This window comes from Butyrivibrio sp. AE3004 (assembly GCF_000703165.1).
GTDB lineage: Bacteria > Bacillota > Clostridia > Lachnospirales > Lachnospiraceae > Butyrivibrio.
Genome location: NZ_JNLQ01000002.1, coordinates 507261 through 562833, shown reverse-complemented (window position 1 = coordinate 562833; position 55573 = coordinate 507261). Strand labels below are relative to the sequence as shown.

At 40.2% G+C, this 55573-nt stretch carries 72 protein-coding genes and 4 pseudogenes (2 of these 76 only partly in view); 6 read left to right on the top strand and 70 right to left on the bottom strand.

The annotated features are described in order from the left end of the window. The 24 genes and pseudogenes from BV60_RS0105660 to BV60_RS0105545 all read right to left on the bottom strand — a co-directional run. Window positions 1-1606: the 5' portion of an EAL domain-containing protein gene (locus BV60_RS0105660; protein WP_029320137.1), read on the bottom strand. 296 nt of this gene lie to the left of the window's left edge; the window shows 1606 of its 1902 coding nt (coding positions 1-1606); it begins with the start codon at window positions 1604-1606; the stop codon falls past the left edge of the window. 169 nt (window positions 1607-1775) lie between these two features. After that, window positions 1776-2411, bottom strand: a complete 636-nt coding sequence (locus BV60_RS0105655) for a hypothetical protein (RefSeq protein WP_029320135.1) — start codon at window positions 2409-2411, stop codon at window positions 1776-1778. A gap of 195 nt (window positions 2412-2606) precedes the next feature. Next, entirely contained in the window at window positions 2607-3968 is a 1362-nt protein-coding gene (locus BV60_RS0105650; RefSeq protein ID WP_029320133.1) for an MATE family efflux transporter, read from the bottom strand. 101 nt (window positions 3969-4069) lie between these two features. After that, a complete protein-coding gene (locus BV60_RS0105645; protein ID WP_029320132.1) occupies window positions 4070-4804 on the bottom strand; it encodes a LytR/AlgR family response regulator transcription factor in 735 nt (244 codons plus the stop codon). Between the two features lie 100 nt (window positions 4805-4904). Beyond that, on the bottom strand, window positions 4905-5870 hold the full coding sequence (floA, locus tag BV60_RS0105640; protein ID WP_029320130.1) for a flotillin-like protein FloA: 966 nt from the start codon (window positions 5868-5870) through the stop codon (window positions 4905-4907). After that, entirely contained in the window at window positions 5871-6353 is a 483-nt protein-coding gene (locus tag BV60_RS0105635; RefSeq protein ID WP_029320128.1) for an NfeD family protein, read from the bottom strand. A 2-nt stretch (window positions 6354-6355) separates the two neighbouring features. Continuing rightward, window positions 6356-7093 (bottom strand): sensor histidine kinase, encoded by a 738-nt coding sequence (locus tag BV60_RS0105630; protein WP_051656533.1) that lies wholly within the window; start codon window positions 7091-7093, stop codon window positions 6356-6358. Window positions 7094-7639: 546 nt separating this feature from the next. Continuing rightward, window positions 7640-7825: a TetR family transcriptional regulator gene (locus tag BV60_RS0105620; protein ID WP_029320122.1), complete on the bottom strand. Its 186-nt coding sequence runs from the start codon at window positions 7823-7825 to the stop codon at window positions 7640-7642. A gap of 212 nt (window positions 7826-8037) precedes the next feature. After that, the gene (locus tag BV60_RS0105615) at window positions 8038-8784 is read right to left on the bottom strand and encodes a YoaP domain-containing protein (protein ID WP_029320120.1); all 747 of its coding nucleotides are present in this window, start codon (window positions 8782-8784) and stop codon (window positions 8038-8040) included. A gap of 2 nt (window positions 8785-8786) precedes the next feature. Beyond that, window positions 8787-9137, bottom strand: coding sequence for a GyrI-like domain-containing protein (locus BV60_RS22670; protein WP_255358142.1), 351 nt, complete (start codon window positions 9135-9137; stop codon window positions 8787-8789). Window positions 9138-9253: 116 nt separating this feature from the next. Next, the gene (locus BV60_RS0105605; RefSeq protein WP_035777096.1) at window positions 9254-10171 is read right to left on the bottom strand and encodes a helix-turn-helix transcriptional regulator; all 918 of its coding nucleotides are present in this window, start codon (window positions 10169-10171) and stop codon (window positions 9254-9256) included. Between the two features lie 423 nt (window positions 10172-10594). Next, window positions 10595-10891, bottom strand: a complete 297-nt coding sequence (locus tag BV60_RS24195; RefSeq protein WP_330376203.1) for a hypothetical protein — start codon at window positions 10889-10891, stop codon at window positions 10595-10597. Between the two features lie 61 nt (window positions 10892-10952). Continuing rightward, window positions 10953-11066 (bottom strand): annotated as a pseudogene (locus BV60_RS24365) (EamA/RhaT family transporter); the annotation flags it as partial. Between the two features lie 105 nt (window positions 11067-11171). After that, window positions 11172-11396, bottom strand: a complete 225-nt coding sequence (locus BV60_RS0105595) for an integrase DNA-binding domain-containing protein (RefSeq protein WP_029320114.1) — start codon at window positions 11394-11396, stop codon at window positions 11172-11174. Between the two features lie 69 nt (window positions 11397-11465). Next, window positions 11466-11561 carry a DUF6462 family protein gene (locus BV60_RS24495; RefSeq protein ID WP_442856303.1) on the bottom strand — a complete coding sequence of 32 codons (96 nt, stop codon included), beginning with the start codon at window positions 11559-11561 and terminating at the stop codon, window positions 11466-11468. A gap of 121 nt (window positions 11562-11682) precedes the next feature. Continuing rightward, complete coding sequence (locus BV60_RS0105585) at window positions 11683-12159, bottom strand: pyridoxamine 5'-phosphate oxidase family protein (RefSeq protein WP_029320112.1); 477 nt, start codon at window positions 12157-12159, stop codon at window positions 11683-11685. 8 nt (window positions 12160-12167) lie between these two features. Then, complete coding sequence (locus tag BV60_RS0105580) at window positions 12168-12488, bottom strand: DMT family transporter (protein WP_029320110.1); 321 nt, start codon at window positions 12486-12488, stop codon at window positions 12168-12170. Between the two features lie 177 nt (window positions 12489-12665). Further along, a complete protein-coding gene (locus BV60_RS0105575; protein ID WP_029320108.1) occupies window positions 12666-12848 on the bottom strand; it encodes a hypothetical protein in 183 nt (60 codons plus the stop codon). A gap of 6 nt (window positions 12849-12854) precedes the next feature. Beyond that, the gene (locus BV60_RS0105570; RefSeq protein ID WP_026513650.1) at window positions 12855-13184 is read right to left on the bottom strand and encodes a putative quinol monooxygenase; all 330 of its coding nucleotides are present in this window, start codon (window positions 13182-13184) and stop codon (window positions 12855-12857) included. Window positions 13185-13197: 13 nt separating this feature from the next. Then, window positions 13198-13725, bottom strand: a complete 528-nt coding sequence (locus BV60_RS0105565) for a flavodoxin family protein (protein ID WP_197029531.1) — start codon at window positions 13723-13725, stop codon at window positions 13198-13200. 551 nt (window positions 13726-14276) lie between these two features. Then, window positions 14277-14429 carry a hypothetical protein gene (locus BV60_RS23125; RefSeq protein WP_156035985.1) on the bottom strand — a complete coding sequence of 51 codons (153 nt, stop codon included), beginning with the start codon at window positions 14427-14429 and terminating at the stop codon, window positions 14277-14279. Window positions 14430-14495: 66 nt separating this feature from the next. Next, on the bottom strand, window positions 14496-15338 hold the full coding sequence (locus tag BV60_RS0105555; protein ID WP_029320104.1) for an aldo/keto reductase: 843 nt from the start codon (window positions 15336-15338) through the stop codon (window positions 14496-14498). A gap of 71 nt (window positions 15339-15409) precedes the next feature. Further along, window positions 15410-15853, bottom strand: a complete 444-nt coding sequence (locus BV60_RS24360; protein WP_029320102.1) for an acyltransferase — start codon at window positions 15851-15853, stop codon at window positions 15410-15412. A gap of 18 nt (window positions 15854-15871) precedes the next feature. Then, window positions 15872-16393: a flavodoxin gene (locus BV60_RS0105545; RefSeq protein WP_029320101.1), complete on the bottom strand. Its 522-nt coding sequence runs from the start codon at window positions 16391-16393 to the stop codon at window positions 15872-15874. A gap of 42 nt (window positions 16394-16435) precedes the next feature. On the opposite strand from BV60_RS0105545, the gene BV60_RS0105540 reads away from it, so the two are divergent. After that, entirely contained in the window at window positions 16436-17257 is an 822-nt protein-coding gene (locus tag BV60_RS0105540; RefSeq protein ID WP_081846591.1) for a LysR family transcriptional regulator, read from the top strand. 55 nt (window positions 17258-17312) lie between these two features. Here BV60_RS0105540 and BV60_RS0105535 read toward each other — a convergent pair whose 3' ends face one another. The 10 genes and pseudogenes from BV60_RS0105535 to BV60_RS20935 form a co-directional block, all read right to left on the bottom strand. Then, the gene (locus BV60_RS0105535; protein ID WP_029320097.1) at window positions 17313-17984 is read right to left on the bottom strand and encodes a hypothetical protein; all 672 of its coding nucleotides are present in this window, start codon (window positions 17982-17984) and stop codon (window positions 17313-17315) included. Beyond that, on the bottom strand, window positions 17981-18109 hold the full coding sequence (locus BV60_RS23120; RefSeq protein ID WP_156036182.1) for a GNAT family N-acetyltransferase: 129 nt from the start codon (window positions 18107-18109) through the stop codon (window positions 17981-17983). The genes BV60_RS0105535 and BV60_RS23120 overlap by 4 nt, the downstream gene beginning before the upstream one ends. Window positions 18110-18225: 116 nt before the next feature. After that, window positions 18226-18585 (bottom strand): dihydropteridine reductase, encoded by a 360-nt coding sequence (locus BV60_RS0105530; RefSeq protein ID WP_029320095.1) that lies wholly within the window; start codon window positions 18583-18585, stop codon window positions 18226-18228. A 36-nt stretch (window positions 18586-18621) separates the two neighbouring features. Next, the gene (locus BV60_RS0105525) at window positions 18622-19641 is read right to left on the bottom strand and encodes an NAD-dependent epimerase/dehydratase family protein (protein WP_029320094.1); all 1020 of its coding nucleotides are present in this window, start codon (window positions 19639-19641) and stop codon (window positions 18622-18624) included. A 188-nt stretch (window positions 19642-19829) separates the two neighbouring features. Next, the gene (locus BV60_RS0105520) at window positions 19830-20408 is read right to left on the bottom strand and encodes a TetR/AcrR family transcriptional regulator (protein WP_029320093.1); all 579 of its coding nucleotides are present in this window, start codon (window positions 20406-20408) and stop codon (window positions 19830-19832) included. 180 nt (window positions 20409-20588) lie between these two features. Beyond that, window positions 20589-21854, bottom strand: a complete 1266-nt coding sequence (locus BV60_RS21715; RefSeq protein WP_051656531.1) for an alpha/beta hydrolase-fold protein — start codon at window positions 21852-21854, stop codon at window positions 20589-20591. Between the two features lie 253 nt (window positions 21855-22107). Beyond that, the gene (locus tag BV60_RS0105510) at window positions 22108-22656 is read right to left on the bottom strand and encodes a GNAT family N-acetyltransferase (RefSeq protein WP_029320091.1); all 549 of its coding nucleotides are present in this window, start codon (window positions 22654-22656) and stop codon (window positions 22108-22110) included. A 129-nt stretch (window positions 22657-22785) separates the two neighbouring features. Next, window positions 22786-23082: a HigA family addiction module antitoxin gene (locus tag BV60_RS0105505; RefSeq protein WP_026499360.1), complete on the bottom strand. Its 297-nt coding sequence runs from the start codon at window positions 23080-23082 to the stop codon at window positions 22786-22788. Between the two features lie 17 nt (window positions 23083-23099). Next, window positions 23100-23378, bottom strand: coding sequence for a type II toxin-antitoxin system RelE/ParE family toxin (locus tag BV60_RS0105500; RefSeq protein WP_026657287.1), 279 nt, complete (start codon window positions 23376-23378; stop codon window positions 23100-23102). Window positions 23379-23679: 301 nt separating this feature from the next. Next, window positions 23680-23934: pseudogene (locus BV60_RS20935) on the bottom strand (hypothetical protein); the annotation flags it as partial. Window positions 23935-23951: 17 nt separating this feature from the next. Between BV60_RS20935 and BV60_RS0105490 the strand changes: the two are divergent. Genes BV60_RS0105490 through BV60_RS0105480 form a run of 3 tightly spaced genes read left to right on the top strand, consistent with a single transcriptional unit; the run spans window position 23952 to window position 25201 of the window. Continuing rightward, the gene (locus BV60_RS0105490) at window positions 23952-24263 is read left to right on the top strand and encodes a hypothetical protein (RefSeq protein ID WP_197029529.1); all 312 of its coding nucleotides are present in this window, start codon (window positions 23952-23954) and stop codon (window positions 24261-24263) included. A gap of 37 nt (window positions 24264-24300) precedes the next feature. Further along, window positions 24301-24558 (top strand): hypothetical protein, encoded by a 258-nt coding sequence (locus BV60_RS0105485; RefSeq protein ID WP_029320084.1) that lies wholly within the window; start codon window positions 24301-24303, stop codon window positions 24556-24558. Between the two features lie 13 nt (window positions 24559-24571). Continuing rightward, the gene (locus BV60_RS0105480) at window positions 24572-25201 is read left to right on the top strand and encodes an SOS response-associated peptidase (RefSeq protein ID WP_029320083.1); all 630 of its coding nucleotides are present in this window, start codon (window positions 24572-24574) and stop codon (window positions 25199-25201) included. Window positions 25202-25204: 3 nt separating this feature from the next. Here the strand turns inward: BV60_RS0105480 and BV60_RS0105475 are convergent, their stop codons facing one another. Continuing rightward, window positions 25205-25558 (bottom strand): cupin domain-containing protein, encoded by a 354-nt coding sequence (locus BV60_RS0105475; protein ID WP_013282514.1) that lies wholly within the window; start codon window positions 25556-25558, stop codon window positions 25205-25207. Between the two features lie 145 nt (window positions 25559-25703). On the opposite strand from BV60_RS0105475, the gene BV60_RS0105470 reads away from it, so the two are divergent. Beyond that, entirely contained in the window at window positions 25704-26036 is a 333-nt protein-coding gene (locus BV60_RS0105470; protein ID WP_013282515.1) for a winged helix-turn-helix transcriptional regulator, read from the top strand. A 36-nt stretch (window positions 26037-26072) separates the two neighbouring features. Here the strand turns inward: BV60_RS0105470 and BV60_RS22660 are convergent, their stop codons facing one another. From BV60_RS22660 to BV60_RS0105375, 20 genes and pseudogenes are all read right to left on the bottom strand, one after another. Then, window positions 26073-26234: a hypothetical protein gene (locus BV60_RS22660; protein ID WP_330376200.1), complete on the bottom strand. Its 162-nt coding sequence runs from the start codon at window positions 26232-26234 to the stop codon at window positions 26073-26075. A gap of 194 nt (window positions 26235-26428) precedes the next feature. Continuing rightward, window positions 26429-26752: a hypothetical protein gene (locus tag BV60_RS0105465; RefSeq protein ID WP_029320081.1), complete on the bottom strand. Its 324-nt coding sequence runs from the start codon at window positions 26750-26752 to the stop codon at window positions 26429-26431. Further along, on the bottom strand, window positions 26749-27279 hold the full coding sequence (locus tag BV60_RS0105460) for a GNAT family N-acetyltransferase (protein WP_029320079.1): 531 nt from the start codon (window positions 27277-27279) through the stop codon (window positions 26749-26751). The genes BV60_RS0105465 and BV60_RS0105460 overlap by 4 nt, the downstream gene beginning before the upstream one ends. A 24-nt stretch (window positions 27280-27303) precedes the next feature. Then, on the bottom strand, window positions 27304-28020 hold the full coding sequence (locus BV60_RS0105455; protein WP_330376341.1) for an SDR family NAD(P)-dependent oxidoreductase: 717 nt from the start codon (window positions 28018-28020) through the stop codon (window positions 27304-27306). A gap of 300 nt (window positions 28021-28320) precedes the next feature. Next, the gene (locus BV60_RS0105450) at window positions 28321-28842 is read right to left on the bottom strand and encodes an adenylate kinase (protein ID WP_029320075.1); all 522 of its coding nucleotides are present in this window, start codon (window positions 28840-28842) and stop codon (window positions 28321-28323) included. Between the two features lie 52 nt (window positions 28843-28894). After that, window positions 28895-29818, bottom strand: coding sequence for a radical SAM mobile pair protein B (locus BV60_RS0105445; protein ID WP_022755164.1), 924 nt, complete (start codon window positions 29816-29818; stop codon window positions 28895-28897). Next, on the bottom strand, window positions 29794-30492 hold the full coding sequence (locus BV60_RS0105440; RefSeq protein WP_022762011.1) for a radical SAM mobile pair protein A: 699 nt from the start codon (window positions 30490-30492) through the stop codon (window positions 29794-29796). The genes BV60_RS0105445 and BV60_RS0105440 overlap by 25 nt, the downstream gene beginning before the upstream one ends. Further along, complete coding sequence (locus BV60_RS0105435; RefSeq protein ID WP_013282512.1) at window positions 30489-30926, bottom strand: radical SAM mobile pair system MarR family transcriptional regulator; 438 nt, start codon at window positions 30924-30926, stop codon at window positions 30489-30491. Before BV60_RS0105435 ends, BV60_RS0105440 begins: the two co-directional genes overlap by 4 nt. Window positions 30927-30991: 65 nt before the next feature. Then, the gene (locus BV60_RS0105430) at window positions 30992-32008 is read right to left on the bottom strand and encodes an SIR2 family NAD-dependent protein deacylase (RefSeq protein ID WP_035777087.1); all 1017 of its coding nucleotides are present in this window, start codon (window positions 32006-32008) and stop codon (window positions 30992-30994) included. Between the two features lie 20 nt (window positions 32009-32028). Then, window positions 32029-32811 (bottom strand): protein-ADP-ribose hydrolase, encoded by a 783-nt coding sequence (locus tag BV60_RS0105425; protein ID WP_029320071.1) that lies wholly within the window; start codon window positions 32809-32811, stop codon window positions 32029-32031. Then, window positions 32798-34222: a helix-turn-helix domain-containing protein gene (locus tag BV60_RS0105420; RefSeq protein ID WP_197029528.1), complete on the bottom strand. Its 1425-nt coding sequence runs from the start codon at window positions 34220-34222 to the stop codon at window positions 32798-32800. Before BV60_RS0105420 ends, BV60_RS0105425 begins: the two co-directional genes overlap by 14 nt. 65 nt (window positions 34223-34287) lie before the next feature. Further along, window positions 34288-34668, bottom strand: a pseudogene (locus tag BV60_RS0105415) (protein-ADP-ribose hydrolase); the annotation flags it as partial. Between the two features lie 5 nt (window positions 34669-34673). Next, window positions 34674-35294, bottom strand: a complete 621-nt coding sequence (locus BV60_RS0105410; protein WP_029320065.1) for a 4Fe-4S binding protein — start codon at window positions 35292-35294, stop codon at window positions 34674-34676. A gap of 50 nt (window positions 35295-35344) precedes the next feature. After that, the gene (locus BV60_RS0105405; protein WP_026657282.1) at window positions 35345-35785 is read right to left on the bottom strand and encodes an Rrf2 family transcriptional regulator; all 441 of its coding nucleotides are present in this window, start codon (window positions 35783-35785) and stop codon (window positions 35345-35347) included. Between the two features lie 124 nt (window positions 35786-35909). Beyond that, window positions 35910-36743: a nuclear transport factor 2 family protein gene (locus BV60_RS0105400; RefSeq protein WP_242840952.1), complete on the bottom strand. Its 834-nt coding sequence runs from the start codon at window positions 36741-36743 to the stop codon at window positions 35910-35912. A gap of 159 nt (window positions 36744-36902) precedes the next feature. Next, a complete protein-coding gene (locus BV60_RS23730) occupies window positions 36903-37508 on the bottom strand; it encodes a cyclophilin-like fold protein (protein ID WP_051656529.1) in 606 nt (201 codons plus the stop codon). Between the two features lie 12 nt (window positions 37509-37520). Continuing rightward, window positions 37521-38063 carry a flavodoxin family protein gene (locus tag BV60_RS0105390; protein ID WP_029320060.1) on the bottom strand — a complete coding sequence of 181 codons (543 nt, stop codon included), beginning with the start codon at window positions 38061-38063 and terminating at the stop codon, window positions 37521-37523. A gap of 13 nt (window positions 38064-38076) precedes the next feature. After that, on the bottom strand, window positions 38077-38664 hold the full coding sequence (locus tag BV60_RS24355; RefSeq protein ID WP_442856312.1) for a sugar O-acetyltransferase: 588 nt from the start codon (window positions 38662-38664) through the stop codon (window positions 38077-38079). Window positions 38665-38666: 2 nt separating this feature from the next. Beyond that, the gene (locus BV60_RS0105380) at window positions 38667-39668 is read right to left on the bottom strand and encodes an alpha/beta hydrolase (protein ID WP_029320057.1); all 1002 of its coding nucleotides are present in this window, start codon (window positions 39666-39668) and stop codon (window positions 38667-38669) included. A gap of 22 nt (window positions 39669-39690) precedes the next feature. Further along, window positions 39691-39915 carry a hypothetical protein gene (locus BV60_RS0105375; protein WP_029320055.1) on the bottom strand — a complete coding sequence of 75 codons (225 nt, stop codon included), beginning with the start codon at window positions 39913-39915 and terminating at the stop codon, window positions 39691-39693. A 241-nt stretch (window positions 39916-40156) separates the two neighbouring features. Here BV60_RS0105375 and BV60_RS0105370 point away from each other — a divergent pair, with 241 nt between their 5' ends. After that, window positions 40157-41038: a LysR family transcriptional regulator gene (locus BV60_RS0105370; RefSeq protein ID WP_029320054.1), complete on the top strand. Its 882-nt coding sequence runs from the start codon at window positions 40157-40159 to the stop codon at window positions 41036-41038. 374 nt (window positions 41039-41412) lie between these two features. Here BV60_RS0105370 and BV60_RS0105365 read toward each other — a convergent pair whose 3' ends face one another. The 15 genes and pseudogenes from BV60_RS0105365 to BV60_RS0105295 form a co-directional block, all read right to left on the bottom strand. Then, window positions 41413-42792 carry an MATE family efflux transporter gene (locus tag BV60_RS0105365; RefSeq protein ID WP_029320052.1) on the bottom strand — a complete coding sequence of 460 codons (1380 nt, stop codon included), beginning with the start codon at window positions 42790-42792 and terminating at the stop codon, window positions 41413-41415. 133 nt (window positions 42793-42925) lie between these two features. Further along, a complete protein-coding gene (locus BV60_RS0105360) occupies window positions 42926-43555 on the bottom strand; it encodes a class I SAM-dependent methyltransferase (protein ID WP_242840951.1) in 630 nt (209 codons plus the stop codon). 477 nt (window positions 43556-44032) lie between these two features. Further along, a pseudogene (locus tag BV60_RS22655) lies at window positions 44033-44179 on the bottom strand (transposase); the annotation flags it as partial. A 412-nt stretch (window positions 44180-44591) separates the two neighbouring features. Further along, window positions 44592-45428, bottom strand: coding sequence for a CPBP family intramembrane glutamic endopeptidase (locus BV60_RS0105350; protein ID WP_029320048.1), 837 nt, complete (start codon window positions 45426-45428; stop codon window positions 44592-44594). Beyond that, the gene (locus tag BV60_RS0105345; RefSeq protein ID WP_029320046.1) at window positions 45421-46230 is read right to left on the bottom strand and encodes a PrsW family glutamic-type intramembrane protease; all 810 of its coding nucleotides are present in this window, start codon (window positions 46228-46230) and stop codon (window positions 45421-45423) included. Before BV60_RS0105345 ends, BV60_RS0105350 begins: the two co-directional genes overlap by 8 nt. Window positions 46231-46239: 9 nt before the next feature. Further along, on the bottom strand, window positions 46240-47058 hold the full coding sequence (locus BV60_RS0105340; RefSeq protein ID WP_029320045.1) for a CPBP family intramembrane glutamic endopeptidase: 819 nt from the start codon (window positions 47056-47058) through the stop codon (window positions 46240-46242). Between the two features lie 450 nt (window positions 47059-47508). Beyond that, window positions 47509-48183 carry a DUF3800 domain-containing protein gene (locus tag BV60_RS0105335; RefSeq protein WP_029320043.1) on the bottom strand — a complete coding sequence of 225 codons (675 nt, stop codon included), beginning with the start codon at window positions 48181-48183 and terminating at the stop codon, window positions 47509-47511. 150 nt (window positions 48184-48333) lie between these two features. Beyond that, entirely contained in the window at window positions 48334-48570 is a 237-nt protein-coding gene (locus BV60_RS0105330; RefSeq protein ID WP_029320041.1) for a hypothetical protein, read from the bottom strand. Between the two features lie 4 nt (window positions 48571-48574). Next, window positions 48575-48754: a hypothetical protein gene (locus tag BV60_RS0105325; RefSeq protein ID WP_022754341.1), complete on the bottom strand. Its 180-nt coding sequence runs from the start codon at window positions 48752-48754 to the stop codon at window positions 48575-48577. 236 nt (window positions 48755-48990) lie between these two features. Beyond that, on the bottom strand, window positions 48991-50046 hold the full coding sequence (locus BV60_RS24100; protein ID WP_081846589.1) for a hypothetical protein: 1056 nt from the start codon (window positions 50044-50046) through the stop codon (window positions 48991-48993). Between the two features lie 182 nt (window positions 50047-50228). After that, window positions 50229-51599, bottom strand: coding sequence for a methyl-accepting chemotaxis protein (locus BV60_RS0105315; RefSeq protein WP_029320038.1), 1371 nt, complete (start codon window positions 51597-51599; stop codon window positions 50229-50231). Between the two features lie 291 nt (window positions 51600-51890). Next, on the bottom strand, window positions 51891-52241 hold the full coding sequence (locus tag BV60_RS0105310; protein ID WP_029320036.1) for a type II secretion system protein: 351 nt from the start codon (window positions 52239-52241) through the stop codon (window positions 51891-51893). Between the two features lie 309 nt (window positions 52242-52550). Beyond that, window positions 52551-53456 carry an Abi family protein gene (locus BV60_RS0105305; protein ID WP_029320034.1) on the bottom strand — a complete coding sequence of 302 codons (906 nt, stop codon included), beginning with the start codon at window positions 53454-53456 and terminating at the stop codon, window positions 52551-52553. 136 nt (window positions 53457-53592) lie between these two features. Further along, entirely contained in the window at window positions 53593-54396 is an 804-nt protein-coding gene (locus BV60_RS0105300; RefSeq protein WP_029320032.1) for a class I SAM-dependent methyltransferase, read from the bottom strand. Window positions 54397-54482: 86 nt separating this feature from the next. Further along, window positions 54483-55573, bottom strand: partial view of an ATP-binding protein gene (locus BV60_RS0105295; protein WP_029320030.1) — the 3' portion only. Its footprint extends 217 nt past the window's final position; only the last 1091 of its 1308 coding nucleotides appear in the window; the start codon falls outside the window, past its right edge — the gene reads right to left on this strand; it ends in the stop codon at window positions 54483-54485.

Here is a 55573-nt window from a genome sequence, read left to right as displayed (position 1 = left end):
CAAATTTAAAGCCTTCCTTTTGCATTATCTGGATCTGCTTTTCCATCTGCTGCTCGTCTATCATTGCTTCTTCGGTTATCTCCAAATGAATTATTTCGGGATCAATACCGTATTTATGTACTTCCGATAAAAATCTTCTTCCGAGATCCGCACGCATAAATTGTATGGGAGAAAGATTTACATTTATAAACTGCATCCCCATTTTTTTAATTTCGGTGTCAGCAATAAACTCACATACTTTTTCGAAAACCTGCTCTCCCAGCTGGTTTATGCGCCCATTCTGCTCAGCTATCGGGATAAAAGCTCCGGGTGGTATAATATTTCCCCCATTATCCCTTATTCTTGCTAATGCTTCCGCTCCAACAAGTTTCTTTTTCTTCGCATCGATAATAGGCTGCAGATAGACTTCCACACTCCTCTGATCTATTGCGTTTTCCATAGTGCGCTTGAGGTACAGTCTGTCCTCGTAGTCAGCAATGGGATCATCCGACACAAGGATATTGAAATCATTATCAAGTTTATTAGCCTGTTCAAGCATTACTGTTATAGTATTAAGCACAACATCAGCTGATGTGTAGCCTTTTTCACAATCTATTAGTGCAAACCCGGCTTCCAGGTACAGCTCAGCATTAGCAGACCTCCACGGAAGCATAAATCTGTGCCTCAGCTCCTCATGTATGTCTTCCCAATCCATATCGGTATCTCCGAGCAATACGAATCGTCCACTCTGATAATAAAACTCCATTACCTCGGGATAGTTCTTTCTCAGATAACCGGATATAAGCGCTATACCCTGATTCATCTGAATTGTTCCGTATAATTCCCTGATGTCATGGTAATCACGTATAATAAATGCAAGAATCTTGTATCTTCCGTGCCCTTCATTTTCTTCAATATATGTTCTAAGGGCCTTGTTATTAAAGGCCATGTTCCTTCTTTCCAGATAAAATTCAGGATTCACGTATGACAGGTAAATTATCATGATCGCCATCAGGCAGAAGGTATCATAAATGAGTATCTGCGGAAGAAGTATCCTAAATACTGAGCCTATAAAAAGGACACTGTTTAAGCAGATTACGCTCACTCTTTCCTGTCTGCGTCTTATTCTGTTAAAATTCGTGAAAATCAAAAAGAACGATAAAGCTATGTAAAAATACAGACATGCATAGATTATAAAATGAAACGGTCCTCTGTGATAACCGGTTTCATCAATGTAGAAAATATAACCTCCGAAAATGCCCAATACCGCAAACACTTCAGAAATTGTAAACGGCATTCTTATAAGCCACCTTTTTGCTTGATCTATCTGAGGAACAATTCTGAGTATAATAACCGTTATTTCAAAGTACAAAAATACACATTCCAGAAAGCCGATAAAATATAAAGAATTTAAAGCAACCAAAAGCCAGGCGGGTAATGAATAATATTCATTATCTGCCCAGCTTGAAAGGATATCCATGATAATAGTAAAGCCTTCTGCAATCATTATAGCCAGAAATACTCTATTCAACCTGATAGGTAATCTCGGTAATGAAAAGTAGTATCCCATAATTATGACCAAAATGAGAAGGCTGGGAATAATATAGCTAAAATTCCAATCAGTCATAATCGCCCCTCATAATGCAATACCACAATCATATTGTATCAAATGTACAAAAAACTGACATAAACATTTGATTATTCGTATATGAAAATATTATAAAGGCGATTATTGTATTCTAAACAAAAAGCGTATCTGTAATAGGCAGATACGCCGAATGTTTTTCCTAATATATTTACCACCTATGTCCTGTACCATCTCCCATGAAGTGATAGTAACCTCCAAAAGGTTCACATTTCACCAGTTCCTTAAGATCTGCAAACTGTTCAGACGTTAAAAGAACATCATACTCGTCATCCCCAAGAAAATATTCCAATAAAAAAACATGCTGATATCCATTGGGATCGACTACATCCGGACAACCTTTATCACTTGCAAAATCAACATTGTTGTATGTAATTTCAATGGAATGCGCATCATCTATCATAGGAATGTCGCCACATAAAACACGTCCGTTAAGGTCTGCAACCTTGTAGAATATGCAGTAGGTATTGAGCCTTGGATCATCTTCATCACTACGTATAACCTTGTTTGCACTTGATAATAGCAGAACCTCCGCATACTTAGTTCGTCCGTCTTCTATCGATGCCAATAGCTTTTTCTTAAAGCTGCCCTTGAAAAGTCCGGTCTTTACTGCCTTTAGAGCTTCTACTGTTTCTTTCGGCACCGGCTTAAAAGGAAGCGTGGTCACAGATGGGCGCTTCTGATCTTTTTCATACTCCTTCATGCCTTCGCCGAGTGCTCCAAAAGCCTCTCCCGCTACGCTCTCAAACATTCCGTCAAATACATTTTCAAATACATTGCCTGACATTTTTAATATTTTCCCTCATGGAATTTATTATATTTAATTATTTTTAATTATTTTTCAAAATTTTACCTGTTTATATCTCCTCATTATTTTTTTAACACTGTACTACAGGAGTCAAAAAAGAATCTTTATGGCTTTTGCCCCTATCAAATGATTATACATTATTTTACACGCTACTGTGTTTTATCTTATTTGTCATTAGTCAATTTGTCTATTCTGCCATATCTTTTTCTTGAAAACAGCATATCTCATCCAGGCTGTAATTCCGCTTATCGCCCAGACAATTCCAACGGACCACCATATTCCCCACAGCCCTATGGCAGGAATTGCAGTAAGCATCACAGGTACCGTAAATCTTCCGATTACTTCCACTATTCCGTTCAGCAGTGCAAAGAATGAGTCTCCGAGACCGTTCAGAACTCCTCTTACAACATATATTATGCCCAACATTATATAGAAAAGGCTGGTTATCTTTAATGCTTTTGCCCCCATTATAATTACAGCTTCATCTTCAACAAATATTCGTATAATCTCTTCACCGAATATCTGTATCAGTGGCAGCATCAGGACTGAAAATATCGCCATCAGCAAAAGCCCTTTGCGATATCCTGCTGTAATCCTCTCCTTTTTATTTGCTCCGTAATTCTGACCTGTAAAGGTAGAAAGAGCTGCACCAAGCGTCTGGTAAGGCTGATGGATTATCTGCTCAATCCTGCTTGTTGCGGTAAATGCGGCAACAGCCACTTTTCCATATGAATTAACAACCTTCTGAAGAGCCATACATGAAATGGCAATCAGTGAAAACTGCAAAGACAGGGGAATTCCAAGTTTTAATACCTTAACGGATATTGTCCTGTCAAACTTCATATCGTTTTTGTTCATATGGAAATACTCGTTTTTTGCGATTGCATATAAAAGGCAGCTGATTCCGGAAACAAACTGTGAGATAACCGTCGCAATTCCCGCACCTACAACACTCATATGAAAAACACATACAAAAAGTACATCCAGAACAGTATTTAGCAAACATGAAAAAATCAGGAAATAAAGGGGTGTCCTTGAGTCTCCCAAAGCTCTTAGCATGGAGGATGCATAGTTATAAAGCGAAACAAACACAATGCCTACACACATGATCTGCATGTATATCACGGCATCTCCCATTATTTCATCAGGAGTCTCCAAAAGAGACAACGTCGGAGCTGCAAGAAAAAATGCACATGTTCCCACCATCAGCGGAAACACCAGCATTATATAACCTGTATTTACAATACAACTCTTTATTTCTTTAACATTTCCTTTTCCAAAACACTGTGACGTTATAATTCCGCCGCCACTTCCGATTCCGTTACAAAGCGCAAAAAACAAAAATGTCACAGATCCGGTGGCTCCTATTGCAGCCAGGGCGTCTGCGCCCACGAATTGTCCAACGATAACAGAGTCCACCAGATTATATAATTGCTGAAACAAATTGCCTATAAGCATAGGTATTGAAAACTGAATTATAAGTGAAACAGGATTTCCTTCAGTCATATTAAGTATTGCTGTTTTATGTGCTTTCATTTCTGCTTTTCCTTTTTCATAGAGTTTATATGGGAACAGGCCCTCGCAATGCGAGGACCTGGCTAAATACGATTCCCAGCAGGTGTATAGCTAATTAGCTGTTAAAACACCAGCTTTTGTTTCATTTCATTATATTTTTCTGAAGTCATAAGTGCAGTATCATCTGTATCCTTAAGAGTTACAGTATATGTCCATCTGCCGTATATTTCAAGCTTTTTAATCGCTTCAACTCTGATAATATAGGATTTATGGCATCTCATAAATTTATCGGAATCAAGTTTATCCTGAATAGAAGAAAGTGATGCTGTTGTGAGAAAGGTCTCATCTTTAGTCACTATCCTGCACATTCCGTCAGTCCGCTCTATCATTATTATATCCTTAGTATCTATGAAATTTATCTCTTCCTTTCCGCGAATGACCAGCTTCTCATATCCGGGTTCCGCTTTCGAATCGGAATTATCAGTATTTTTTCCGGTCGTCATGCTCTTTATCCTATCCAGTGTCTTACCTATTCTCTCAAGATTAAAGGGTTTCACAAGATAATCAAAAGCATATATTTCGAAGGCATTAGCCATGTACTCGCTGTGAGCTGTCGCAAAAACAATTTTCACCTTGGGCTCCACTTCCGTAATAGCCTTGGCACATTCAAGGCCACTCTCCCCGGCAAGATCTATATCCATAAAAACAACGTCCGGGCGATGTTTGATAAAATCACTGATAGCCGAAGCAAAATTACCGCAGGTAGCTACTACTTCACAGTCAGAAGTCTTCTCGATCATTTTCTTTAGAATATCTCTTATCTGTTCCTCATCTTCAACTACCATTACCCTTATCATAGTTTCGTCCTCTCATTGCCTTGGTATAGTTGTTTTATTGTAACCCGGCTACGTGCTATATAAAATCTGAATCCACCGAGTTGTCTTCATCTGTCTATGGTTAGTTCTTGTCCTTTTTAGTCTCAACATATTCAGCTATACTGTTTCCGATGTCGTTTTTCATCTTTGTGTCTGCCTGGACGTTTTTGAGATTATAGTAATCAAGCACACCAAGATTACCTGATCTAAGTGCTTCTGCCATAGCCCTTGGTATATCTGCTTCTGCTTTTACAACTTCTGCTTTCATTTCCTGTTCAAGAGCTACCGCCATTGCTCTCCTCTCTTCAGCCTTGGCCTGGGCAATCTTAGTATTGGCTTCTGCCTGAAGACTCTGAAGGTTTGCTCCGATATTTCTGCCTATGTCGATATCAGCTATATCGATGGACATAATTTCGTAGGCCGTTCCTGAATCCAGTCCCTTTTCCAAAACAACCTTAGATATATCATCGGGATTTTCAAGAACACTGCTATGCGTCACAGCTGAACCTACAGTAGTAACAATACCTTCTCCGACTCTTGCCAGAACAGTTGCCTCTCCCGCTCCACCGATGAGTTGATCAATATTGGTTCTTACTGTAACACGGGCTTTAACAAGAAGTTCTATACCGTCTTTTGCCACCGCCGAAATCTGCGGGGTCTCGATAACCTTTGGAGTTACGCTCATAGTTACCGCTTCAAAGACATCACGTCCTGCAAGATCAATAGCGGATGCCTGCTCAAAAGATAGGTTCATGCTGGCTCTCTCCGCAGCTATAAGAGCATTTACTACACTATCCACATTTCCGCCTGCAAGATAATGAGCCTCTAACTGATTGGTAGTAACATTGATTCCCGCTTTTGTTGCCTTAATAAGCGGACTTACAATCTTGGCTGGCTTAACCCGGCGAAGCTTCATTCCCACCAACGAAAAGATACTTATTTTAACCCCGCTGGCCACTGCTGAAATCCACATACCGACAGGAATTATCGCAAAAAATGCAATTACTAATATGATTACAATCGCTGCTATTATAATAGGTGTCATCATTTATTTCTCCTCCTCGACTATTATTCTATTGTTTTTTACTTCTGTTATAACAAGCATCGAGTCCTTTTTTATGTAATAATTTGAAGAAAGAATATCAAATTTAACTCCATCAAATTCACCCTTTCCGGAAGGCTTTAAATCCGTTATGGCAATTCCTTTTTTTCCAATGAGATATTCCATATCCTTTTCTTCGATAAAAAGATTTTTTCCCTGCAGATCCTCATCTAGTTTTATTGGTGATTTTATCTTCTTCGAACTGAATATCACTATACTCATCACGAGCATCACTGCAATTATAACAATTGCGATTACTCCAATTATCACTCTTTCCTGAACACTTCTCCCGGTTAAAAAAATACCGGCAGCCGTAAAGATAATACCGGCAATTCCGGGAAATCCAAAGCCGGGCATATAGAACTCGACACCTATCAGAAGTATTCCTATTATCAGGACTACTACTCCCAATATCTGAACTGCTCCCATCACTATTCTCCTTTTCCAAAGCTTACTGTAAAGACCGTCTCCTCGTCATCTGACAAAAGTTCAATGTCTCCACCACTCTTGTGCAATATTTCCGAAACGATTGCAAGTCCCATTCCATGTCCTTCTTCTTTCCTTGTGGAAAATCCCTTTTTAAAAATACTCTCTCTTATGCTCTCCGGGATCTTTGGTCCATTATCCTCCACGCTAAAAATATACCTCTCAGGTGTTTCCGTAATGTTCACTCTGATCTTCTTTTCATCACCATCAAAATCTTCAAGTGCTTTCACCGCATTGTCTATCAGATTAGAGAGAACCTTACACAGCTCCCAATCCTCTATACTAAGCTTTTTAAGATCGGATTTTACCTCTATCAGAAACTCAATTCCCTTTGCTTCTGTTTCAGCGGCTTTAGCTGCCAGGAGTGCATTTATTGCAGGCTTTGACGTCTTTACAGCTTTTCCTGTTTTAAGCAGCTCCTTATAAATTTTCCTAAGGTATGAATTCATTTCATCATATTCCTCAAGCTCCATAAGACCATACACAATTTGCAGATGGTTCAGATAGTCATGTCTGTCCATTCTAAGTTTGTCATTCAGCTTACACAGATTGTCGATACTTTCCCTAAGCGCATCATTCCCGGCAAGCAGTTTCATGTAGCTCCTTATCAGAACGACAATACAACCTGTAAGGATAACAACCAATGCCACACAAAAGATAAGGTATACATTTATATCTCCCACAATCGCCTCCGTTGTTCTTTATATCCATAATAGCATCGCCAAAACTTCCATCAATTCATATCTTCTCAATTATACAAAATAGCGCCTGAAATGACATTAATCACCTATCAAGAACATAGTATCCGCTTGAAATGACATTTATCACCTTTCACACACATAGTGTCCACTTGATATTATATTTGCATAGTGGTCTGATATTTCACACATTTTGCGCGCTGATGTGCGCAAGCTTTAGTTTGCATATACATTTGCGCACCAGTCGCATCCAAAGCGAAGCGTTTTTATCGTATAAGAATTACGGAGTAATTTCTTATACGATAAAAAATAGCCAAGCTACAAGCTCGGCTATTTCCCAAGTGTTATTCTCACTCGTCAACTCTGTTATTTTTTCATAAAGACAGGTCCATACAAGTATTATTGTAAGATCATCTTCGGATAGAACTATCCATCGTTTTCTTCTAATTATAATTTTGCTAAAAGAGGCAGTAGCCACAAGTTGATTAACATTTTTTACAGCCTGTTTGGTGTCCACATGTTGGGGTTCTTTTAAGTTGTGTTAACATAATCCCAAGCAATCAGATCATATTTATCCATAAAATGGCGATAAAACGTTGCAGGTGAATAGTCGCAATTATCTACTATTTCCTGAATCGTTATCTTATCTACCGGATGGAGCTCTGCCAATTCCCTGAAAGACTCCGCCAGAATCTCTTTTGTCGTTTTTCGTTTCACAGCTATTTACTCCTTCAGTCAAAAATCCTCTTCTTAGGCAAATTATTCCCTAAGAAAAGGCTAATATGATTAAAAATAGTTTTCAAGTGAAATCATAAAAATATGCGTCATCAGCTTCACCCCATCCAGAAATATTCCGCCAATATAATTATTTCATTTTGCACTTTTGCAGGAAAAATCGACATAGGTATTCAAGTCACCAAAATCATTCATTAAGCATTAACCAACTTCAAAAATTTCTTATCATTCATTTGTTCATTTGTCACATAGTCACCATCAATGAACAGCGCATACGTGGTAATTGGCGTTGGCGCATTCTGAGCCTGGTCTCTGTTTTCTATTTTAATCGCTCTGAAAGGTATTCCATTATTCTTAGCAGTCTCTTCCAACACCGGTACATACTTGGCATTAAATGGGCATTGATTTGTGTAATAAAGAACGTATCCTTTTTCATCGATATGAGGATGCTTTGCGCATTCCTTGAAGCATGGCGTTTTAGCACTTTTTTCAAAGGGCAGATACCACAGCTGGATTCCATTATCGGCTTCATCACAAACTTGAAAGCCCTTGAATGACAGGAATTTTGGATCAGAAAGGAACGGTTTTTTCTTAGCAGCAGATAATATGCAAAGCCCCTTTTTTCCTTTACCCTTACTGTCCTTTATGCACTCATTAAGAAGATCACTTGAATAACCATGCCCCTTCAAGGAACCCGAAATCCACAGGCAGTCGATATACATATATCCGGGAGCATTTATCGGATTCCACGCATACTCAGCAGGAATATATTCAATAAAGCATTTACCGCGCTCGACGCTCTTTAAGAAAACCAGCCCCTCATCGAATCTGTCAGCAAGCCAGGCTTTTTTGGATGAAACCTGTATATCTTTATTGTTTGAAATAGCACAACAGATGTGTTCTTCCTCAAGGTTATCCTTTGTAACTCTGATATACTCCATCTTCAACTCTCCTTTCTAATAGGATGTCTGATAACCGTCTTAAGCTTCTCTGGCACCACTTTCCTTGCATCGCTAAGGTAAATCTCATGGTGCAATCTATTTTCTGTGATATCTAAAACATATCCCTGCTCTTCCGCAAACTTATGCATCAATTCCACTGTTGCAGGCTCGTCATCATAGGATCCTATATGCATGCACTGAACGCAGATTCCTTCATCATATGAAAAAAACTCCACCTTTGAATAATCCGTTTTCTTTTTAGCCGTAGCTTCTGAAATGTACTCATACCTGCGTCTTGTCATTTTCTCAAAGTCGTTCCTGCCGTATAACAGAAAAAGCGTTCCATCCTTCACCAGATAAACATTTGATGTATCCTCTGCTTCTTTTATCTCAAACCCGAGCACATCCCTGTAAAAACGTACCATTTTACCCATGTCCTCCACAAACAATCCAAAACCATCCAGTCTCATTACAATTTGTCCTCCTTATATATCGTTGCCATTTTTTGTACCATTTCTGAAATCTGCTGCCTGACTTCTACGGGTTCAAGCAATTCTGCCTTATCTCCGAAAGTCATTATCCATGTGATCAAATTTACTATGTCCGTGTAATCAGTAGTAAACATAAGCCTTCCGTCGTCTGTTTCTGTATAGCAATTTGGTCCGAATTCTTCCACCAGGCGCCACTTCACATCCTTGGAAAAAAGGGCTTTAACCTTGATTCCTCCGGGAAATATCTTTTCCGTGGACAGATCAGGTAATGGTGCTGCTCTACATACAAAGACTTTATCTGTTTCAACCACTTTATCCATGCGGTTTAATTTGAATAGACGATAGTCTTTGCGCTTTTGACACCATCCATAGACATACCAGTTGCTCCACTTAAACACCACGTAATACGGCTCAATAGCGCGCTTTCCTTCTCCCGCCTGGGAATAATAGTGAAAAGTCAAAAGATGCCTGTTTTCTATCGCATCTTGAATGGTTGATATCTTTGGGGCCAGTGATGTCTTATACCATGATGACAGATCGATAAGGACAGAATCCCTACCGCTGATAAACTCCGAGGATCCTGCCTGAAGCTTCTCCATAAGCTGCCCGTAATATCCACTTCCACTGACACTATCAAGACTTCGAAGTCCCGCCAGGATCATCTGCATGTCCCTTGATGTCAAAAGAGTCCTATCCATCCGGTAACCTTCCATGATGCTAATACCGCCGCCAACTCCCTGGGTCGTTTTGATTGGTATTCCTGCCTGACAAAGAGTCTCAATATCTCTGTTTATGGTTCTTCTGGACACTTCGAAATGCTCAGCCAGCTCCGGAGCTGTAGTCATCTCTTTTTGCAAAAGAATTGATAGTATGCCAATCATTCTTTCTATCTTCATTTGATCACCTTCTATGATTATCATACAAGCGTAAACATGTCATCTATATGTCATGTTTATATTTTACACTTTTATAGCACAAAAAAGCCACAACCAAATGGTCGTGGTTTTTTGAAATCTGCAATGCAGATTGATTATCTCTTTGAGAACTTTTTCACTGCCTTAAGTGCCTTGTTTTAGGCATTTGTATGGGGAGTTGCTGTTTACCTGCTGCGTACGGTAGAAAGCTCAGGACTACTGTATGCGGTTGGTGGCAACTTGAATAACTACGATCAAAAATAATACTCTGATTTTACTATCTACTTATTAAATCTTTGTCTGTCTTTTGTAAGATTATCTTCCGATTTTACAATGCTCCCCTATGACCCAGAGCAATTTCCAGCTCCTCTACACTGTGTGTATGTCCGTGTTTGCCTTCATTAATCACATGGGCGTGATCATGGGAATGCTCTCTCCAAGTATCATAGCAAATATAAACGATCCTGTTCCTGATCCGAGTCCCTTTATGGTTACTATCTCATAAGTGCTTTTTCCGGATATCTTTCTTGTACAGTTATTTTCAAGTCCCCAGCAAACAGTTGCTCCAAGAACAAATACCGAGCCCAAGGAAAAAGAAAAACTTCCCTCTCCTGAAAATGAAAGGATTATGCTTGCCACTGTAATAAGGGATATTGCTCCCCACAGTCTTGCAGATACTTTCTCCCGGAAGAGTTCTTTCATCCCGGGATTCTTTTTTGGCGTGAAAAACATATATGATCCCGACGCCAAGACCTGCTCCAAGGTACAGGAATGCGGCCATGAATGTCGGTGCCACATTATTAAGCAATAGTTTCGAGAATGGTATGTTTATCGCATAAAACAGTGCCGCAAGAACGGCATATATGATAGCATTCAATTTCTTATAGTCCAAAATGATTCATTCTCCTTTAGCAGGTAAAACTGAAAATCTTTCGTGGAATCCCTAAGCTCGTATTTAGTTGAGATGTAGCGATCAAAGGTATCATTGATAGTAGGCCTTGCCCTGGGCATATAAATCCAGCCCGTCAAGCTGATCTCTTTGAAGCTTCTGCTCCTTTTCACGGAGCTCTGTCAGATCATTCGCGTATATGAACTTCCTTCTCCCTAGGGGATCAGTGTAGGAATACATATACCTCCGATCATCTTTTCTCTGGATCTCTCCCTGTTTAAGGGCTCGACCTCTTAAGTCTTTCCTTGCTTTTGCCATTCTATTTTCCTCCTGTATTTAGAGGACCCTTAATGCTTAAGAATTGCGAAAGCAAGGCATCTGCACGCTTTAATTATAATGCTGACAGCACTCATTTTCAAAAAGGTCACAGTTTACAAGTACCAGCTTGTCTACTTTGTAAGTTGCCTTTGCTTCTCTTGCCAAAGATTGGACTTATGGAGGAAAAAGTACAATGACGTTGTACCTTCAGACAAAAGAAAAAGACGCATAAACCATATGGTCTACACGCCTTACATCAGCATTGATGATTACTCCACTCTATTATTTATGATTCATTAACCAGCTTCCCTGTCATATGCTCAGGAATGAGTTCAAGGCACTGTACTCTCGGCAGAGCATTTTTCAATTCCTTTTGTAAATACTCTTCATCATCCGTGAACTTTTTTGTGAGATTGGTACAGATTTTTATTGCAGTATCCTCATCCTCAACCAGCTTGATTCTGCCAAATACAATTACGCTGTTAATATTTAAAGCCCAATCGTCGTCTTTCCGATAGCCTTCATCCCAGGTGCAAAAGCTGACTTTATCACAAGCCTTAATTGCATCAATCTTGTGACCTTCCTTAGCCCCATGAAAATAGATTTTCCCATCCTCTTCACAATACCACTGGTTAATCGGTAAGCCATACGGATAACCATCCTCGCCAATCAGGGACACTACTCCTCTCTTTGAATTTTTCAGCACCTCAATGCACTGTTCATCTGTAATCTGTTGCTTAAATCTTCTCATCTTTCTAAACATAGTACACCTCAATCCTTTGCTAATAATTTTAATCCTGCAATTCCAACTACAATTAAAATAACACATATAACCTGTGGAACTGACAATTTCTCATTAAAAAGAAAAATCCCAAGCAGCGTAGTACCCACGATTCCCATGCCTGTCCACATAGCATAAGCTGTTCCCAAAGGAAGCTGCCTAAGTGCGATCGACAAAAACACAGCACTGGCTATATATCCCACACCGGTAATAATTGATGGGATAAGCACAGAAAATCCGTTAGACATTTTCATTGTTACCGCCCATGTTATTTCAAGAGCTCCTGCAATAAACAGATAGATCCATTTCATTAGAAAACCTCCATATAATTAAATACGCCATTCCCCTGCCTGCTAAGACCTAACGGTAAAGGAATGACGTTTATCCCACTACTCGGTAGCAATGGGCGTCTTTTTAATTCAACTGTTCTGATGTTACTTAATAATTCGGGTTATTTCAATCTACCAATATCCATACTTACTGGATTTTCAGATAATCCTCTTCTGCCACCGATTCATTATATCGGTGACACCGGAAGTCTCTGCTACACTTATTTCTGTCGTAGGCGCATTTACAGTTTCTTTATCCGATGATACTTCAGCACATCCAACAAGCCTAATACAGTAAATGCTGAGATAAGTAGCATTGAAATTATTTTCTTCATCAGGCACCCTTTCTTATTTTCTTATGAAATCTTTATCCTTATCCGGCATACTGTTGTCAGAGACATACCTTTCTACAGTCATATGAAGATCATATTTTTCGCGAAGTTCCATGATAGTCTGCATCATAGGTGAAGCATGATGGACATCAATAGACTCCTGATCCTCCCAACTATCTATCAGAAGAATTGTCTCAGGGTCATCCAAAGACTGATAATACTCATACTTAAGATTTCCTGCCTCATTTCGTATTTTTTCAACCGTTCCGCTTTTTGTCATTTCCTCTGCAAATCTTTTTGCAGCACCATCTGTTCCTTTATAACGTAAATTAACTGTAATGCTCATCATAGACCTCCAATCACAGATTTTTACCGGTTTCATATGCTTCAGCCATTGCCTTGGTACTCACCACTTCGCCTTTTTGCCAGACGCCTTCTCCCCATATTGTTTTCTTTACAGTATTTCCAAGATGGACAAAAATCGTCTTAAGCTCCAATTCTACAAGTTCCAAACCTTTTTTTCCATCATGACCGGTAATAATAAGATACACATCGTGTCCTCCCAGGTCCTGCCACTTTGGAAGAAATCTGTCTATGACAGTTTTAAGCATGCCATTCATAGTTAAAAAATATGTTGGAGTTGCAATTACAAGTACATCTGCTTTACTGATTTTCTCAAGTATCTCTGACATATCATCCTGAATAACACATTTTCCTGTTTTAAAGCAAGCATAACAGGCACGACAGAAGCTAATGTTATTATCATATAGATAAATCTTCTCCGCAGAGTTTCCGCTTTCTATTGCACCTTTCTTAAATTCATCGCATAAGATATCTGAATTTCCCTGCTTTCTCGGACTTGCTGACAATATCAACACATTTTTCATTATCATAGCCCCTTTCCAAAGTGAATCTTATTTGTTATGTGCTCGCTAACATTAGATTTACTTGTATGATACAGATCTGCTAGCTGCTGCTGAGTGAGCCAAACTGTCTCATCCTCGAGTCTGACATCTATCTTGGTTACTCCATCATCTGAGCTGTATATTAAATTTCACCTTTTTCTTCGGCCATATAAAATCCGCCTCGTAAAACTTCGTAACTGAAGTCTCTATTAATCTATTTTGCGGTCATATAATTTGACCGCAATTAAACTCTGCAATAAAGCATAACATAAATTCACAGGCATTAACATCGTTAGATACAAACATGAATGTCGTCTGTCGCCCTTATTTTATGCAGGAATTATACATTTTGTTAACATATCATCAAGCAAGATATACTGCAAGATATTATCTCTTAACGGCAAAATACATAATCCCGTTGATGGTATGAATCACAAAAAATGGAACCGCCGTCCCTGCCAACAGGTAATTTCTCTGCCAAAGTCCTAAAAACAAATAGTACAACGGAACAACGGCAAACTGAGTGATTATGATCAGCCATCCATACTGTGATCTGCTTCCGCACTTTGATCATTCGTGATCGTACTGTTTTGCGGTGCAGTATTTTCTATACTGTTATCTGTGCTTCCACATCCGCCAAGACCTATTACCATAAGTGCTGTAAGAAGCAGACTTAGAATTCTCATTTTTTCTTCACTATCATTTCCTACGTCAAAAACCGCCTAACATTCTCGTTTTCACTGATCTTCACCTCAACCCTTTTCAAAATCAGGTTTCCAGCCTGCGAACTGTTTAAGCTGCTCTTCTGTCCTGTGATAATATCTCTCATTCTTATCAAGCTCCGCAATCTTAGCCATCTCTTCGTCCGTCAGCTTAAAATCGAGAATGTTGAGATTATCTTTGATATGATCTTTCGTTTTACTACCGGGGATCACCACAAATCCCATCTGTGTATGCCAGCGAAGAATGATCTGTGCCGGAGACTTTCCGTACTTCTTTCCAAGTTCGGCAAATACCGGTTCATTTATAAGGCTCTTATCCCCGTGACCCAAGGGATACCAGCTCATAAGCTTGATGTCACACTTATCGAGATTTTTTCTTAGTTCCTTCTGGGTAAAATATGGATGAGCCTCTACCTGGATAAACTGGGGTGCGATCTCCCACTTCGTTTCAAGCTCCTCGATATACTTTCCTTCAAAATTTGAGATACCGATGCTCTTTGCCTTGCCTTCCTTATAAGCCTTCTCAAGCTGTCTGTATCCTTCAAGCCAGTTGCCTGCTGGCTGATGGATATAAAGAAGGTCTACGTAGTCAACCCCAAGGCGCTCCAAAGTTTCATCCACAGCATTCGGATTCTCATATTCACTGGGCCAGAGCTTTGTGGAGAGAAAGATTTCTTCCCTCTTTACTCCGCTGTCCTTCATACCTCTTCCTACTGCCCGTTCGTTTACATATGCATTGGCAGTATCAATGAGACGATATCCCATCTTAAGCGCTTCTCTTACACTGTTTTTCGCATCGGCAGGCGAAAGCATAAATGTTCCGATTCCAACTACAGGACATTCCAGTTTGTTATTAAGTGTTACATATTCCATTGCATGATCCTCCATTCATTAATAGGTTGACGCTTTTGAACTCGTCAGTTTCCATGTTCCGTTTTGTTTATTCATTCCCTCTGCTCAGCCGGATCCTGCATCCTGATCACCTTGGCAGGTACGCCTCCGACTACCGCGTAATCCGGTACATCCTTGGTAACCACAGCACCTGCTGCTACAACAGCATACTCACCGATGGTCACGCCCGGGCAGATGGTCACATTCATCCCGATCCAGGCATTCTTCTTAATGGTAACTTTACCGTAGGTATAGATCGCATGACGTTCATTCGTATCATGATTGATGGTTGCGACCCGAAGCCCGGGGGCCGCCATGGATCCGTCTTCGAATTCAATACCGCCGGATGCAGACAGTATTGCTGAATGATTTATGAAAACGCCCTTTCCAAATTTCACCCTGTTCCCGAAATCGCAGATAAAAGGTGTCAGGATCCTCACATCAGTAGGTCCGCCCTGTTCCATCAGATCAAAAACATATCCCTTTTCGCTATCCATCTCTGTCACTGTCCTTTTTTAGATCAAACCGTTTGCCGCAAACCACTTCTTTACTACATCCCCGGAATCAGCTGCCTTAGAGCCAGTGATCGCAAGTCCGCTCTTTACCGTTGCTCCTTTGGCAGACTTTTTAATATCACTCTCACTGGATCCCATTCCGCTTCCTTCATTGGTACAAAGGGGAAGGATCGTCTTTCCGGTGAAGTCATATCTTTCCAGGAAAGTTGCGACTGCCATCGGGAAAGTTCCCCAATAATTCGGGTAACCAAGAACGATGGTGTCATACTCATCGATGCTGCCTAAATAATCAGTAAGCTCGGGTCTTGCATTATTCTGCTTGTCCTTCTTCGCTTCATCGATGCAGGTCATGTAAACCGGTGAATAAGGGTCCTTCATCTCGATCTTAAATGTATCCGCATCGATCAGCTCCTTCATGATCCCTGCTACGATCTCGGTGTTCCCGACCTTTACGTATCTCATTGCTCCGCCAAAATAGTTCTCATCTGCTCTTGAAAAGAATGCTATCAGTGTTTTTGCCATCGTGTTATCCTCCGTTATTCGACCTAAGGGGTACCGCTTGCGGTGGATGCCTTTGTAAGCCAGCCCACATTTTCCTATCAGGTAAAACTGTTGGAAGATGAGGTCGGCTTTAAGATATTTGAAAGGGACGGCAAGGGAGCCGCACTCACTCCTGCCGGTCAGCAGTTCGTAACGTATCTTTCCGGTATACGTGAGGATATGAAGAGAGCAATAGAACAGGGGCAGAATTTCAGTGCCAGGTATACTGACAACATAACAGTTTCCATGATGGTCAGACAGGCCATATATTTCCTGCCTGAGGCGATTCGCATATTTGAAAAGGAGCAACCCGGTGTTCAGGTCACTCCTCTGTTTCAATACGATAATGGTGTAGAGAGTTTTTTAAAGGATGAGTCCGATGTCCTCTTTGCGCTCATCGAACAGACTAAGCATATCCCGGGGATCAGCGTACACAAGCTCTTTGATTCCGGGATTTACCTTATTGCTGATAAAAACGATCCGCTGGCAAAAAAGAACCTCATCACAGATGAAGATATCTACGGACGCACACTCATGGTAGGAGGTGGCTCTCCGAACGCTTTACGTAGTGTCCAGCAGAAGCTCATCGCCTCCGGGAAGATCGAATATTTTAACAGTCCCGATCACGACTCTACTCTTGTAAATGTTGCATCCGGCAAAGGCATCTGCCTTGCTCCCGGATTCTTAAACGACCATAGCGGACAGTTTGCATGGATCCCTTATGACTGCAAGGAATGCTTTCACTGCGTTCTCTGCACTCACAAGACGGATAGCCGAGAGAGCCTTGCCGCATTTATCAAGACGCTTCAAAAGCTGTACAATGATGCAGTGGCCTTCCCACTTTAACTTCTGCTTTTCCGCTCTAAATCCCTAGAAGGTGGAGCGTTATGCTGAAAGTTATTTAGTTCTCGTTCAATCCGTGAACAGTAAAGATTGTATTCTTCTCAAACATCCCTACAGCAAATGCCAATTTGAAATAAAAAGGCATATTCTCATAGGCTTCAAAACTTGTGCGCTGTAAAAATTCATCTACAGATAACTCTTCAACATAACCATAAGGATTTACTACAGTTATCTTGTCATTAGGAATATCCATCCCAACAAGCAGGGAATAATGTAGCGTCCACACATCACCATACTTAGCTGCCCACTCAAATGGCACAGGGATTCCTCTTGCCAGGTTTTCATAAGCTACATCTATCAGTTCCGTATTTGCCATGTATTTATGGATGGACGTAGTATACTCCGGAAAGCGCTTGTTCATTTCTTCGCAAAACTTATCTCCTGTTGAGGTTATGACCTTGCCATATTCATTGTACAGATCCTCTTCTGTCAGATGCCCCTCATTCCATGCAGAAAACATCTCAATACAAGCATAACCACAGGAAACATCCTGAATTATTACCTCTACTCCATCAACATATACCGGAGTGCTATATTTATCATCTTTATATATAGACGAATATTCAGTTAGAATTCTTTCTGTCTGAATCCGTAGCTTTATCAAAAGTCCCACCAGCACAACAATAATCAGCGTTATAAAAATGAAAATACTGCGAATTGCTTTTTTCAAATAATACCTCCCTTGTAAAAAGAAATAGCCTTGAAATTGTAGCTCTGTGTCCCAAGCACCGCCATCCTGGCTCCACTTTTATCTGCCACCTCCAGGATCTTTTCTAGAAGAGCCGTCCCCTTCAGGTTCTATAGAACGATATTTATCTTCTACTATATCCGTTTTTAAACAATAAAAAAAGACATCTGACAATTATATCCGCCAAAACATGTTTACCATCCGAAAGTAGCACTGGTATGCTTCATTGTGCTTCTCCTGTTATCTCTTTGGCAAGTTCCAGAATTTCAAAGGCATATTTTTCCTTACCCTTTTTAAGGAGCTTCTTGTATAAAGGATAGTTGATGCCGCAGATTGCAGCACCTACTATTCCAAGAAGCACCCCAAAGACCAGGAAAATTTCTCCTGTTCCAAAGACGCTAAGTCCAAAACACATCCCTGTTCCAAAGATTAAAGTCCCAATAATTCCAAGCGTCATGGCTGTTATAAATGCCGGAAGCTTTGCTCTTTCATCAAGCTTTTTTAGCTGCCTTACCTTATTTGTTTCCTTTGGCATGTAATCCTTTGCAACACTTTCTGCATAAACCTTATCTAAATCGTTCATCGTATTCTTCTCCTTCTTTTCTCTTGAATGTCCTTTTTATGCGATCTTTCCTGTTTCTTTGAGCCATCTGATCTCGTCACGTATGGTCTCTCTATATGACCTTGTGGTATAACCCAGATCCTTACTTGCTTTACTTGAATCAAATCGGTTGTTTCTTGCAAGGTTGTAAACGGAGAATGTTGTCATAAGAGGCTTTTCTCCAGTCTTCTTAGCCTTTTTCTCAAGTACCCCGGCAATCAGGTTTGCTACTGATATTGGTAAAAAGAACTTCATCTGCTTGCAACCGCTCTCCTCTGAAACAAGCTTTGTAAAATCCTTAAAACTAACAGGCTCATTTCCAAGGATGTAGCACTCTCCGCTTTTGCCCTTATCAGCTGCCCCAATGAGTCCGTCAGCCAAATCTCTTACATCACACAGATTAAAGCTTCCATCGATTCCTGCAGGCATCTCGCCATTGATGATGTCAACTAAAGTCTTGGTGGTCTCGCCCATTGCAAAATCCTCAGGTCCAAGGATTCCTGACGGGTGTACCACACAGGCGTTAAGGCCTTCCTTTGCAGCTTTGAGCACCACGTTTGTTGCCATAGCCTTTGACAATGAGTAGCAGCCTTTGATTCTCTCAGGATCAAGGGGAATAGATTCTTCGCACTCTCTTATGGTTCCTTTTTCTTCCTCAGGTATTGCTCCTGTCGATGAACAGTAGACAAGCTTTGATACATTGTGCTTCCTGCACATCTCTATGATGTTTTCTGTTCCTCCGACATTTACATCCATAACCTTCTGACTATAATCAGGATTTACTGTTACGATGCTCGCTATATGAAGCACAATTACTTCCGTATCTTCAGGTGTCTCAAATAATCTTTCCAGGTCATCTTTGTTACAAAGATCGCCGTATGCTATTTCAACTTCCTCAGGAAGATATTTTGCTGACTTGTCGCCTTCAAGGACAAACGCCCTTACTTTTTCATTTCTTTCAACAAGCTTTCTGCAGACTGTGCTTCCAAGAAATCCTGCTGCTCCTGTTACCAGATACATCTTATTTGTTTTGCTCATTTATCTTTTCCTTTCTTATTCTCAATTTGTTTTTTTGCTCTTTGCTTTGAGCTTGAAGTCATTATAGGAAAATGAGCACGCAAAAAGAACAACACTTTTTGCAAAATGTGTTGATTTCGGGAGTACAGGTCCCGACACGTTTTGTAAAAAGTGTTGATTTGTAAATTCGATATAGTGTTTTTACTGCGTTATGGCTTGATGATACACTTCTGTATGACGCTTATGATCTCATCTTTTGACTCGGTGCATCCACCTCGTACCCACTCAGTGACAACTCCGATAATGCCCTTAAGATAAAAGACCATGATAAGTGGCTGTTCTTTTTGGGGAACTCCAAACCTTGTAAGAATGGGGCCGAATATTGTTTTAAACCAGGTTTCATAGGTCTTTTCTGCGCCCATCATTTCGTTCTTTTCATACATCAGATAAAAGAGCTTGCGGTTCTCTTCCACAAAATCCAGATATGGCATCAGATACTTGGGTGTTACAAGAAATAGCTCATCCTCTTTTTTTTCATCAATATCAAGTGCTCCAGGCCCCTCAGCACCAAAGCGCCCAAAGAAATCTTTATATACAGCTTCCACCGTTTCATGCAGAAGATCATTTACATTATCATAGTGAAGATAAAAGGTGGATCTGTTAACGCCAGCGGTTTCACATATCTCCTTAACAGAAATAAGTTCAAAATCTTTACTGTCAAGAAGTGTCAGTAACGCTGTATGCATTTTTTCCGCTGACTTAAAATACTTGCTCTCATTCTTGTTCATAGCAAAGCACTCCTAACACCTGTAGACTCATATATTCCCGAATAAAGTTCGGGAATATATGACAAATAGGCCATTCCAGTGCGACTACGTCGCAGGGCCTATTTGCACTTGTATCATATTCTCACGAAATGCGCAGCGTAGTGCGCATTTCTATAATTTCATCTAAGAAGTCATGATCTCTTACTGCTGGAACAACCATTCCATAACTGCTATACAGTTATAGGCGTAGTCGAATGAAGCCATATGGTATGAAGCTCCGCCTCCGGCGCCTCCACCATTTCCGCCCATCATTCCTTGAGGCTTCTCGCCGGTCATTTCCATTGCCGGCTTATCTTCACTTACATCTGAAGAAGCGTCTGTAGCAGCCTCGGGATTTGAAAGGCCTCCTTCTTCAGAAGAACTCATCTGCCCGCCGTTTCCTCTTTCGCCAAAGCTGCCATCTCCACCGCCCATGGGTGAATTGCCTGTTCCTGCATCAATTGTTCCTGTTTTCCAGGATATGAAGTATGCTCCTGTAGCTTCTCCACTGAGTAATTCTGATGCAGCTGATGAAAGCTCATCTGCCGACCATGTTCCGTCCCATTGTGCATATGTGTAGGTGACGCCATCTGCGTCATATCTAGCCATAAGGTCCTGCGCTCCGGTCCATGCACTTGTATCATCTTCAGCTGCAAAATAAACGAAGGTCTGCCCCTCCAGATTTGAAAGAAGTTCCGTACACCACTGACCATCAACAAACATACACGCAGCATATAAATCCGGGTATTCCGATGCAAGTATGAGTGTCGTCATGCATCCCATGGACTGACCTGTTCCATAGATTCTATCAGTATCTACTGCGTACTCATCTGACATGTAATCAATAAATCTCTTGGTAAGCTCAACATATTCTGTTGTACTATATCCATCATGGTCATCAAGAATTGTTTCAGGATATGTTGGTACAGCTACTATGGTCGGATATACTGACTGCCATTCTGATGTTGCCCATACAAGACCGCCAAGCCCCTGTGTAAGCGAATACTCAGCATCGGTTCCTGCAGTTGTCGAATCACCTATGAACACAACCATGGGGTATTCTGAATTTTCATCATATCCTTCAGGCAGGTACAGATTATAAGTTATAGAAAGATCCGTCTCCTCATCAGTATAAGTGAGCTGGTCAAAAAGATCTGTATATGTCTCCACAAGACCCTCTTCATCTTCAGCAAGTGTGTTACTGACAAGACCCAACTCTACAGCAGAACCGGTATCTTTAGTTGTTTCAGTTTCTGCAGCAGAATCTGAAGCTTCTTCTTTTACCTCTTCAGAAGAAGCACTTTCTTCCTGAGTACTTTCCGATGAATCGGTCTGGATACTGTCTACCTGCTGAGCCTGGCTTCCACAAGCTACTGCAGATACGGTTATCGCACATGTTGTCAAAATAGTTGCCAATTTCTTGAACATTATAAAAATCCTCCATATATTTGTTCCTGTTCATCATAAAAGTTTTGGAGTATTTTATATTGCGAGCTACCATTCGCAGTAAGCATATTCACTGAATCAAAACGTGCCCTGTTCTCAACTTACAGTCTCATTATAGACGAGTTAACTTAATCCAACCTAAAGAACCAATAAATATATTCTAAAATCATTAGTTACTTATTTTCTCTTCAAGCTTCTTGCGCTGTCTTCTTTCATAGATTGTATTCCCGGGATCTCACCTATCTGATCTTAGAATTGCATACCAACTGGAATCATTAAGTCCCTGGTTGTTAATATCTGAGCTACGGAGTGTCCCTTCGTACTTCATTCCACATTTTTTCATGACCATACCGGAGTGTGGATTATTAACATCATGCCTTGATTCGATACGATTTGCTTCCACCTTGTCAAAAAAGAAATCTATGACTGCTTTTAATGCTTCAGATGTAATCCCCTGATTCCACCAGCGCTTTCCGATACAGTATCCGATATGGATCATGTTTATACTCTCTTTCATGCCAACTGCAGAGATACTGCCTATCGGTTCATCTATTTCTTTTAGAACAATGGCCCACTGATAGTACTTTTCATCCTTATATGAATCCACCCACTGTTTTAAAATCTCTTTTGTAACATCCACCGTTCCATGAGGTGGCCAAGTCAGATACTTAGTAACTTCTTCATCATTTGCCCAGTTCTTAAACATGGCATCGGCGTCTTCACTCTTGAATTGTCTCAGTATAAGCCTTTCTGTTTCGATTGTCTGTGTCCCACAATGCTTCATCTTATCCTACTCTCCCTTTTTTCCTATCATCTTTTCCGACAACTTATGGATTATCATACCTTTTTTCAGACAAAAATAAAATAGCTCCGGACATCAACTAATCAAATCTTGATTCCAGAGCTATTACAATCATCCCTCTTTTACTGCGTCCAGAGGAAAGGGTATTACATTTGATGGTTCATTTTGCTGTGCTATCCATAGCGTCAGTTTCTGCTGCATATTCATCCAGCTTTCCGGAGATGTATTAGTTGCCTTGCTTATCCTTATGGCCATTTCCGGGCTAAGAGAAGCTTTCTCATTAACAAACTCTGACAATGCTTTTCTACTTACTCCTAGCATTCTCGCTGCATCGGTGACTGTGAGATTCAATGGTTTCATTACATCTTCCAAGAATACATTTCCTGGATGTGTCGGTCTTCTAGTCATGTGTTTTTCCTCCTTCCTCAGTGATAGTCCATGTAGTCTACAAGAAATGCATCCTGACCCTCAAAGTAAAAAGTCATTCTCCAATTACCATTTACTGTAACAGACCACATATCCTGCTTATCACCTTTAAGTGTATGTAATCTATACCCAGGCAAGTTCATATCTTGAGCACTGGTGCTGGCATCCAATCGGTCAAGCATTCTCGCTAATTTCGGTGCATGATCTGGCTGAATTCCCTTCTTTGAACCAGTTTCATAGAAGTCTTTTAAACCTTTATGTGCAAACGATTTTATCATGTCATTATTATAACCTGTAACGTTACAGGTGTCAAACTCCCTTTCTGTTTGCGCTTATCCTTGGATCGTCATCCGCTGGCTGGTTACTGACATAAGAAAAGCGCCAGACCCATGAGTTTTAATTCTCATGAGCTGACGCTCAATATGCCTTTATTCTTTTGCAAAAGAAATGGACTCGGAGGTGAGGTGTTTTTGTTTTCCTCATTTCTTTGTCCATTGTAAATATAACACACTCAAAAACGCCTGAAAACAGACAGCAAGCGGACATTTTACAGACATTATGCGGACATTTTGCAGACATTTAAGAAATCTGCGTTTCAAATACTTCTCCTATATCACCATCAATGCATATACTTCTATCTGCAATTTCCTCTGGGCAGAATGATTCACCATAATTTAAGCAGGCATATACCGCTTTCTCATTTGCCAGCGTCATCTGCCAGAATGGATACTTTATTATAACAGGGGTGTTGGCTCCCACTCCAAGTTCAAGATAAAGAACGTGAAGATTCTCATGTCTACGAATAAAATCAGAATATGCTGCAGATGCCCTATTCAAATGGCACAGTGCGTATGCGTGCAGCAACCAACAGTGTTCAGCTGGTTACTGACCTTTTAATGGCAGATGTAAAGAAAAAAAGTGATCACAGGATTCTATTCCGCAGACTTGGTATCTGTGCCTGTGATGTAAAAAGCGACGAAGGAATATTTCAGATGGATCTGTTTACAGATTACGATGCACTAAACAGAGAAAAAAGACTTCATGCTGCCCTTTTGGAAGTCAGGACAAGGTATGGCGCAAATGCACTTCTTAAAGGAACAAATCTCCTTGAAGGTGCAACAACTATAGAGAGAAATAGGCAGATCGGAGGTCACAGAGCTTAAAGCACAGCCTCCGGTCTATTAGAAACGGAGGAATCAGATGAATAGCGAAAGTTCTGTGATAGAAATACCTTCCAATTTCAGATACAGAGATGTCTTTTTAAAGGGAAAACCAAAGCATGATAAGACTGACAGCTTTTCCATAAAACATCCGGCAATGGATCTTGGAAGAAGAGCCAAGATATTCAGTCCCTTTGATGCTCTTAAAGGTTTTAGCGATGAGCTTGCAAAATCCGAGCAAATGAATGAAGACTACTTTGCCGATAATGGTTATGAAGATATAGATGAATATCCATAGGAGTTAAAACGATATGTGTACCAGATATGCGCTGGAGAAGGATCTCCCGGAGTTAAAAGATATAATTGAAATAGCTTTACGGTCATCTCTAACCAGTAAATTTGTAGATACCTACGCAAGGCCGCTGATCACTGATGGAGAAGTACGCCCAACAGATATAGTTCCTGTAATAGCCCCCAATGCCAAAGGTGTAAAAAGTGTATTTCCCATGCAATGGGGCTTTCTTGCAAGAGACGGTAAACGGAGCCTTTTCAATGCCCGTGTTGAATCCGCTATGGAAAAGCCCACCTTCAAGGACGCCTGGAAATCACACAGATGCATCATCCCAGCTTCTTATTACTTTGAGTGTGAACATTTCAAAAGCGCAGATGGCAGGGTCAAGACCGGTGATAAATATGCCATACAGCCAAGAGGCTGCACTGTGACCTGGCTCTGCGGTCTTTACCGCATCGAAGACGGCTATCCTGTATTTGTGGTTCTCACCAAAGAGCCAACAGCAGAGCTCTCCAAAATCCATGACAGGATGCCACTTATGCTTCCAAAAGAAAGAATAGATGAATGGATAAGCCCTGCATCAGATCCGGCTGAAATTGTTCCGTTTGCTTTATCAGATATGGTTATGGAAAAAGCTGGTGTCTTTTGAGGATCAGTACATCACTGCATCCTCTGCAGTGAATCCACCAATTGAACCTGCCTTGACCTGGATACATGCATAGCTTAACTCTGAATCTTCCGCAGCAAGAAACTGTCTCTTTCCTTCAGGTGAAATTCTAACCACATCACCTTTAGCGATTTCAACATCCTCTCCATCAATTACAGCCTTACCCTTTCCGGAAAGAATAAGATAGATTTCCTCATTATTTTTATGTGAGTGTACAAAGGGAACACCTGCTCCTGCAGGAAGATGATTGATACTTATCTCTGCTCCCGTTAAACCAAGAGCATCATGAAGTTCTGTTCTAGGAGCCTCTGTTACGTTTACTTTTTTGAAATTTGACATTTTTGTTTTCCTCCATGTATTTGATATTTGTTTTTGTTTGTTGTATCATCATTTTATCCCTTAGGCAATTTCAAACAAGTACGAACATTTATAATACATAGTCACATTTTTGATACTTTTGCGGAAATACAAGGAGAAAATTTTAATGAAAAGCATTTACGGTCAATGTCCTTATGCCACAACTCAAAGAGTCCTTCAAGGTAAGTGGGCCATAGTTATACTCTTTCAGCTTAGTACAGGAACACAACGTTTTAACGAACTTGAAAGGAATATTCCGGACATCACCAGAGCTATGCTGACCAGACAGTTAAGACAATTGGAAAATGACAAACTGATAACCAGAAAGGTATATGCCGAAGTTCCTCCCAGAGTTGAATATAGTCTTAGCGAAATGGGCGAAAAATTCAGGAAGGTCTTGGATCAGATTGAACTTTTCGGCTTTGAATATATTAAAGAAATAGAAAAAGCTGAAGGTTGAGCCCTCAGCTTTTTCATTATTGTAAATTGTTGTCCATCAAAAGAGCTTCTTTCCATCTGAAAAAGCCTCTCCGACTCTTCCGGACACCTTATAATAACCATGTGTGTAAGGATCAAAGGCTATAGCTTCAAGAGAATCTATATTAACCTTCCTCTTACTTCTTCGTGGTAAAAGTAATCTACGATTTATCGATTGCATATGCAAATAATCATACTACCAGAATAGGTACCTGTCACTGGGAACAATCGTTCACAGTGACAGGTACCTATGGTGGGCATTTATCTTTTTAACTTTCTGGTAATATCACCTTCATAATCTAAAATTCTTCAAGAACAAACAGCTTATTCAAAGCATCATATACTTTCTGCTCATCCTTACCTTCAATATAGAGATCAAGTTTTAAAGATTGTGGCAAACAAGATGATTGCAATAAACTTGATAACTTCTTCCGGCATGCCGGCGGCCATAAAGGCACTTACAAGCGATCCCATTAATGAAGGCATCTGATCAACTGCAGTCCTCAATGCAGTATTTGCAAAAAAGAGCTTAACTCCTATAAAACCTGAGATTTCCATCGTGGCCATACCTAAGGCAATCGGTACAAGGGCCTGTATCCAGCCAATAGGTTTAGGTATCTCCCTTTTTATCATCCTGTAATATAGTATTCCGCATACTAAAACCGTAATAAGTAAAGACAAAATTGTAGAAAGAGTCATGCATGTCCTCCAATATATTTTTCCATCAACACCAGATTTACATGGGGTAAACCGTTATAGATTGTAGGTAAAATAGAAAGCTCTTTATATCCAAGTTTACTGTACATTTTTCGTGCAATAATATTTAGTTCGTTTGTATCTATCCTAAGTTCGGAACAACCATTATGTAATGCATAATCCTCATAAAATCTGAGAAACTGCTTGCCGAGTCCCATCTTTCCCGATCGAGGTGATATTGCAAGTGTATGCAGCACACACACCTTATCATCTTCCACCTCATGCTCCCATTTGACATTATTATATATATCCATCTGAACCTTATTTATGATTCCTGAACCAAGGACAATGCCGTCCTTTTCAATAACAAAAAGGTCATCTCTTTTCAAAGCCTCTTCTGCCGTCTCTTTTACAGGATATATCCCCCTGATCCACCCAACAGAAATTATCCCTGCTTCCTCTGCCTGATGGATCTCATCATAGATATTTTCTACTGCATCAAGGTCCGATTTCACTGCTTTACGTATCATGATCTAAGCTCCTTTTTAACATTCTCAAACATCGTATGTCCATCCATGTTCGCCATGATAGATCATCTGTCTTGTCATGCCGCCGTCTATACAGATATTCTCACCCGTGATAAAACCGGCTTTATCAGAACATAGGAACTTCACCATTTCAGCGATATCTTCCGGCGTTCCTACTCGTCCTACAGGCTGCTGTAAGGCATCTGCTCCTATGATTTCAGTATCAGTCGTATCTATCCATCCCGGTGAAATACTGTTCACTCTGGCTTTTCCTGCAAGGCTGATTGCTAGGGCATGTGTTAATGCAGCTATCCCGCCCTTTGCCGCAGTATAGCTTTCTGTTTTAGGCTGGCTCATCCTGTCACGAGATGATGATATATTTATAATAGATGCTCCATCTGACAATACAGGCATCAATAGCTTCGTAAGGTAAAACGGAGCTGTCACGCCAACGGAAAGGGCATATTGAAAGTCCTCGTAACTGCATTCATCAATTCCTTTCATGATTGGAAGCGCATTATTGATGAGATAATCTACATGTCCGGACTGTTCTATGACATGTTTTGCAAATCTCTCTAATGTATCCTTATCTCCTACATCACCCACGAACCAGTCCCCGAGTGTTTTATCAATAATGTGCACGGTAACACCATCAGCACGAAACGATTCTGCTACAGCTTTTCCAATGCCGTGAGCACCACCTGTAATTACAGCTACTTTACCATTGGTCATAACGATCTCCATCTTCAAAAAAAGCCGCCTGCAATTATTACAGGCAGCTCTAAAGAATTTTAAAATTTTTTTGTTTCTTTGGGATTTTTTGGTTTTTGGTTTTTAGCGTCAAACACTTGTAAAACCATATTTTTTTAAACAAAATAATTTTGACCCATAAACCCCTACTATTACTGGCTCTGTAATGTTTTGTTTTTTTAAATAAAATCTACAAAACAATGATATACACCTATACAATAATATAATAGTTTTGTTTGTTTTTTACAGTAAAATATGTCATAAGTGGTAGATAAATGGTTTATTTCAAATTTGCTAATCCAATACTCCCCTTATCGAATCATCGAAGCTTTCTGTGATTAGAGTGGTCTGTTCTCCGTTAGATTGGTACCCCTCTATGATTTGGTGGTTATCTTGTTTAAGTTGCTCAGCTGAACAATTAGAATCATCAAGCCTTGTTTCGATATCAGAGCCATGTGATTTTATTTCTTCAAAATGCGAATCTATATATTCATCTGACATAGCAAGGCAGATGAATCTTATCGACTGAAGATACTGCTCCCCAAAACTATTCCTCCAATCAAAAGGTATATAGCAGCCTTCAACAATAAGGTTCTGCTCATTCTCAATAGCAGTCTTTATTATCTCTCGAACGATTGGCCAAAGATAGTCTGTAAGTTCATCATCGTCTTCTGGGGTGAAATCAGTAATGCCGCTACGAATAAGTCCCATTTTCAAATGGTCAATTGAAAAATAAGGGTATTTGTATTTCTCAAGCATCCGTTGTGCCAGAATCGTTTTCCCGACATGGGATGCTCCCGTTATAATTATTACCATCTTTACCTCCGCAACTGGAATTTGTGCGATTAACTTCCGGTTTATTCTTCCATCAAGGATTATGAATTACATTTCTCTTTCCACTATTGGCAGTTCCTCTTACTTCTTCGTGGTAAAAGTAATCTACGATTGTTGGATGTCCTTTCTCTACTCTCTCATACGGAGTTTCATTATCAACAAACCTGCAATCATACTTTTTAGCCAGCTCTTCTGCTTTCTTTTCCAGCGCTTCAAAATAGCTGCGGTTCTTTTTGTTATAAATTTCGTCATACAGCGGCACCAGATCCGGATGTTTATCGGAAATGTATTTCATGATATCTGCCTTAAAACCTCCGCGAAGATTCAGATTCTCAAGCCATACAAGGTCACACTGATCTTTTGTCCTGTCTATGATTGCTTCTATATCCGTAATCCCCGGGAAAACGGGTGAAATGAAGCAAATTGTACGAATGCCTGCCGCATATACCTCTTTCATTGCAGCAAGCCTTCTTTCTATGCTTACTGCCGCATCCATATCATCTTTAAACTCTTCATCGAGAGTATTGATTGACCATGATACTGTAAGTCTGCTATTTTCATTGATCTCTTTTAGCAGATCCAGATCTCTTAGTACAAGGTCTGACTTTGTGCAGATAAGTATGTCCGCACCACTGTCCTTTAGTTCTTCCAGAAGTCTTCTTGTATTTTTATATGTTTCCTCTAGCGGATTATAACCATCCGTAACTGTTCCAATGATTACCTTCTGGCCGGCATACTTCTTTGGATTCTTTATTTCAGGCCAGTCTTTCACATCCATGAAAGTTCCCCATTCCTCCGTATGCCCTGTAAAGCGTTTCATAAAAGATGCGTAGCAGTATTTACAGGCATGGGGACACCCCACATAGGGATTCACCGAATATCCTCCAATAGGAGTATTCGATTTTGTCATTACACTTTTTGTTTCTATATGATTTACTTTGATTTCTGGTTGTTCCATATCCTCTGTTCCTCCAGCACTTTGTTAAAAGCATCCGGCATTTCCTGTATCATTTCTTCTCCCATAATCGGAACAAGATCTTCTTTCCAGAATACAGGAATGTTCAGTTCATGAGCCTGTTCTGTCAATGAATAAGCCCACCCGGGATCTGTTTTAACAGTCCTGCTCTTTGCACCTGTCATGGTTCCCACCACAATCCAGTCAATGCCTGTAAGATCAACCTTACCCGGATCATCGAACAAAGGCTCAAAGGTAACATGATATTTTTTTGCCTTCACATTGCTCCGCAGTGCATCAATACGCCATAACTCAGACTTTCTCGTAACTGTAACGCCAAACCATGCATTATCAAGATCTGTTTCAAAAGACAGAAGATCCGGTCGTTTGGTAAGAAAAAGAAACTGGTGCTGAGGATTCTCTGCTATCTTTTTAAAGACTTCCTCTCTCCATTCCTCATGCCAGCCCGAGAGATCGCTCATGCCGGTCAGCAGAAAATTCTGCGGTTTTTTCTTTTCCATCATACGAAGCTTTCCTTGAAAAAACTGTGGCTTTTCAAAATCATCTATGATGTGATAACGCCTCGTATTGTTTCTGGCATAGCAGTACGGACATCCAACAGTGCACCCTATAACAAGATTCATGTTCTGAATCTGATCTTTAATACAGATACTCATTTGTCACTCCATTCCTCAAGGTTTACCCTGATGCGGTTAAGATACTCTTCAAACTGAAGAATCTCTTTATCCGTAAAATCACGATAATAAATATTCCCCATCTCATTGGATACGGAGTCATAAGCTTCTTTAAGTTCTTTGGCTTTATCTGTGAGGAACAGAAGAGTTTTTCTCTTATCAGCTTCATCAGTTTTGCGGCTTATCAGTCCGTTTTTTTCCATCCGCTCAAGCATGGTTGTAAGTGAAGTAATTGCAAGTCCGCTTTTCTCGGAAATAATTTTAATAGGAACACCATCTTCCTGCCATAAGACATAAAGAATCCTTCCCTGAGCTCCGTTAAATGCATCAATGTTTTTTTCTGCCAGTATCCTTTCAAATATACGATCACCCAGCTGTTTTATTTTTGTAACAAGAAATCCACCATTTGTCTTCATAATTAAATACTCCTATATCGTAGTTTTATACTACGATATAGGAGTATTTGTGTCAAGCACACATATCATAACTTCTGATAATCACGCCACCTGTGATTATCCAAAAGCTCATCTATATCACAGTTAATGCATACGCTCCTATTTTCTATCTCTCTGGGACAGTATGCCTCTTTGTAATTCAAGCATGCATATGTAGCTTTTTCATTTTCCATTGTCATTTGCCAGAATGGATACTTGATTATTACTGGTGTATTGCTGCCTACCCCAAGCTCCAGGAAAAGCACATGCAGGGTTTCATGTCTTCTAAGGAAATCAGAATAAGCCGCTGATGCTCTATGCCAGCCTTCATCTTCAAGGAATGTATCATCACTTCTAAGATTCATGGTAACATCACTACCATCAATCGGACACTTTGGAATCAAACTGCTGTCAATTTCCATTCTGACTCCACCACCAGATGGTATTGCAAAAATTCCATTCCCATCCTTAACAAATCCCTGAGATTCCATGGCATTCATCACCCAGTCTTCATTATTAAAGTTTTCCCTAATTGCAGGATTCAAACTTTGAAACAGACCATAATCTCCCTGAGTGTAAAATAATCTTTTCTTATCAAAGCCTGCTTTCTGAAAGCAATGATCCACGTTTGTAGTAATCACAAAGTAATCTTTATCCTTAACAAGGTTATAAAGTTTTGTATAAGTATCTTTAGGTGCATCAAGGTATCTGTTGATGTAGATATACCTTGACCAATATGCCCAGAACTCTTCCTTGGTTTTGTATGGGTAAAACCCGCCTGAATACATGTCTTGAAAACCATATTTTTCTTCAAAATCAGAAAACCACTTTTTAAACCGGTCTCCACTGTACGTAAACCCTGCGGAAGTAGAAAGTCCTGCCCCGGCTCCAATAACAATAGCATCAGCTGTCTTTATTTCTTCTTTTAATCTGTCAAGCTGCTCTGTATCATCATCTTTCCCAAGGGACATACCGCTGTTAAAGCTATGTATGGCACTTAAACCTTTTTTTATTGTTTCCTGATATCCATTTGGCTGAAACGATCTGATCTTAGCCGTTGTCATTATAAAACACTCCTTATACCTTAACCATTTAACAGTTTTTCATATATTTCAAAATCAAGATTCTTAAATACATTGAAAACAATCTTCATCTCACTGCCTGTCTCATCAAGCCAGTTTTTAACTGTCTCTACAGCAATCTCAGCAGCTCTCTGATTAGGAAACATGAATACTCCAGTAGAGATACAGCAAAAAGCTATCTCAGTAACTCCATTCTTATCCGCAAGATCAAGGCACGACTTATAGCAAGAAGCAAGCAAATCTTCATGCTTCTTTGTTAATGGTCCCTGAACAATTGGTCCAACTGTATGAAGAATATAATCACATGGTAGGTTGTATGCTGGAGTTATTTTGGCTTGTCCTGTAGGTTCCGGATGTCCCTGCTTTTTCATTATTCTAAAACATTCGCCGCGAAGCTGAATTCCAGATTTCGAGTGAATAATGTTATCCGCGCAGGAATGAAGCGGCTGAAAACATCCACACATACGGTCATTGGCAGGATTTGTGATTGCTGAAATCCTTAATGCAGTTATATCTCCCTGCCAAAGATATAATCTGTCATCGTTTTTGGTAGGAGTTAAATCATTCACATCTGTAATTTTTACAGAATTATTCTCTTCTTTAAGATATTCATCCTGAATATCAAGAAATTCCTGACTAATAGGCTTAGGTTCTCTAACATTCATAAGTGCTCTGAGCATATCTTTCTGCTCATTAGTATCATTAGGAATTGTATAGCCTTTATAATTTAAATCTTCATCCAGCAGTTGTTGAATCATCCATACTCTTTGCTCAGCATGATTCAAGAAAATCAACTCCTTTCTCTTCTGCCAATCTCTTAAATTCTCGGAACCTTTCCTTAGATGGAAACGCTATTTTTCCTCTAACTTTGCCCTCACGTTCCCATCTACTAATCGTCTCAACAGAAACTCCAACGAGCTCTGAAAATGCACGCTGTGACATTCCATATACATTTCTAAGAGACTTTATCTTAGCGCCAAATCCGTTTTGGCAAAAAACTTCATAATCATCAACCTTGGCCAGTTCCTCATCTATTGTGTCTAAATCAATCCCATGTTCTATAGCTACTTGTTTGATTTTTTCAAAATTTTCTCTTCCCGGTCTTCTGATTGTTCCTCTTTGAACTAATTCAGACTCCCAGATAAAAATAGTTTGCCTGCTTACTCCAATAACTTCTGCATACTTTTCTGCCGACATTCCACAGATATTTCTGATATATCTTAATTTCTTTCCACAACCTGTTACACAGAACCTATCGTAATCATCTTTGAATACATCAGGATTGTCATCTAAACTCTCAAGATTGATTTCTTTTGCTTCTGCAAGTTTCTTTAACTCATCGAAATACTGGCGCCCCATGATACATTGTCCTCGTTCCCATGTACAAACAGCATTTCCTGAACAACCTAGCATTTTACCAAAGTCATCAGTAAAAGCTCTGTACTGCAACCTAATATATCTAATCTTAGCGCCACTATTCTTCTCTACAAATCTTGAATACTCGTCCTTATAATAATCCGGATTAGCATTTAGCTTGTTAATGTCTATACCCTTTGCTTCTGCCACAAACTTTATCCTATTATAGGCCTTTCGAAGCGGTTTCTCAGTCATGGATTCCCAATTACATGATGATGTCCCACTTGTATATCCAATCATATTACAAAACTCTGTCTGTGTTACACCATAAGCAGAACGGATATATTTTATTTTTTCACCATAGTCTCCTGTTAAGAACAGTTCATAATCATCGATGAAGCTGTCTGGATCACTATTAAGACGGTTAATATCAATATTTTTTTCTTCAGCAATTTCTTTCAGTTTGTAATAGAATACTGAACTTGGATGGTACTCACCAATTTCTGCTTCCCAGCAGGATAAAGTCGATCGGGTAACACCAATCATTTTAAAAAACTCTTCCTGAGTTGCGTCACAAGCTCGTCGAATAATTCTTATCTTCTCTCCATAACCTGAAGCACAAAACCTTGCACTTTCATCAATAAAGATATCTGGTTCAACGTCAAGTGCATTTCCAAGTTTCAATGCATCATCAAAATGGATTGGATTAAATTCATTTTCAAGATTAAACAAAGCCCCTGGAGCAATTTCTAATTTATCAGCAAGTTCTTTTCTACTAATCCCTTTTTGTCTTCTTATAAATTCCAGTTTAATTCCTGGCCTAGCGTCTTCATCCGGCATAAGCATAGGTAATGCAAGGTTTACGAGCACCTTGCCATTCTTTTGTTGTATGCCTGTGTGATTGAGGTAGGTGCCGCTTTATCTATACAGGTGTGCATCGGAACAAAACAGCCCAGCATCTGCGAATTAGCCGCATTTACTATGGCATCCACCGAAAGTCTTGTGATATCCCCCTGCCATATAGATAGACCATCCCTGATCACTGGGATGTCCGGCAGATTCACAATCCCCTTTTCGACTGCTCTTTCCGACAGATATTCATCCTGTACTTTGAGTATCTCCGATAAAATCTCTTTTGGCATACGGATATTCATAAGCGATCGAAGGATCCGTCTTTTCTCTTCTATGCTTTTTGAAGTCTGTAAATCTTTATATTCATCTGAATCTGCCTTGAATTCCTCTACAAGATAATCCAGGCGTTCCTCCTGAGTTTTACTATTTGACATTCTTTTTATCTCCTGACCACTGCTCCGACCGGACAGGCATTCATACAATTACCGCAGTGCAGACAATGATCCAGCTCAATCCGAAATGGAACTTGGTCCTTCCTGATGCAATTCTGTGGACAAACCGACACGCAGTTTCCACAGCCGATACAACTGTCCGTAATATAATATCCTTCTGTTTTCTTTTCTGACCCACCAAATGTAAATGAAGCTCTCTCTATCGGCTTCTTTGAAAGATCAAACCACTCACCGTTTCCTTCAAATATCTGAAATACCGTAAGTGCCTTCATGGATTCTTCCGTCGGATAGATCTGATGCATATAAGGATTCTTCTCAAACAGTTCCGGTATCCTGTCGTAGCCAAGTTCACGAACCTTGCCTCTGATGGATACTGCGATGCTTGACATTGTATCTTCGCCCTTCATGGCTGTAAAAGCAAGGAATCCTCTTTTTTTCAGTCTGTCATAAAACCCCTTTCCTTTTGCGGTAAGGAAGTACAGGCTGACATCATCGCAGTCCATCATATCGATTGCCGCCGTAACAGGCAGACCTTCATCATCAACCGTTGCTACGATCGTCCTGTGTATTTCATGTACAATATAATTCAGATAGTCTTTGGTCTCCATTTGAGGCTCCTTTAAAAATGGACTCCGGCTGTTTACCGGAGTCCAATCTCTTAAGCTTCCTTCGCCAGAAGTTCCTGCATTCCTGTTCGGATGTCCATAAGCGTGTACTTCTTCATTTCTGTCTCCATCGCATCCTGAATGCTCTTAAGCTTATCATCCAGCAGCGTATGAATGTTCCTACCAACCGGGCATTCCGGATTTGGTGCTTCATGGAATCGGAACAGATCACCGTCCTCCACAGGTTCGATCGCTTCGTATACGTCAAAGAAGGTAATCTCCGATAAATCTCTTGTAAGTTCGATCCCGCCGGTTCCACGGGCTACGTTGATCAGTCCGGCACTCTTTAGCTGCGTGAGTATCTTTCTGATTATGACGGGATTAGTATTGATGCTCGATGCCAGAAAGTCACTGGTCACCTTATATTCATCCTTGAATGTATCAACACAGGCAAAGATATGTAATGCCACTGTAAATCTGCTTGAAATCTGCATTATTATGTCTCCATTTCCGATCCGTTTCATACTATCCCAAGTACACGGGACACGGTACGTCTCTATGTTCTCATTCTAACGCAGGCTTGTTGTAATTTCAACAGTTACAATCATCTTCACCATGTTAGAACTTGCCATTCTGATTCTGCCATGTATCCTTGTCAGCAAGTGTCTCCATTACATCCCAGTGTTCTGCGATAAAGCCATTCTCAACACGGAACACATCATAGTAGGTTGTAGGTACACCGCCAAAGGTTCCTTCTGAGCAGGCAAGGCCATAATCACCATCGGCAAGAACCATATGTGTCTTGTTGTAAACCATCGAAATACCTTGCTTAGCCATAGCTTCAAGTGCAGCTCCAAGACCGGAAAGACCATCTGCTATTGCTGTGTTATGCTGAATGTACTTGTCTCCGTCATAATATGAAGTAAGCTTATCCGGATTCTCCCCGCGGAGTACATCGCCTACAAATCCGGCAACAACCTTACGTGTTTCTTCCTTGTCTACATCTTTCTTCTCAAGAGTTCCATCAATCTGAGTATGTCCTGAAGGATTAGGAGCTGCCTTGTCTGCCAGATTATCCCAGTGCTCTGCAATCTTACCGTCTGCATCGAATCTAAAAACATCGAATCCGACCTGCTCTCCTGCTCCTGCAAAATTATATACTGTCTGAAGGAAAACCTTATCCCCATCCTCGAATGCACGAATGTTATTAACTGTTGTTTTTACAGGTGCCTGTGCAAGTCCTTCAACTGCTGCTACAAATGCATCTGCTCCTGTTCCAAATGCGAGGTTATGCTGAATATAACCTGGTGCAAGAAGTTCCTTTGCCTTTGCTGTGTCTCCTGATGCGAATGTTCCGATGAGTGCTAATGCTTTTTCCTTATTTGTCATGATTATTTTCCTTTCCGGACTCTGCCCTGCGAGGTAATTATCCTCGAATGTTAAAAAGTTCATTGATGTAACCGCCGTGATTTCATCTGATAGTGCAAATATATCATCTCCGAGATGTAATGTCAATAGTTACATCAAAATAATTTAAAAAAAATAGTGACTATTAATCTTTCGACTTGTAGCCACCGTTTTTGTACCAATATATTTCCACTTTAATAATCCCTATCCCATGCTAATAGTTATTGTAACATCGCCATTTGAAAGCAACTCAGTCATGCCAGTCTCATCCTTATCAGATATGTGACCTAACCGTGTGTATGACCAGCTATTAGACCCATAGAACACAACCATTTGATTCCCTGAATAAAGAACTATATCCCCTGATGATGTTGTCGTCTGTTTATCATTTCTTGGAAGACTCTGACCTATAGATCCCACCTGCTCAAATCCGCCATACATTGACATCTGAATTATGACATCGCCTTTTTCAACCATATTTCGCAGCGCGTCTACTGCCTGATTATTTTCCCAGTCTACATCTACTTTAATATCACCAATTTTCATTATCATAGTTTTTTCTCCAATACCCGTATCATCAGAAGAAGTGTCACTCTCAACAGCTTGATTATCAGTTTCTTCTGTGTGATATGTTTTTACGTCTTCTGATAAAACGATTTCCTCTGTACTTTCTGCTTCTATATCTTCTGATTTAGAAATGGCAGCGCTCAAATCAAAGTTTTCATATGGTGTCTTAGTATCACCTGAGCATGCGCTGGTACAAAGCATCATGAACACACAGAGTGTCATCACAATCAATTTCGTTTTCATCGCAAACTTCCTTTATTTTAATGTTTTTCCAAACTCATAGGCTTCACTTAATTCCTCTTTTTTACCTGAAGCTTCGCCCATATCACCTATTCCTCCACAGAATAAGGACCCTGAAAATTCTGCCTTTCCAAAACAGTCAACCCACCCTTGGAGTCCACTAATTGCCTTTTCAGGTACGAACTCTTCATCCTCAGCTGCAACAGATAGCATATATACATTCCTGAACTTATAGTCTGAAGGATACAACGGATTGAGCCTATCCAAAAGAGTCTTCATCTGTCCGCTCATCTCGTAGTAATAGATTGGTGTTGCAAAAACCAGGGTATCAGCATTCTTTACTTTTTCTGCAATTTCAACAGCATCATCTTTAATGATGCATCTCTGAGTGTTCTGGCAGGCCAGACATCCTATACAGAAACTGATATTTTTCCCTTTCAGGCTTATATGTTCCACATCATGACCTGAAGCTTTTGCTCCCTCTATAAGCTTTTTCGTAAGTATATCGGAATTACTCTTTGCTCGAAGACTTGTAGAAATCACTAACACTTTACCCATATCATCCCATCCTTTATTTCTTCTCTATCGGTTTAACATTCTCTATCTTCTTGATAAATTTTGCAGGAACGCCTCCTACAATAGTGTTTTCCTCAACATCCTTTGTCACAACAGCTCCGGCTGCAATTACAGCTCCATCACCAATTGTCACACCTCTTGTAATTATCGCTCCTGCTCCAATCCAAACCCTGTTTCCAATATGTATAGGAGCACACAGAAGGTGCCTGTCATAAGGATTCAAATCATGATCCAGAGTAGCAAGGACGACCCTGTGCCCAATCAGGGTGTTATCACCAATGTATATGCCGCCCTGATCCTGGAAGCTGCATCCGGAATTGATGAATACATTTTTTCCGATGTGAATGTTTCTTCCAAAATCCGTATAAAAAGGCGGAAACAGTCTGAAGCTTTTATCCACTTCATCACCTGTCAGTTCAGACATGATCCTGACTATCTCTTCCGGTGTGTGATACTTTGTATTTAATTCCATGGTCTGCTTTATAGCAGCCTGGCTCTGCCTCATGGAACATTCATGCATCTCTTCTGTCATATCTTCTACTCTGTCCGAATTAAGATATTCCAGTATTTCTTCAACCGTTATCATTACTTTAAATTCTCCTTAAAGAAGCTCTCCAGCTTGTCATAAGGAATATAATCCTTATCTCCGCCATCATATAGATCTGTATGCACCGCATCAGGGATTATCATAAGTTCTTTATTATCAGCATACTTGCTGTCTTTAATCATATCTGCATAGGCATCCTTTGAGAAATAGCACGAATGAGCCTTTTCTCCGTGGATAAGAAGCACTGCACTTCTGATCTCATTTGAATATTTCAGAATAGGCTGGTTAATGAAAGACTCACATCCGATGACATTCCATCCACCGTTAGAATTAAGGCTTCTATTATGATATCCTCTGTCGGTCTTGTAGTAGTCATAGTAGTCCTTAACAAAGAAAGGTGCATCCGAAGGCAACGGATCGACAACTCCACCGCCAAGCTTATAATCACCCGATTTCAGATCCTCCAGCCTCTGAGCACACATAGCTTTCTTCTTCTCATAACGTGCCTCTTCACTGTCCTCACTGTCAAAGTAACCGTTTGCGTTCACCCTGGTCATATCATACATGGTGGATGCCACGGTTGCCTTTATTCTCGTATCGAGTGCCGCCGTATTGATCGCCATTCCGCCCCAGCCGCAGATACCTATGATCCCTATCCTGTCAGGATCAACTCTGTCATTCAGGGAAAGAAAGTCAACCGCCGCCATGAAATCCTCAGTATTGATATCCGGGGAAGCCATATATCTTACATTCCCGCCACTTTCTCCGGTAAAAGAAGGATCAAACGCTATTGTCAGAAAGCCTCTCTCTGCCATGGCCTGCGCATACAATCCACTGCACTGCTCCTTAACTGCACCAAAGGGACCGCATACTGCGATTGCAGGAAGTCTGCCCTCTTTATCCCCCGGTACATACATATCTGCTGCAAGTGTTATCCCATATCGGTTCACAAAGGTCACCTTGCTGTGGTCTACCTTATCGCTCATAGGGAATGTTTTGTCCCATTCAGTTACCAGTTTCAGTTCTTCCTTTTTGATCATGATTGCATCCTCCGTTCTCTTATCACTGTTTATCCGCTTCTTTTTGTGTCTGTCTGATCAGATAGTCCATCCGATCAACCTTCCTCTGACTGTCGTGCATTTCCTCCACCAGATCACATCGACATTTTCGAAGATACTTTACGAGCCCATCCATATCTCCTGCTTCGTAAAGTGCTTTTGCTCTCTTTGTTCCTTCCGCAGAGCATCCACTGTCTGTAAGATTTTCTATCAGGGCTTTTACTTCCATCTGTCCTACCTCGTATCCTCATTATATTTACTTGACGAATTCTTCGCTAATGAATAAAATGAATATCGTGATATTCCAAAATGGAATGTCATGTAGCAATGAGCAGTGCATATGAATTTATAATTAGTGCGTTGGGAGTTTGCTCGCATAAGCACTAAATTATAAATCCATATATTCGGCGAATGCCGAAGAACGAAAAAATGCGAAGCATTTTTGAGTGCACTGCGAACTGGAGAATTCTATGGAGATCAAAAGCCTGCGATACTTCCTTGCCGTCGCAAGGGAAGAGAATATGACAAAGGCTGCGGACATGCTTCATGTCACACAGCCTACGCTTTCAAAAACATTAAAATCACTCGAAGATGAACTGGGAAAGAAGTTGTTCACACGTCACAGCTTTAGCATATCCCTGACTGATGAGGGGATGCTTCTTCGCGACCGTGCGGAAGATCTCATCGCCATGGCCGACCGTATAGAACAGGAATTCATCACCCTTGACGATATCACCGGCGGGGATATCTATTTTGGACTGGCAGAAAGCTTTCAGATACGGCATCTTGCAAAAGAAATCCACAAGTTAAAGAACCGATATCCCGGTTTTACCTACCATATCACCAGTGGAGATACCGAGCAGGTGACGGAAAAACTTGATAAGGGCCTGCTTGATTTTGCGGTATTATGTGAAAAGCCAAACTCTGCAAAATACGATTACTTGAAATTTCCGGAAGCCGATGTCTGGGGAGCTGTCATGCCTGCTGATCACCCTCTCGCCAAGAAGAAGTCCGTTAGAGTAAAGGATCTTATCGGTAGGCCATTATTCTGCTCTGAACAAAGCTGGAACAACGAAATTCCTCAATGGGCAAGGGATAGTTTTGACAAGCTTCATCTTGAGGGCTCTTTCCGTCTGTCCTATAACGGTTCCATGTTTGCAAAGGAAGGGCTTGGGATCCTGCTAACCTTTGAGCATCTGATCAACTGCTCCAAAGAGAGCGGGCTTGTTTTTCGTCCCCTTTCACCTAAGCAGACATCCGAGTTGTATCTGATATGGAATAAATATCCTTCTTTTACTCCCATAGCTGAAAAATTCCTTACACAGATCAAAACATCGTTCCACAAACCGTAGCAAAATTCTCTTCCCGTTTTATCTTCCGATCTTCCGCTCTAAGTCCCTAGAAGGTGGAGCGTTATGCTGAAAGTTATTTCTTCTTCAGCGTCGGTAGGTCATCATAAATGCCTCCGAATACCTTACCTTGATGCCATCTGTTAACTTCTTTATCATAAGTTACTTATCTTTCAAGCTAAACCTTATGTCCCTCATTTTTCCAACGAACGGAACTCTCCGTCGCTGTATCGATACCATGATCTGATCTTACCGAATCCACTCGTATAGGTGTCGGACTCCAAACCCACCACGGTTTCTCTCATTAAATCTTCATCTTTCAGGCAGTCTTGTGAAGTCCAATACCTCAAACCGACAGATTGGAATCTGTCTTTTCATCAGATCACTTTCCTGTTCATCCATTTTCCGCTGAAGAATCTCCAGATATCAAGCGCGGACTTAATACACCAGTCAAGGCCCATCGCAAGGGCAATCCCGACAACTCCCATGCCGAGCCATTTGGCAAGCAGAAACGACAGGATTGTACGGCACACTACAGTAGAGAAAATAGATGTCCACATGGTAAAAGAAACATCACCCGCAGCCCTTAAGCCCGAGGACAGAGGCCCCGAAAACGGCTGAATGACGGCCGCAAAGGCGTTGTGAATGGCCACTATGATCAGAATCAGCAATTTGGTATCATCGCCAAGGCTATAAAACGGAAGCAGGAGCGGGGTCAGGATCATGACAGCCACATTCCAGATCATCGCAAGAAAAAGGGATAATTTTGTGAGCTTTATCATATACCAGCGCGCGGCAACAGAATCATCTGCACCAACACACTGACCGATCACAGTGATAAACACAGTTCCCATCGAAACATTCATACATGCCGCAAGAGACCAGAAAGTTTGGCCTGTAGTGTTTGCAGCGATCTGGGAAGTCCCGAAGGTGGCTACAAGCATTCCCAGAGCCACTTTTGCCGCCTGAAACAGAGTGTTTTCAATGGAATTGGGAATTGCGACGCCAAGGATCCTCTTATCCATTAAAAAATCCAGGCGCAGGATGTCTTTGAGTTCGATATTTACCACATGCTCTTTTCTAAAGCACAGGATCGTCATGATGATCGCGGCAACATACCAGGAAATGGTGGTCGGCCATGCCACGCCGGCTGCACCTGCATGCAGGATAAAGATCCCGATTGAATTTCCGATCACATTTATGATGTTGGAAACAAGGGTAACCTTCATGGTCGTTTTTGTCTTTCCCATGGAACGGTAGATTGCACAGCCCGCATTGTACAGTGCATTGGCAGGAAAGGATATGGAGGCGATCCACATATAGGTTTTGCAGGCATCCATTGTCAAAGGTTCCGTGTCCGGATACATCCCTGCAAGAAGTGCGTTTCCAGACAGAAGCATCAGAACCATTGAAACAACAGAAACGATGAAGGATATGGTATAGATCTGGGATGCCGAAAGGTTTGCGTTCTTCCTTTCACGGCTGCCGATATACTGCGAAACGACAACCGCCCCGCCGGATGCCACGGCGGTAAAAAGATAGATGAAAACAGTATAGATCATCGTATCAAGGCCAACACCGGCAACGACAGCCTCACCTGCATAACTCACCATCATGGTGTCCGCCAGACCCACGATCATCTGAAGGAGCTGTTCGATGACCAGCGGAATAATCATTGCCTTAAGCATGGTATTCGAAAATAACTGTCGATCTTCGGGAAGCTTCTCTTTTGGTTCGATCAATAATCCTAAACTCATACACTTAATTCATCTTTCCACTTCGGCATCTCTCAATATACAGTAAGTATATCCTCCTTCATGATAAATGTCGAATTTACCTGTTACGCAAATTTGTTTGCTTTCTTCCGAAGAATAGTCAGGGTATAAAACGCTAAGCTTTGGTTATTACAGCAATAGCGCATGGCATGCGCCCGTCGACCACATGATACTCTACTCCGGTATATCCCTTGTCTTCAAAAAATGCCTTATATGAATCCAGATCAAACTGCCTTTTGAAATCTACTCCGAGAAGAGTAATGAACTTAACCGCTGCTGTTCCCGTTTCCTTTGACATATTGATATAAGTCGGAATGATGATCTCACCTCCCGGCTTAACTACCCTTTCCAATTCATGAAGTGCCTTCTCCGGGTCAGGCAACAAATGGATCACGTTACCTGCAACCACTTTATCAAAGCGGGCATCTTTGCATTTGATATTTGTAATATCAGCTTTCTTGAACACAGCATTCGGGTAATTTCGGCATTTCTTTGCTGCTCTCCGAAGCATCCCGGTTGCAAAGTCTGTTGCAATCAACTTTTTACACTTCTGCGCGATATATATACTGATAGCACCTGTTCCACATGCGCATTCCAATACTTCATCCGACGAATCTATAAGTTCTGCAACCTTTTTCCCGGTACCGGTATATACCTTGCCGTTATAAATATTTTCAAATATGTCATATAAAGGTGAAATCTTGTCCCAAAACGTGTCTTTAATCTCCTCAACACCTAGTAGCAAATTATCTTCTTTCGTAAACAAACGGTGTAAGACCGAACAAAAAAACAGATTACATATATATGCAACCTGCAGTTTTGTTCGGGCTTCACGCCGTTTTTTATCTAATTGAACTAAGTCGCGTGAGAAAAGCCATTACCTATGGAATTTCAATAACTTGATCTTGCTTATAATTGTGCAGAATAAACATAATTACAGGGTACGCGATTGCGGATTAATAGTGAATGTCTACAGCTTATTCTGTATGAAAAGTATAAAAAGAAAAGCTGATATAATAAGCATCAACCATATACTGAATTTTCAATTCATACTTTTCGTCAATGGTAGTATGGCTAGATAGACACCTGTTAATCGCTATCCCTTAGTAAGCATTTTTTCAACTCACCTCGAATATAGGATACAATAGATATGCATCTTTGAAAAGAATTAAAATGTAGAGCACAGTCTTGGCAGGCCGTCGCGCAGCGACTTAGTTCAATCTACACCTTTCCTCTTGCATAATGTACTGAGAATATTTGCAATGTCCTGCTTGATCTGACCATACGCAACCTTTCTCCTGAACTTAGGTGCAAATACTATGTGATACTTACACTCCCATCTAGTGTGTGATAAACTATTCATGTCCATTTTGGACTACCTCCTGTGCTTTACTTTGGTTGGCGAACCGTAGTAATTCTAGCACGGGAGGTTTTTTACTGTAAGCTGAAGCAGCTGTTGTCCCCCTGCATAGCAGGGGTTTTTATTAAAGATGCTACACAACAAAAACACCCCAGGACTGTTGTCCTGAGGTGTAATAAATCGTATTTGATTGTCCAAAGACGTAATACGCCGTGAAACGATTATCTCTTTGAGAACGATTAATGATTCGAAAATGCCGTATTTGAGGCATTTTCGAATCAAGTTGCTGTTTACCTGCTGCGTACGGTAGAAAGCTCAGGACTACTGTGCACAACTGATGGCAACTTTATATCTGTTTTTTTCCAATACCTTTCATCTTTACAAACCGTAATTGTCGTACTCATTTATATTCTGATATTCTCTACCACTCACGCCTGATCTTTTCGAAATCGATAGTCTTTCCAACCTTCTTCCATACCAAAAATGTCAGAACTACATTTATTGCAGCAATTACAAAGTATGTAATAAGGATTTTGGGTCCATCTTCACCGGTATTAATATACGATGAACCTGAGGTTTTCATCGGAACAAACAGTCCTTCTGTATAACCGGCAAAAAAATCAAACAATCCATGAGCCACGCCGCAAGCCCATATATTTCTGGTCTTCCAATACAGTATAAGAAGGGCCAGTCCAAAGACGCCTGATTCCAACGTTTTGGCTACCGCCTGTCCCCATGCAATAGCGGAGGCAGCATCAAATTCGCCCACAATATGTGCTGCACCGAATACTAACGAAGATACTACTGCACTAAGGACAAAAACAAATTTCTTTTCCCTGAACTTATAGATAATCGCATCGTTTATAACTGCCCTGAAAGCCAGTTCCTCAAAAAGCCCCACGGAAATAAACATAAGAAATACTATGATAAGCCCCAATACCGGGTTATCATTCAAAGGGACCTGCTCTTCTATATTTGATAAGAGTAATACAGATCCCATGATAAGGGACATCACAAGAAATCCCATGGAATTCAAAATGACATATCCTGTGGAAACATAACAGGATGTCAGGGTCTTATCTCCGGATATCTGGTACAGGAAAAAGCACACTGCTCCGCAAAGCATGGTTCTTACTATAAAGAACTGAAAATTTGTATCTGTATGTACCGTCTTGAAACACACAACTACATATACTATGCAGAGCGCAGCAGTTATCAGCGGAGATTTTTTCATAAATTCAATATACTTTTTAAGCATTTGTATTCTCCTGCTCTGTACTGTTTTCAGCAATGAAGGAAAGCGCTACAAGGTTTGCGGCATTTCTCTTAAGTCGTCTGAATATGTAGAACTGGAAAAAGAATATCGGAACTACCATGATCAATACCATACCAGCACCAATATATGTTGTTCTTTGTATTTCCTCTGTTATAGTCTCTACATTATCCCCGGCATGTATGAGCATGTTTGCTGCAAAAAAATCAAAAACAGTATGACAAAATACAGGGACAAAATATGCAAGGAGGTATTCTTTTACTACAGACTCTCTGCCTGTTACTTTGTTATATCTGGCAAGTCCAAGATGCCTTCCCATGGCAAGCCCGAGCATCATATGCACTGTAATATTGGGCAGCCTCATAAAAAGTCCTGCGAGACCGCTACTATATACAAAATCTTCTATAAGCGTAAATCCTAATCCTACAGCCCCTGCTATCAGCATATATTCGTATACATTTCTCCATTTTTTTCTATAAATGCCTAATACAATAAGTGTAATGATAAGTTTTGCGAGTTCTTCATTCAATGCTGCTGAAAAAAGCGCATGGTTGAAACTGGCAAGTAATGCAGGTCCATCTGTAGGTACAAACCCGGTTACAGCCCTGAAAACAAGACCGATTATTAAGAAAAAGATAAATGAAAGCGGCACAGATAAAAGTCCAAGTAATACCGGTAGCAAAGCCTGTCCTCTTGAGATTCTGTAGTCTCCTTCCCAGGCAATCAAATTTTTATAAAGGATACCAAGAATAATCAAACCTAAAATAAAACTGATAATAGATACCATATTTTTCCCTCACCTTTCAGAAATCCACTTCTTTTCCCATATTTCATTGGCTTTAGCAAATTTGTTTTTACTGATCAAATAGAGTGCAATAATTCCTATGGTCACAGCTACAATGAACTCATACAACAGCCGTCCAGTACTATATTGCTGTGTAAGTATGCCATCTCCGGAAACTAACGGGTCCGTTGTAAAACAGATAAAATCATATAACCCGTGCGCAAATATCGGGAATATCACGCTGCCTGTTCCTAAATATAAAGCGGTAAGCAAAAAAGCCTGAAATGTTGAGTGGAGTATCTGCGCCGCGGTCATGACTAAATCTGCACCCTGAGCCAGATTTCCTGCATGAGAAATGCCGAATATTACGGCCAGTATAATTATTGTGACAAATCTCCTCTCTTTCCGGACATATCTCATGACTATGGCTAGTGATAATATTCTGAACATAGTCTCTTCCCCAAATCCGGCTGTAATTCCCATAATAGCCGCCTTAAGAGAAGGACTAAAATAAAACGAATGATAAAAAAATAATGGCTCGATCAGCGTAAAGACTAAGAGAATCGCCAAGGGGATCATTACTAAACCTATGTCCCTGGCTGAAGCTTCAGGCTTTACAAATCCTTTAAATTCCGGCGAGAACCAGTACCAAAAAATCAGCATCGATATTATTGCAAAAACGCATACACCTATGTTCCCTGCATTTTCTGAAATTGCATTACCTATAGAACCTCCTATTCCAGCTAAAAGCGACGGAAATAGTATGCTGAGTATAATGGCGATATAGGGTATCTTTTCGCATATCGAATGATTTCTTGTTTTTTTATCCATGTGTAACCTCCTGATTAGCTATGATGAAAAAACATGACAAAATATTGCGCTTAGTTGCATAGATACTCTATTTCCATTGTATTAGATTTAGACTGCTAAAGTCTACTTCGCAAGAAGATTTTCGACTTTTTTTAGAAAATCTTTGTATTGTATTGCGTCTACTTTTTAAGATATTTCTCTAACCCAGGAATTCTTCCTGTCCAAAGAGATTGGCTGTCATTCCAAAATGAGCTAGGAACCCCGTCCCCCCTGGTCCACTCTCAGCACAAAAAAAGACACGGTACAAATGTACCGAGTCTTTTGAAATCTGCCATAGCAGATATTCTCATCTCTTTGAGAATTTTTTTACTGCCTTAAGTGCTGTATTTGCGGCATTTACAGGATAAGTTGCTGTTTACCTGCTATGTGCGCAAGAAAGCTCAGGGCTACTGTGTGCGGTTGGTGGCAACATTACATTCTCTTTTTACTAATACCTTTAACAAATGTCTTCTTTAACTCATTAGGTTTATAAAAGAATTGTTTTTCACCTTTGCTTAATCTATTCTCATCTCTTTTGATTTTTAAAAGGTCTATAGCGCACAAGAAATCTGCTGCCTGCAATAAACGATACTTTTGTGGCTCTGCCTTTCTAAACTCAACATTCGATAATTGAATAGAAAATATAGCATTTAGAATTGATCCCAACTCTCGCTGGCCATTATCATAATATACAATAACCTTGTCAAAAACTTTCAAAAAATCCATATGTTCAGAAAGCATCTGATTGATTGCCTTACCAAGCTTTCCTGATAATTGAACCCTATCGCTTGCTTCCTTTCTCTTTATGGCTATTGTGCAAAAAACTATTGGGCATTTCATCACGAAATTGAACATCTTATAGAGCAATTGTCTTCTCTCGTCCAATGAGTAATTTTCAAATATTCCCTCTTTTCGCATGACAGGTCCTGTATGAATATATTCAATATCCAAACCGGATTCTTTTACACTATTCTCTAATTTTCTTGTATTCTCTGAAATATCTTCATCTTGGTCATGAAAAACAAAAGTGACAAGATAATAATCTCTAGTATCTCTCGTTTCCCCAAAATCTCCAGATTCATCGATAAATACACTTAATTCCTTCATACTGTTACTCCAAAAAAAAAGACGGGAAATTCTTCCCGCCTACGGTGATCCAAAGAGCTTTCGCTCAGATCAATATTATAATAACATATATTGGGCTTTGTTTCAATTATATCTTATGACAAAACTCTATCTCATCCGCATTGTTACTGTTCACACCTTACGGTGCTCACAGCAACTGGATTTGCCCATTCCAGTTGCCTTCGGCAAAGGGGCAAATCCTATATTCAAGACGTAGAACATTCTCACGCTCAGCGCAGCAAGTGCGCAGAGCTGTCTGAACAGTAACTCCGCATTTACTCTGTTTTCACATTTAAGATCCGGATCAAGCTGATATAACGTAGATTTACCTGCGCCATTAACTCCCGCAACTATAGTAAACTTTTTCATCTACTCAAAAAAGATTCCTTTCAACAACTTCTTTTTGCCTTCTTTGTAGCAAAAAATCTCCTACCATCTCATAGAAATCTTTTTCTTCTTCAGTCTCACTCTCAAGAACAAGCTGTAAAGTATCCTTAGGATTTAATTTAGCTATTTCTTTATAGATATCACTATATTTTTTTACATCACACATATACGTACCTTGTAAATCAATACAATAATTCTAAAAAAGAGAGTTCACGCATGAACTCTCCGGGCTATGGGCATCTCAAGATTCCATAGCGCATCCACTACATAAATCGCTCATTTATAAGGCTGTGCATCACCTATATATGATAGAATAGCCAAGCTCCACGCTTGGCTAGGTCCCAAGTGATATTCGCACCTGGCAACTCTGTTATTGATATAATAGCATATTTATAGGCTTTTTCAAGTTTCCTCCAGAATTCTCAGTCCTTCCTTATAATCCTGTCCCAAAACTTCCTGTGTCTTTTGGAAGTCATACTTCTCATGTAGTCTGTCATGAACCTTTAAGAACTCTTTCTTTCCGTATTTCCTTATATATAATGCCTGAGCCTTTGCTGCATTTGCTCCGTCATTTGATGGAATATAGAATCCTTTATTGCAATTTTCGAGCTCATCACACTCATAACATCCATCCAAATCTTTTTCCTTACAGCACTTCACATTCGGACATATTCTGTCCTCCGCACAGGTAGCAAAAGAGCAGACATTGTACTTCGTTCTGCAGAATCCGCACCACTCTGAAAGGAAACAGTGATTACAGGAAAAGCCACAATAAGCAACAGGATCAACACCCTTTCGTGCTATCTTGCAGAGTTTATTCTTGATGCGGCGCATGGCTTCGATATGCATGATCCAGTGACGGCTAAATGGCATCTGAATCAGTCCTTTTATATCCTTTCCGCACCAGTAATCAATCAGCCAAAAGGCATTCTCATTCTCACTGACACATTTACTGCGGATAAGTTTTTCCTTTACATCGCCGCCGAATTTTTGCTTTGAATCCTTGTATGTCAGATCTCCAAGAATCTGATCCGTAGACTCCTTTACAGCTTTTACATACAGATATAGTTCTTTAATATTCAGTTTTTCTGAAAACTCTGCAATCTCGTTTCCCTGAAGTTCATTACCCGTAGTAATAATAGGTGCGCCAATGCGATTATGAAAGTCATGTGTAAAAAGGATTTGACTATCCCCTGCTATCATCTCATGGGCAACTATATCTTCAATCCTGAAAATATGCCAGATAGAATAGGCAAGGGTTTTACTGTGATATCCATCTGCACCCGCAAAAGGCATTTTGGCAAAGGCCTCATCCGGGTATCCACTCACAATCTGTGTGATCTGCTCAAACATTTCCTCACGGAAAGCCAAAAGCTTCTGAATAGCATCTTTAAAGGTTGCTTCCTTCGTCAGCAATTTCTGTATTTCTTTATTGTTTTCTGACCATGATTTGTCCATAATCTATCTTCTCTCATCGGTTAATCCGACATTATTATTCCATATTGCTTTCTTACATTTTAATAAAGTCATATCAAAATAGGCAAGCCTTATCCTTAATCTTTAAGCCCAAAAGTGGACCACTGATATGTCCCCCGTCCCCGTGACTTCCCGTCCCCGTGACTGCCCTGACCGGTATTACATTATTTCAGCCTCTGGGCCTGATCATATATCCCTTTCAGCAGAATATCAAACTCATCAAATTTCTCCACCGCTGTCCTTGCTCCCTCTTCGCCCATACTGGACAAAGATGCCACCTGCTCACTTGTGGCGGCGAGACTCGCAATATTATTATTGATCTCCGTTGCACTTCTTCCTATAGCTTCTATGGAAGTACCGATATCATTAAATCTTCCTATAAGGTTTCCAACGTTCTCCCCGATCTCTTCAAAAGTATCTGCGGTCTCTCTGATAAGAATGTCCTGAGCCTTGACAGACTCAGCTGCCGCATTGGTAGAGTCTACAGCATTCTGAACATCAGCGGAAAGCTCCTGCATGATGCTGGTGATCTGATTTGAAGCACTGCTGGTCTGCTCCGACAACTGCCTTATCTCATCGGCAACCACAACGAAACCTTTCCCGGCTTCTCCCGCACGCGCTGCCTCAATTGAAGCATTGAGCGCAAGAAGATTGGTCTGCTTTGATATCGATATGATGGAACCGACAATCTTCTCAACCTTTTCGACCTTCTCAGTGACAGCTTTTGTGGATGCCACCGTCTTATCACTCATCTCAACAACATTTGCGGTCTTGTCCTTGAGCTGGTCGATGACCTTAGTCCCATCAATAACGGCTTTCTGCGTGCTCTCGGACATCTCAACCATCTGATTTCTCTTGGCATCAGCCACTTCCGTCTGCTCATGGATATCTGCTATCTGATGTGACTGCTCTGTCACGGCAGCTGCGGTATTTCCTGTGCTGCCCGCAATTTCCCTCATGCCATCGTGGTTTCTTCCTATGATGCTCTTTAACTCATCGACTTCCCCATGGGCCTCATCAAACAGCCCCGTAATTTCCTTGGCGATCTCCACCATCTGGATACGGGTCTTTTCCTGGGTCTCCTGCCCTTTCTTGATGGCCTCGTCGTCCTCTCTTACCAGGGTCCGCCTCATCTTAAGCGACTCTATTCCGGCAATTCCCGCAAGAATGATTATGAAACCGGCCACAAAATGGTCCCTGGGTATCGAACCTGTAGCAATAAGATTTCTGACCAGGACAATAAGTCCGCCTATGGTCATAGTCATCTGTCCCACAACATAGATCCTTAAGTCCAGATAAAGAATACACGACAGCATTACCGGTATCGCGAATGCATAAAAAATCATTTCATTTTGTATTATCATGATAATGATATAGTAAAGAGTCGGACCTCCCAGAATGACCACTGCGCCAAACCTGGTCTCTCTGAATTTGATAAATCCAACCGTCATCTGCAGCACACCTGCCAGGACAGCGACAATCTCGATGACAAGCCCCAGGCTCATTCCGTGTGTTGCAGCATCCAGCACTACCATTAAAAGCGCAGTAAAGGCATAATAAGGTTGATCTGAAATACTTTTTTGTTTGATCTTGCATACTGGTCAGGGGTCATATAATTATCTCCTTTAGCCATGAAAACAGAATTTAACTGTACAATAACTGACAAAATAATTATATAATATTTTGTTGTGAACAATTATTAAATAACGCTAAAACCAATCTTGCATCTGGTTATGAAGTCAGTCATGGGAAAACTATCGCCTGACCGTATGCAAGATTGGTTTTAGCAGTATCGCCCTGATCTTTACTACGGCTCAATTGTTGTATTATTGACAGGAACAACATAGATGTGTATTAACTCCAACTCTGTTCTGTGGTGCGTATGAGGCATGGGCTACCAGTGGGTAGTATTTGACAGAATCCGTATCTGCCGATTCACCGGAAGCTGAGTAATCTGAATAAACATACAGCTCACCATTAGTCGACGCCCCCGAATAGGCATCGGCGGAATCTGACTTTTTGGTTATCTTCCCAAAATTATTAAATGCGACACCAACAGTCTGCACCATAAGACCTGTTGCAATCCCCAGTATAAGGACCGCAAAAAGCATCTCTGCAAAGGTGAATCCGTTCTTATTTATCTTTTCTTTAATATAGACAGCAGCTTTTTTAAACATTCATATTCTCCGAAACACCTTTTGCCAACTATTCTGTGTCAGAAATAAAAAAGGAAATGACATTGGGACGGTTCCAATGTCATTTAGATAAGGTGACCCCCCTGTCCCCCCAGGTCCACTTTCGGCATACAAAAAGACCCGGTACATTGTACCGAGTCTTCTGAAATCTGCAATAGCAGATATTCTCATCTCTTTGAGAACTTTTTCACTCTCTTAAATGCCTTGTTTTGGGCATTTCTAGGGCGAGTTGCTGTTTACCTGCTGCGTACGGTAGAAAGCTCAGGGCTACTGTATACGGCTGACAGCACTTCAAGTAATATTCTTAAGATTCTTTATATACATTAGTTCCCTATAGTTCTGGGGAAATCCTATAAAATTAAGATCTATATCCTTCTCATATTTCTTAACTATACGATTAAGCTTATCTCTAAGTTGCTTCCTTTCATCATCAGAAGGTAGCCTCTTAATCAACATGAGTATATACGCAAACAGAGAATCATTCCTTATTGCCGGGTTGTTCCTCAAAAAACTCTTATTGAACTTTACCGGAGGATTCATAGTAGAATTATACAAACGCACACCATGAGAACACTTATTTCTTAGAACAGATAAGGCATGCAGGTGATTTTCGAGCGTTGATGTACTTATGCCAACCTGCGTTGCTATCACTTTTTTATCCGATAAATACAATGCATGATAAAACAAAGAGACACTTGAACAAGTCATCAGTTCCAGCATAACCCATACCGGCATCTTATCAGCATATTTATTGAAATGATGCTTAACTATTGCACTATCTTTATAATATGACTTCTCTTTAGTGAAATTCTGCAACGTCTTTGTAATTCCAACTTTATCATAATAGTTCTTCACATCGTAATGCTGATCATATGGTGGAGTCTGACATTTCAGCTCCGCAAATTTATTCCCTATCAAATCTTTGTAAAAGAATTCTGCTTTTTCAATATACTGTCTAAGCAATGATCTGATTTCTTCATCAAAACAATAAACTGTGTAAATATCTTCAAAACGAATACCTTTAATCATCTCATGGCTATCAGTTGATAACCTATATTGCAACATATATCCCGAAAGCCTATAATAACTGACTTTCTGAAGTACATTTCTTGCAAATGCATCATCAGATATTACTACTCCATGATCTCTTAGCTTTTTTATCTGTTCATCTATTGTGTAAGGTTTCTTTAAATCCATATAATCTCCACAAAGTAAAAAAGCCAAGCTCAACGCTCGGCTTGGTCCCAAGTGTTATTCGCACCTGGCAACTCTGTTAAACCCATCATAACATATTTTCCACATTTTACAAGGTCTCTTTTAAATTTGGTACCAGCTAACCACTTACTTTTTTGGCCAGCTGAAGGTCCATAGTATCATATATCTTAATCACTCCGCCCATTGAATTGATAATATCTTCAATATCCTTAAAATACAAAGTTCGAACATCTTCATCTATAGTAATATGATCTGAATATGTTCCTAAAAGCTCTACATATTCCTCCGCTGTAAACTCTCTGATCCTGTAAAACAGGCTATACTGTATATCAGAAAATCCGTATTTTTCGGCTAAATAAGCTCGCTCCTTTGCATCTTCTTCAGAGTATTCCTTTATCTGCTCAGCTTTTTTATTGTAAAACTTGTAATAGTATTTCTCATAACATGCATCTATAGCGCTAGCTAACTCTGGTTCATTCTTACATCTAAACGGATGATTTGCAAATCTGGCAAAAACTCCTCCAAGCTTTAAAGCCTGATATACTTTTGTATACCCTATTTCCTCCGGAATCCAATGAAAAGCAGATGCAGAATAAATCAAGTCATATGCATTATCTTCAAGTTCTACGTCTTCAAATTTTGATGTTATAACTTCAAAACCCTTATAGTCCTTAAACTTCTCCCTACAGATATCAGCCAAGTTATTCCCATACTCAATAGCTGTTATATGGCATTTCTTTTCAAGAAAAGGTGGTGTTGCCTGACCTCCTCCAATGCCTACCTCAATAAGTTTGCTTCGTTCATCTATCGGGCAATAATCAAATATCTGTTTATACAAGTCTTCTGCGTACCCTGGTCGCATCCTCTCATATTTGGATGCAGCTGTATCAAAAGCCCATTCTTTTCCCGCTAATACTCCCATGCACTCCTACCTTTCAGTTATTGTCTTCCACAATAGTTGATGTTGGCTCCTCCTAGCATAAACAAACATTTTGTGTAACATTTTTTCTACTTTATATATTTCAATAAAAATTCAGTAATCCCTATAATTGAGAATCCATTCTCATCTAGTGTTTCACCAATCGGTCTATTTACAACAAGTATCTTTTGTACTTGATCATTTAACTTAAAATAAGGACGTATTTCTCTTTCTCTTGTTTCTGCATTAGAGATATCAGCAGTTACCTGTATATAAAGAGATCTAAGCCCTTTAGTGGCATAAAAATCCACTTCATTATTTTTCCTTATAGATTTTCCATTTTTATCTTTTTCAACAGTGTCAAAAGCACCGATATTAACAGAATAACCATTATAACAAAGTTCATTATAAACAATATTTTCAAGCATTTGTCCTTCATCAGGAAATGCGAAATTAAGTCTTGCATTGCGTAATCCAGTATCTATAAAATAATACTTTCTGAGCGCACCGATTTCTTTCCTTCCTTTTAAATCATAGCGTTTTGCCTCACGCAAAAGGAAAGCATCTTTAAAGTAACTAATATAGTTTTCAACTGTCTGTTTATTGATATTTTCATGTCTAACACTTTCAAATGTATTGGCTATTTTTTCTGAATTAAGCAGCGAGCCTGTTGAAGAACTAATAATATTACATAGTTCATCCAAGGCCTCTCCTTTTTTCAACTGATTTCTTTCAACAATATCAGCGAAATATGTAGTAGCGAACAAGCTCTTTAGATATTCTTTTCTCTCTTCGTCGCTTTTTAATACAGCTAACGGCATTCCACCGTATTGCATATATGAATATATTGCTTCAGTTGCTGAACCTCCGACATATCCATAATATTCTTCAAATGACAGCGGAGACAGCTTTATGTTTGTTGCCTTATCTCTAAATTCAGTAACAATATCTGAAGACAACATTTTAGAATTTGATCCCGTCACATATAAATCTATATTCTTTTCTCTTGACAGGCCAAGTACAACATCAACGAATGATATTACCTCAGTATCATTAGAATCTGCTAAAACATGTTTGCCGTCAGTGAAATTAGGATTGATTATAGGATATACCTTCTGTATCTCATCAATAAATACATAATAATTTTCATTTTCCTTGCATCTTTCCCTTATATACGCTC

What these genes read in the sequence shown, in the direction of transcription:
- BV60_RS0105470 (WP_013282515.1), top strand. Translation starts at nt 25,704, where the DNA reads ATGAAAAGCATTTACGGTCAATGTCCTTATGCCACAACTCAAAGAGTC.
- BV60_RS0105570 (WP_026513650.1), bottom strand. Translation starts at nt 13,184, where the DNA reads ATGAGCATTACAGTTAATTTACGTTATAAAGGAACAGATGGTGCTGCA.
- BV60_RS0105510 (WP_029320091.1), bottom strand. Translation starts at nt 22,656, where the DNA reads ATGAAGCATTGTGGGACACAGACAATCGAAACAGAAAGGCTTATACTG.
- BV60_RS0105405 (WP_026657282.1), bottom strand. Translation starts at nt 35,785, where the DNA reads ATGCAGATTTCAAGCAGATTTACAGTGGCATTACATATCTTTGCCTGT.
- BV60_RS0105650 (WP_029320133.1), bottom strand. Translation starts at nt 3,968, where the DNA reads ATGAAAGCACATAAAACAGCAATACTTAATATGACTGAAGGAAATCCT.
- BV60_RS0105325 (WP_022754341.1), bottom strand. Translation starts at nt 48,754, where the DNA reads ATGTGTGATGTAAAAAAATATAGTGATATCTATAAAGAAATAGCTAAA.
- BV60_RS0105505 (WP_026499360.1), bottom strand. Translation starts at nt 23,082, where the DNA reads ATGACTAGAAGACCGACACATCCAGGAAATGTATTCTTGGAAGATGTA.
- BV60_RS0105465 (WP_029320081.1), bottom strand. Translation starts at nt 26,752, where the DNA reads ATGACTCTTTCTACAATTTTGTCTTTACTTATTACGGTTTTAGTATGC.
- BV60_RS0105485 (WP_029320084.1), top strand. Translation starts at nt 24,301, where the DNA reads ATGAATAGCGAAAGTTCTGTGATAGAAATACCTTCCAATTTCAGATAC.
- BV60_RS0105595 (WP_029320114.1), bottom strand. Translation starts at nt 11,396, where the DNA reads ATGGCAAAAGCAAGGAAAGACTTAAGAGGTCGAGCCCTTAAACAGGGA.
- BV60_RS22660 (WP_330376200.1), bottom strand. Translation starts at nt 26,234, where the DNA reads ATGCAATCGATAAATCGTAGATTACTTTTACCACGAAGAAGTAAGAGG.
- BV60_RS0105490 (WP_197029529.1), top strand. Translation starts at nt 23,952, where the DNA reads ATGCGTGCAGCAACCAACAGTGTTCAGCTGGTTACTGACCTTTTAATG.
- BV60_RS0105500 (WP_026657287.1), bottom strand. Translation starts at nt 23,378, where the DNA reads ATGATAAAATCGTTTGCACATAAAGGTTTAAAAGACTTCTATGAAACT.
- BV60_RS0105555 (WP_029320104.1), bottom strand. Translation starts at nt 15,338, where the DNA reads ATGGAATATGTAACACTTAATAACAAACTGGAATGTCCTGTAGTTGGA.
- BV60_RS0105335 (WP_029320043.1), bottom strand. Translation starts at nt 48,183, where the DNA reads ATGAAGGAATTAAGTGTATTTATCGATGAATCTGGAGATTTTGGGGAA.
- BV60_RS0105445 (WP_022755164.1), bottom strand. Translation starts at nt 29,818, where the DNA reads ATGGAACAACCAGAAATCAAAGTAAATCATATAGAAACAAAAAGTGTA.
- BV60_RS0105375 (WP_029320055.1), bottom strand. Translation starts at nt 39,915, where the DNA reads ATGGAAGTAAAAGCCCTGATAGAAAATCTTACAGACAGTGGATGCTCT.
- BV60_RS0105340 (WP_029320045.1), bottom strand. Translation starts at nt 47,058, where the DNA reads ATGGATAAAAAAACAAGAAATCATTCGATATGCGAAAAGATACCCTAT.
- BV60_RS23730 (WP_051656529.1), bottom strand. Translation starts at nt 37,508, where the DNA reads ATGAAAACGAAATTGATTGTGATGACACTCTGTGTGTTCATGATGCTT.
- BV60_RS0105400 (WP_242840952.1), bottom strand. Translation starts at nt 36,743, where the DNA reads ATGAACTTTTTAACATTCGAGGATAATTACCTCGCAGGGCAGAGTCCG.
- BV60_RS0105565 (WP_197029531.1), bottom strand. Translation starts at nt 13,725, where the DNA reads ATGAAAAATGTGTTGATATTGTCAGCAAGTCCGAGAAAGCAGGGAAAT.
- BV60_RS0105440 (WP_022762011.1), bottom strand. Translation starts at nt 30,492, where the DNA reads ATGAGTATCTGTATTAAAGATCAGATTCAGAACATGAATCTTGTTATA.
- BV60_RS0105635 (WP_029320128.1), bottom strand. Translation starts at nt 6,353, where the DNA reads ATGGGAGCAGTTCAGATATTGGGAGTAGTAGTCCTGATAATAGGAATA.
- BV60_RS0105430 (WP_035777087.1), bottom strand. Translation starts at nt 32,008, where the DNA reads ATGACAACGGCTAAGATCAGATCGTTTCAGCCAAATGGATATCAGGAA.
- BV60_RS0105380 (WP_029320057.1), bottom strand. Translation starts at nt 39,668, where the DNA reads ATGATCAAAAAGGAAGAACTGAAACTGGTAACTGAATGGGACAAAACA.
- BV60_RS21715 (WP_051656531.1), bottom strand. Translation starts at nt 21,854, where the DNA reads ATGTTCAAGAAATTGGCAACTATTTTGACAACATGTGCGATAACCGTA.
- BV60_RS0105520 (WP_029320093.1), bottom strand. Translation starts at nt 20,408, where the DNA reads ATGAACAAGAATGAGAGCAAGTATTTTAAGTCAGCGGAAAAAATGCAT.
- BV60_RS0105315 (WP_029320038.1), bottom strand. Translation starts at nt 51,599, where the DNA reads ATGGTAGTGCTGGATGCTGCAACACACGGAATGAGCCTGGGGCTTGTC.
- BV60_RS0105460 (WP_029320079.1), bottom strand. Translation starts at nt 27,279, where the DNA reads ATGATACGTAAAGCAGTGAAATCGGACCTTGATGCAGTAGAAAATATC.
- BV60_RS0105410 (WP_029320065.1), bottom strand. Translation starts at nt 35,294, where the DNA reads ATGGAGACCAAAGACTATCTGAATTATATTGTACATGAAATACACAGG.
- BV60_RS0105455 (WP_330376341.1), bottom strand. Translation starts at nt 28,020, where the DNA reads ATGGAGATCGTTATGACCAATGGTAAAGTAGCTGTAATTACAGGTGGT.
- BV60_RS0105480 (WP_029320083.1), top strand. Translation starts at nt 24,572, where the DNA reads ATGTGTACCAGATATGCGCTGGAGAAGGATCTCCCGGAGTTAAAAGAT.
- BV60_RS0105615 (WP_029320120.1), bottom strand. Translation starts at nt 8,784, where the DNA reads ATGGAGTATATCAGAGTTACAAAGGATAACCTTGAGGAAGAACACATC.
- BV60_RS0105450 (WP_029320075.1), bottom strand. Translation starts at nt 28,842, where the DNA reads ATGGTAATAATTATAACGGGAGCATCCCATGTCGGGAAAACGATTCTG.
- BV60_RS0105545 (WP_029320101.1), bottom strand. Translation starts at nt 16,393, where the DNA reads ATGGCAAAAACACTGATAGCATTCTTTTCAAGAGCAGATGAGAACTAT.
- BV60_RS0105310 (WP_029320036.1), bottom strand. Translation starts at nt 52,241, where the DNA reads ATGTTTAAAAAAGCTGCTGTCTATATTAAAGAAAAGATAAATAAGAAC.
- BV60_RS0105475 (WP_013282514.1), bottom strand. Translation starts at nt 25,558, where the DNA reads ATGTCAAATTTCAAAAAAGTAAACGTAACAGAGGCTCCTAGAACAGAA.
- BV60_RS0105330 (WP_029320041.1), bottom strand. Translation starts at nt 48,570, where the DNA reads ATGAAAAAGTTTACTATAGTTGCGGGAGTTAATGGCGCAGGTAAATCT.
- BV60_RS0105350 (WP_029320048.1), bottom strand. Translation starts at nt 45,428, where the DNA reads ATGCTTAAAAAGTATATTGAATTTATGAAAAAATCTCCGCTGATAACT.
- BV60_RS23125 (WP_156035985.1), bottom strand. Translation starts at nt 14,429, where the DNA reads ATGAGAATTCTAAGTCTGCTTCTTACAGCACTTATGGTAATAGGTCTT.
- BV60_RS0105390 (WP_029320060.1), bottom strand. Translation starts at nt 38,063, where the DNA reads ATGGGTAAAGTGTTAGTGATTTCTACAAGTCTTCGAGCAAAGAGTAAT.
- BV60_RS0105365 (WP_029320052.1), bottom strand. Translation starts at nt 42,792, where the DNA reads ATGAGTTTAGGATTATTGATCGAACCAAAAGAGAAGCTTCCCGAAGAT.
- BV60_RS0105525 (WP_029320094.1), bottom strand. Translation starts at nt 19,641, where the DNA reads ATGAGCAAAACAAATAAGATGTATCTGGTAACAGGAGCAGCAGGATTT.
- BV60_RS0105605 (WP_035777096.1), bottom strand. Translation starts at nt 10,171, where the DNA reads ATGAAGATAGAAAGAATGATTGGCATACTATCAATTCTTTTGCAAAAA.
- BV60_RS0105530 (WP_029320095.1), bottom strand. Translation starts at nt 18,585, where the DNA reads ATGAACGATTTAGATAAGGTTTATGCAGAAAGTGTTGCAAAGGATTAC.
- BV60_RS0105585 (WP_029320112.1), bottom strand. Translation starts at nt 12,159, where the DNA reads ATGTTTAGAAAGATGAGAAGATTTAAGCAACAGATTACAGATGAACAG.
- BV60_RS0105655 (WP_029320135.1), bottom strand. Translation starts at nt 2,411, where the DNA reads ATGTCAGGCAATGTATTTGAAAATGTATTTGACGGAATGTTTGAGAGC.
- BV60_RS0105420 (WP_197029528.1), bottom strand. Translation starts at nt 34,222, where the DNA reads ATGCCGGATGAAGACGCTAGGCCAGGAATTAAACTGGAATTTATAAGA.
- BV60_RS0105305 (WP_029320034.1), bottom strand. Translation starts at nt 53,456, where the DNA reads ATGGATTTAAAGAAACCTTACACAATAGATGAACAGATAAAAAAGCTA.
- BV60_RS0105645 (WP_029320132.1), bottom strand. Translation starts at nt 4,804, where the DNA reads ATGATAAGGGTAATGGTAGTTGAAGATGAGGAACAGATAAGAGATATT.
- BV60_RS24360 (WP_029320102.1), bottom strand. Translation starts at nt 15,853, where the DNA reads ATGGATAGCGAAAAGGGATATGTTTTTGATCTGATGGAACAGGGCGGA.
- floA (WP_029320130.1), bottom strand. Translation starts at nt 5,870, where the DNA reads ATGATGACACCTATTATAATAGCAGCGATTGTAATCATATTAGTAATT.
- BV60_RS24195 (WP_330376203.1), bottom strand. Translation starts at nt 10,891, where the DNA reads ATGAAAGAACTCTTCCGGGAGAAAGTATCTGCAAGACTGTGGGGAGCA.
- BV60_RS0105370 (WP_029320054.1), top strand. Translation starts at nt 40,157, where the DNA reads ATGGAGATCAAAAGCCTGCGATACTTCCTTGCCGTCGCAAGGGAAGAG.
- BV60_RS0105580 (WP_029320110.1), bottom strand. Translation starts at nt 12,488, where the DNA reads ATGAAATGGATCTATCTGTTTATTGCAGGAGCTCTTGAAATAACATGG.
- BV60_RS0105300 (WP_029320032.1), bottom strand. Translation starts at nt 54,396, where the DNA reads ATGGGAGTATTAGCGGGAAAAGAATGGGCTTTTGATACAGCTGCATCC.
- BV60_RS0105345 (WP_029320046.1), bottom strand. Translation starts at nt 46,230, where the DNA reads ATGGTATCTATTATCAGTTTTATTTTAGGTTTGATTATTCTTGGTATC.
- BV60_RS24100 (WP_081846589.1), bottom strand. Translation starts at nt 50,046, where the DNA reads ATGGACAAATCATGGTCAGAAAACAATAAAGAAATACAGAAATTGCTG.
- BV60_RS0105435 (WP_013282512.1), bottom strand. Translation starts at nt 30,926, where the DNA reads ATGAAGACAAATGGTGGATTTCTTGTTACAAAAATAAAACAGCTGGGT.